The organism is Muriicola sp. (assembly GCF_041567615.1).
GTDB lineage: Bacteria > Bacteroidota > Bacteroidia > Flavobacteriales > Flavobacteriaceae > Muriicola.
Map to the genome: position 1 here is coordinate 1 of NZ_JBFGBM010000001.1, position 51087 is coordinate 51087.

At 49.4% G+C, this 51087-nt stretch carries 38 protein-coding genes and 3 pseudogenes; 16 read left to right on the forward strand and 25 right to left on the reverse strand.

Annotated features, from left to right (window positions below):
* Positions 1–2094: ABC transporter permease (locus ABYP73_RS00005; protein WP_372973081.1), on the forward strand; the 2094-nt coding region annotated here is incomplete at its 5' end.
* Positions 2095–2108: 14 nt separating this feature from the next.
* Here ABYP73_RS00005 and ABYP73_RS00010 read toward each other — a convergent pair.
* The 3 genes from ABYP73_RS00010 to ABYP73_RS00020 all read right to left on the reverse strand — a co-directional run bounded on the left by ABYP73_RS00010 (position 2109) and on the right by ABYP73_RS00020 (position 4136).
* The gene (locus ABYP73_RS00010) at positions 2109–3221 is read right to left on the reverse strand and encodes a histidinol-phosphate transaminase (protein ID WP_372973082.1); all 1113 of its coding nucleotides are present in this window, start codon (positions 3219–3221) and stop codon (positions 2109–2111) included.
* A 150-nt stretch (positions 3222–3371) separates the two neighbouring features.
* The gene (locus ABYP73_RS00015) at positions 3372–3662 is read right to left on the reverse strand and encodes a hypothetical protein (protein ID WP_372973083.1); all 291 of its coding nucleotides are present in this window, start codon (positions 3660–3662) and stop codon (positions 3372–3374) included.
* A gap of 30 nt (positions 3663–3692) precedes the next feature.
* Positions 3693–4136, reverse strand: coding sequence for a hypothetical protein (locus tag ABYP73_RS00020; RefSeq protein ID WP_372973084.1), 444 nt, complete (start codon positions 4134–4136; stop codon positions 3693–3695).
* 218 nt (positions 4137–4354) lie between these two features.
* Between ABYP73_RS00020 and ABYP73_RS00025 the strand changes: the two genes are divergently transcribed.
* The 4 genes from ABYP73_RS00025 to ABYP73_RS00040 are packed head-to-tail and all read left to right on the forward strand — an operon-like array spanning position 4355 to position 7858.
* Positions 4355–5548: an Nramp family divalent metal transporter gene (locus tag ABYP73_RS00025; protein WP_372973085.1), complete on the forward strand. Its 1194-nt coding sequence runs from the start codon at positions 4355–4357 to the stop codon at positions 5546–5548.
* Positions 5545–6288 (forward strand): 5-oxoprolinase subunit PxpA, encoded by a 744-nt coding sequence (gene pxpA, locus ABYP73_RS00030; RefSeq protein ID WP_372973086.1) that lies wholly within the window; start codon positions 5545–5547, stop codon positions 6286–6288. The genes ABYP73_RS00025 and pxpA overlap by 4 nt, the downstream gene beginning before the upstream one ends.
* Positions 6285–7013, forward strand: coding sequence for a 5-oxoprolinase subunit PxpB (gene pxpB / locus ABYP73_RS00035; RefSeq protein ID WP_372973087.1), 729 nt, complete (start codon positions 6285–6287; stop codon positions 7011–7013). The genes pxpA and pxpB overlap by 4 nt, the downstream gene beginning before the upstream one ends.
* 2 nt (positions 7014–7015) lie before the next feature.
* Positions 7016–7858 (forward strand): biotin-dependent carboxyltransferase family protein, encoded by an 843-nt coding sequence (locus ABYP73_RS00040; protein WP_372946226.1) that lies wholly within the window; start codon positions 7016–7018, stop codon positions 7856–7858.
* On the opposite strand, the gene ABYP73_RS00045 is transcribed toward ABYP73_RS00040, so the two are convergent.
* Positions 7855–8583, reverse strand: a complete 729-nt coding sequence (locus ABYP73_RS00045; protein WP_372973088.1) for a nitroreductase family protein — start codon at positions 8581–8583, stop codon at positions 7855–7857. The genes ABYP73_RS00040 and ABYP73_RS00045 overlap by 4 nt on opposite strands.
* A gap of 5 nt (positions 8584–8588) precedes the next feature.
* Positions 8589–9968 (reverse strand): aldehyde dehydrogenase, encoded by a 1380-nt coding sequence (locus tag ABYP73_RS00050; protein ID WP_372973089.1) that lies wholly within the window; start codon positions 9966–9968, stop codon positions 8589–8591.
* Between the two features lie 229 nt (positions 9969–10197).
* Here ABYP73_RS00050 and ilvD point away from each other — a divergent pair, with 229 nt between their 5' ends.
* The 5 genes from ilvD to ABYP73_RS00075 are packed head-to-tail and all read left to right on the forward strand — an operon-like array spanning position 10198 to position 17329.
* Entirely contained in the window at positions 10198–11892 is a 1695-nt protein-coding gene (gene ilvD, locus ABYP73_RS00055; protein WP_372944839.1) for a dihydroxy-acid dehydratase, read from the forward strand.
* Between the two features lie 38 nt (positions 11893–11930).
* A complete protein-coding gene (ilvB, locus tag ABYP73_RS00060; protein ID WP_372944838.1) occupies positions 11931–13664 on the forward strand; it encodes a biosynthetic-type acetolactate synthase large subunit in 1734 nt (577 codons plus the stop codon).
* Positions 13665–13670: 6 nt separating this feature from the next.
* Positions 13671–14201, forward strand: coding sequence for an acetolactate synthase small subunit (ilvN, locus tag ABYP73_RS00065; RefSeq protein ID WP_163693844.1), 531 nt, complete (start codon positions 13671–13673; stop codon positions 14199–14201).
* A 21-nt stretch (positions 14202–14222) separates the two neighbouring features.
* Entirely contained in the window at positions 14223–15698 is a 1476-nt protein-coding gene (ilvC, locus tag ABYP73_RS00070) for a ketol-acid reductoisomerase (RefSeq protein ID WP_372944837.1), read from the forward strand.
* Between the two features lie 38 nt (positions 15699–15736).
* Positions 15737–17329 (forward strand): NADP-dependent glyceraldehyde-3-phosphate dehydrogenase, encoded by a 1593-nt coding sequence (locus ABYP73_RS00075; protein WP_372973090.1) that lies wholly within the window; start codon positions 15737–15739, stop codon positions 17327–17329.
* Between the two features lie 7 nt (positions 17330–17336).
* Here the strand turns inward: ABYP73_RS00075 and leuB are convergent, their stop codons facing one another.
* From leuB to recG, 5 genes are all read right to left on the reverse strand, one after another.
* On the reverse strand, positions 17337–18392 hold the full coding sequence (gene leuB / locus ABYP73_RS00080) for a 3-isopropylmalate dehydrogenase (RefSeq protein WP_372944835.1): 1056 nt from the start codon (positions 18390–18392) through the stop codon (positions 17337–17339).
* A gap of 21 nt (positions 18393–18413) precedes the next feature.
* Complete coding sequence (locus ABYP73_RS00085; protein WP_372973106.1) at positions 18414–19907, reverse strand: alpha-isopropylmalate synthase regulatory domain-containing protein; 1494 nt, start codon at positions 19905–19907, stop codon at positions 18414–18416.
* Between the two features lie 101 nt (positions 19908–20008).
* The gene (leuD, locus tag ABYP73_RS00090; RefSeq protein ID WP_372973091.1) at positions 20009–20605 is read right to left on the reverse strand and encodes a 3-isopropylmalate dehydratase small subunit; all 597 of its coding nucleotides are present in this window, start codon (positions 20603–20605) and stop codon (positions 20009–20011) included.
* A gap of 13 nt (positions 20606–20618) precedes the next feature.
* Positions 20619–22034: a 3-isopropylmalate dehydratase large subunit gene (gene leuC, locus ABYP73_RS00095; protein WP_372973092.1), complete on the reverse strand. Its 1416-nt coding sequence runs from the start codon at positions 22032–22034 to the stop codon at positions 20619–20621.
* A gap of 116 nt (positions 22035–22150) precedes the next feature.
* Complete coding sequence (recG, locus tag ABYP73_RS00100; protein ID WP_372973093.1) at positions 22151–24256, reverse strand: ATP-dependent DNA helicase RecG; 2106 nt, start codon at positions 24254–24256, stop codon at positions 22151–22153.
* Positions 24257–24332: 76 nt separating this feature from the next.
* On the opposite strand from recG, the gene ABYP73_RS00105 reads away from it, so the two are divergent.
* Positions 24333–26426, forward strand: a complete 2094-nt coding sequence (locus ABYP73_RS00105) for a M1 family metallopeptidase (protein ID WP_372973094.1) — start codon at positions 24333–24335, stop codon at positions 26424–26426.
* A complete protein-coding gene (locus ABYP73_RS00110) occupies positions 26423–27334 on the forward strand; it encodes a patatin family protein (RefSeq protein WP_372973095.1) in 912 nt (303 codons plus the stop codon). The genes ABYP73_RS00105 and ABYP73_RS00110 overlap by 4 nt, the downstream gene beginning before the upstream one ends.
* A 3-nt stretch (positions 27335–27337) precedes the next feature.
* Here the strand turns inward: ABYP73_RS00110 and ABYP73_RS00115 are convergent, their stop codons facing one another.
* The 4 genes from ABYP73_RS00115 to ABYP73_RS00130 form a co-directional block, all read right to left on the reverse strand.
* Positions 27338–27856 carry a hypothetical protein gene (locus ABYP73_RS00115; RefSeq protein ID WP_372973096.1) on the reverse strand — a complete coding sequence of 173 codons (519 nt, stop codon included), beginning with the start codon at positions 27854–27856 and terminating at the stop codon, positions 27338–27340.
* Positions 27857–27955: 99 nt separating this feature from the next.
* On the reverse strand, positions 27956–28765 hold the full coding sequence (locus ABYP73_RS00120) for a hypothetical protein (RefSeq protein ID WP_372973097.1): 810 nt from the start codon (positions 28763–28765) through the stop codon (positions 27956–27958).
* 35 nt (positions 28766–28800) lie between these two features.
* Positions 28801–30081, reverse strand: coding sequence for an amidohydrolase (locus ABYP73_RS00125; RefSeq protein WP_372945537.1), 1281 nt, complete (start codon positions 30079–30081; stop codon positions 28801–28803).
* A 9-nt stretch (positions 30082–30090) separates the two neighbouring features.
* Positions 30091–30549, reverse strand: coding sequence for a DsrE family protein (locus ABYP73_RS00130; RefSeq protein ID WP_372973098.1), 459 nt, complete (start codon positions 30547–30549; stop codon positions 30091–30093).
* Positions 30550–30765: 216 nt separating this feature from the next.
* On the opposite strand from ABYP73_RS00130, the pseudogene ABYP73_RS00135 reads away from it, so the two are divergent.
* Together ABYP73_RS00135 and ABYP73_RS00140 are read left to right on the forward strand one after the other, a co-directional pair.
* Positions 30766–33090 (forward strand): annotated as a pseudogene (locus ABYP73_RS00135) (ATP-dependent helicase).
* Positions 33091–33095: 5 nt separating this feature from the next.
* The gene (locus tag ABYP73_RS00140) at positions 33096–33719 is read left to right on the forward strand and encodes an L-threonylcarbamoyladenylate synthase (RefSeq protein WP_372973099.1); all 624 of its coding nucleotides are present in this window, start codon (positions 33096–33098) and stop codon (positions 33717–33719) included.
* Positions 33720–33773: 54 nt separating this feature from the next.
* Here ABYP73_RS00140 and ABYP73_RS00145 read toward each other — a convergent pair whose 3' ends face one another.
* The 3 genes and pseudogenes from ABYP73_RS00145 to ABYP73_RS00155 form a co-directional block, all read right to left on the reverse strand.
* Positions 33774–34634, reverse strand: coding sequence for an OmpA family protein (locus ABYP73_RS00145; RefSeq protein ID WP_372946417.1), 861 nt, complete (start codon positions 34632–34634; stop codon positions 33774–33776).
* 102 nt (positions 34635–34736) lie between these two features.
* A pseudogene (locus tag ABYP73_RS00150) lies at positions 34737–35738 on the reverse strand (glycosyltransferase family 2 protein).
* Positions 35739–35843: 105 nt separating this feature from the next.
* Positions 35844–36299 carry a type I restriction enzyme HsdR N-terminal domain-containing protein gene (locus tag ABYP73_RS00155; RefSeq protein WP_372946419.1) on the reverse strand — a complete coding sequence of 152 codons (456 nt, stop codon included), beginning with the start codon at positions 36297–36299 and terminating at the stop codon, positions 35844–35846.
* A 26-nt stretch (positions 36300–36325) separates the two neighbouring features.
* Here ABYP73_RS00155 and holA point away from each other — a divergent pair, with 26 nt between their 5' ends.
* Positions 36326–37330: a DNA polymerase III subunit delta gene (gene holA / locus ABYP73_RS00160; RefSeq protein ID WP_372973100.1), complete on the forward strand. Its 1005-nt coding sequence runs from the start codon at positions 36326–36328 to the stop codon at positions 37328–37330.
* A gap of 2 nt (positions 37331–37332) precedes the next feature.
* On the opposite strand, the gene ABYP73_RS00165 is transcribed toward holA, so the two are convergent.
* The 7 genes from ABYP73_RS00165 to ABYP73_RS00195 all read right to left on the reverse strand — a co-directional run bounded on the left by ABYP73_RS00165 (position 37333) and on the right by ABYP73_RS00195 (position 49925).
* Positions 37333–37710: a DoxX family protein gene (locus tag ABYP73_RS00165; RefSeq protein WP_372945855.1), complete on the reverse strand. Its 378-nt coding sequence runs from the start codon at positions 37708–37710 to the stop codon at positions 37333–37335.
* Positions 37711–37747: 37 nt separating this feature from the next.
* A complete protein-coding gene (locus ABYP73_RS00170) occupies positions 37748–40009 on the reverse strand; it encodes an aminotransferase class III-fold pyridoxal phosphate-dependent enzyme (RefSeq protein ID WP_372973101.1) in 2262 nt (753 codons plus the stop codon).
* 64 nt (positions 40010–40073) lie between these two features.
* The gene (locus ABYP73_RS00175; RefSeq protein WP_372973102.1) at positions 40074–42485 is read right to left on the reverse strand and encodes a thiamine pyrophosphate-dependent enzyme; all 2412 of its coding nucleotides are present in this window, start codon (positions 42483–42485) and stop codon (positions 40074–40076) included.
* 156 nt (positions 42486–42641) lie between these two features.
* Entirely contained in the window at positions 42642–45476 is a 2835-nt protein-coding gene (locus ABYP73_RS00180) for a metalloprotease (protein ID WP_372973103.1), read from the reverse strand.
* 6 nt (positions 45477–45482) lie between these two features.
* On the reverse strand, positions 45483–46169 hold the full coding sequence (locus ABYP73_RS00185) for a TIGR00730 family Rossman fold protein (RefSeq protein WP_372945521.1): 687 nt from the start codon (positions 46167–46169) through the stop codon (positions 45483–45485).
* Between the two features lie 60 nt (positions 46170–46229).
* Positions 46230–49076, reverse strand: a complete 2847-nt coding sequence (gene uvrA / locus ABYP73_RS00190) for an excinuclease ABC subunit UvrA (protein ID WP_372945523.1) — start codon at positions 49074–49076, stop codon at positions 46230–46232.
* A gap of 153 nt (positions 49077–49229) precedes the next feature.
* Entirely contained in the window at positions 49230–49925 is a 696-nt protein-coding gene (locus tag ABYP73_RS00195; RefSeq protein ID WP_372973104.1) for a DUF4130 domain-containing protein, read from the reverse strand.
* Between the two features lie 159 nt (positions 49926–50084).
* Between ABYP73_RS00195 and ABYP73_RS00200 the strand changes: the two genes are divergently transcribed.
* Positions 50085–50837 (forward strand): XRE family transcriptional regulator, encoded by a 753-nt coding sequence (locus ABYP73_RS00200; protein ID WP_372973105.1) that lies wholly within the window; start codon positions 50085–50087, stop codon positions 50835–50837.
* Between the two features lies 1 nt (position 50838).
* Here the strand turns inward: ABYP73_RS00200 and ABYP73_RS00205 are convergent.
* Positions 50839–51087, reverse strand: a pseudogene (locus ABYP73_RS00205) (hypothetical protein); the annotation flags it as partial.

Sequence of the window (51087 nt, forward strand, 5' to 3'; positions counted from 1 at the left end):
CTTCAGCAAAACCTCCGCGCCGGTGACAGCATCAAGGTTGGGAATATATCCCTGCCCATAGAGGGTGCCCTCAAGAGTGTTCCCGGGAGATCTGCCCTCAGTAGCAGCGTGGCCCCGGCCGTATTTATCCCTTACGATAAGATCACCCAGACAGGATTGCTTCAGCGCGGCAGCCGCGTCGAATACAAATACTACTTTGTAGCCGGAGAGGGGCAAGACCTGGAAGCGCTGTATGACGCGATCGATTACCGGCTCGATGCCGAAGGGGCCGATCTCGATACGCACCTCGACGAAAGCAGGAGGCTGGGCAGGAGGTACAACAACTTCGGCAAGTTCCTCAACATCGTTGCCTTTATAGCCCTGCTGCTGGGATGCGTCGGAATCGCCAGTGCGGTACATGTGTACATTCAGGGGAAGTTAAGGTCCATAGCCGTGCTGAAATGCCTGGGGGCTTCCCGCCGGCAGACGTTTAAGATCTTTCTCATTCAGGTTGCCGGACTGGGAGCTGTAGGCGGACTTGCGGGAACACTTTTGGGGGTTGGTCTTCAAATGGCTGCTCCGGTTTTATTGGAGGAGTACCTGCCCGTGGAGGTCGATGTCTCCCTGTCCTTACCTGCCATAGTCCTGGGGTTGATCCTGGGGGTTTTCATGAGCATAGCGTTTGCTTTAATCCCCCTTTTGCGAACCTGGTATGTATCGCCTCTGTCCGTGCTCAGGGTACAGTCGGAAGATGAACCCAAAACGGGGAAGGCACAGCTGGCTGTCATGGGGCTGATCTTCTTCTTTCTGGTATTGCTGGCCCGGCTTATCCTGGGAAGCTGGCAGTATTCATTCTTTTTTATACTCGGTCTGGGAGTTTCATTTACGCTGCTCTACGGCGTAGCGAGGATACTGATGTGGACTGTAAGGCGCTATTTTCCGGAGAAACTCGGCTTTGCCATCAGGCAAAGCATGCTGAATCTGTTCAGGCCTCAGAACCAAACCTCTGTCTTGCTGTTATCGGTAGGAGTAGGGGCCTTCCTGATCAGCACCCTGTTTTTTAGCCGGGATATCCTGTTGAGCAAGGTTGCCCTCGGCAATGACGCGAACAGTCCGAATATCATCTTACTCGATGTTCAGACCGATCAGGTCACCGCCGTGGAAAATACCATACGAGAAAACAAGGTCCCTGTCCTGAGTAACGTACCCATCGTTACCATGAGGGTGGATGAGATCAACGGACGGTCTGTCAATGCGATCCGGAACGATACCACTTCCAACATAGGCCGGTGGGTCCTGAACCACGAATTCCGGGTCACATACCGGGACAGTCTTATCCCCAGTGAAACGATCATTTCAGGGAAGTGGATCGGGAATTCGGGAGAACAGGAAATCATACCGATCTCCGTAGCTGAAAATTTTGCATCCGATGCCAGGGTAGAAGTAGGGGACAAGGTTACCTTCAACGTACAGGGAGTACGCATACCCACGGAGATCGCCAGTATCAGGGAGGTTGACTGGGGAAGGATACAGTTGAACTTTTCGGTCCTCTTCCCGAAAGGGGTCCTGGAAGATGCCCCTAAGTTCCACGTGGTGTCTACCCGGACAGGAGGGGATCAGAGCTCGGCCATCCTGCAGAGACAACTCGTGAGTCAATATCCCAATGTATCCATAATCGACCTGAGGCAGATCCTCAGCCTGCTTGAAGGGATACTGGAGAAAATAGGCCTTGTGATCAGGTTCATGGCCCTGCTGAGTATACTTACGGGCATCATTGTACTGATCGGCGCAGTAAGGACGAGCAAATACCAGCGAATACGGGAAAGTGTCCTTTTGCGGACCCTGGGAGCGAAGAATTCCCAACTGCTGCGGATCTCTTTTTACGAATACGCCTTCCTGGGGATACTGGGCAGCCTTACGGGTATATTGCTTTCGTTGGTGGGGAGTTTTCTGCTGGCCAGGTTTGTATTTGAGGAGCCTTTCACCCCCTCTGTCGAACCCTTTTTGATTCTATTGCCCTTACTTACCCTGCTGGTCATCGCTATTGGCATGCTCAACAGCCGCTCGGTACTGAACAGTCCACCCCTGCAAATTTTGAGGTCGGAAAGCAGGTAGAATACACGTTTAGATCAGGCCATCACCTTCCTGAGGGCCGTGGCAAATTCCTTTACTTCATCCATGGTCCCTGTGCTGATCCTGGCCCACTCATACATGGGAGGGAAGGGCCTGCCGATGAGTACATTCTCCTTCTGCATCTCTGATATGACATCACGGATCTGTCGCCCGGTCTTAAAGAATACGAAATTGGTATGGGAGGGGATGTACCGCAGGTCTAGATCATCCAGGGTCTTATAGATATATTGCTTGGCCTCGGCGTTCATCTGCAGGCTGAATTTGTAGAAGTCATCGTCCTTCAGGGCCTCCCTGGCAGCTTCGATGGCGAGGACATTGGTATTTGCCATGACGGCATTTTTCAACCTGTCTGCGATGTCGGGTCTGGCGATCAGGTATCCGATTCGCATCCCGGCAAGGCCATAGACTTTGGAAAAGGTCTTGGAGACGATAACATTCCTGCCTTCCTTCACCAGCTCCACCATGGAGGGGTAATCGGGTTCCATGATAAAATCGTAATAGGCCTCATCGCTGAAGATGACGGCCTTATCCTCGTGAGAGAGGCAAAAATCCTTTAGATTGTCCCTGTTTAAAAGGGTGCCAGTGGGATTGTTAGGGTTGCAGAGAAAGACCAGGCGGGTCTTGCTGGTGACCCTTCGGGCCATGGCCTCCAGGTCGTGCTCCATCCTTTCATTGAGGGGAACCCGGTGCACATAGGCCCCAAAGTTCTCGGCATAGGTGAGGAGCGACTGGAAGGTGGGATCAGCGGCTATGACCTCTCCTCCTTCTAATCCGTAAACAAGTCCGGTCGCTTTCAGGCCTTCCGTAGAACCACCGGTAACGACCACACAATCCCTGGAGACCCCTTCTTTTTCTGCGATCTCAGTGACCAGTTGGGTGAGGTATTGGAAAGGATAGCGGCAGGCGATATCAAAGCTGTTGCTGATCACAGACCTCACTCTTTTGGAAGGGCCAAAAGGGTTTTCATTGGAGCTAAGCCTGACCGGCCCGGCCAGGGAGGTTTTAGCTTCGGTTTGCTCCCAGGCGACCGCCGGCAAGCCACCCATAAGGGTCAATCCTGAGGTTAGACCTATCGTCTTTAACCATCGTCTTCTGTCGAGATTGTTCATGTCCTGAAAATTTGTAGCAGAAGATACAAATTTTCGGCATAGAGAACCTCGCCATTAGCCCGGTCAACACAAAAATATCGAAGCAGGATACTGCGGATAATAGTCGATATCCCTGATCCGGGACAGACCGATTAAGAAAAGAGAGAATTTCTAGTAGAGGGTATTGGAAAGAAGAATGGCTACGATCAGCAGGACCATGGCCGAATTTACTACAAAGGCGATGATCTTCTTCTCGTCTATGGGTTCGTTCCTGCCCTGATAAAGAATGATCACCCCGGCAATACCCAGGAATCCGGAGAGGATCACAGGAAGGCCAAATAGGAATCTCGAGATTACGGGATTGGTATTGATTATGACCGCGAGGGCGGCAATGGTAAGCAAAAAAAGAATGATCTTGCTTAAGGTATAGGATCTCAGGGTGTATTTGCTTTCTTGCTGCATACTTCTCATTTTCTGTTCGCCCCGTTTACTTTATATGACCTTGATGTTCACCTTCAGGCCTTCGATGATACCCAGAATACTCTGCACCGTTTCCCGGAGGTAGTGCTTGATCACTACGTGAGGGATCCTGACCGTGGTAAACCCGTTCTTGAAGGAATGCATGGTCTCCTCCAGATTGTTCATGGCCTGTTCATGGGTGAGCATCTGGTATTCTGTATCGATCTCGATATTTAATTTAACCCTGGAAATGGCTATGTCGACTGATTTCTTTCCATCCCACCATTCGAGCATAGGGTAAACGCCGGCCTCTTTCAGGGCGTAGTACAGTTTTATGGCAGCACGAGGGGTATTGTTTGATTTGATAAGGCGGTCGATCCGGGTCTTGTGCTTGGCACAAAGTTCTACGCCATAGACTTCCATTGAATTTTTGTGATCGAGGTAGCCGAGTTCTTTATTGCATTCTAAGCAGGTCATACAAGCAGGTCAAAATTAGATTTGGGTTTATTATAACCGGGAGATTGATGAATTATTTTGCAGTATCGATGAACGACATCCTGTTTTTAGACGAAATGCAAATTTTTAGACGAACGACACTCTTTTTGACATTGGATCTTCAAAATCCTCAGTCTCTTCTGGCAAGAAATTGGTGAAAGTTTCAACTTTGATGTACATTCCCGGGCAAAAGGATTTTCGTGTTTAAGAAAATAGGCCCTGGATTTCTGATCGCTGCAGCCTTTATCGGCCCGGGAACGGTCACTACCTGTACCCTGGCAGGCGTAGGTTTTGGATTTGCCCTTTTGTGGGCATTGCTGCTCTCAGTAATAACCACCGTAGTCTTTCAGGAAATGGCAGCCCGCATCGGCATTCTCACAAAGCAAGGTCTTGCTGCGAGTATCCGGTCTCAGCTTCAAAAACCATGGGCCCGGAATTCCGTAACTGTAATCATCCTCAGTGCTGTTGTTATAGGGAACGCAGCCTATGAGGCGGGAAATATAGGAGGCGCTGTACTGGGACTCGAGGCGTTTACCGGTTCCCAACCTTCACCCTGGTTTTCATGGTTCATCGGTGCGGGAGTTTTTGTGCTCTTATTTGCAGGTTCGTACAAAACCCTGGAGAAGGTGTTTATAACTCTTGTGATATTGATGAGTATTTCATTTATCCTTGCTGCTTTCCTGACCCGTCCGGAAGTTGGAAAAGTATTGGCGGGACTTTTTATCCCCTCTTTGCCCGAGGGAGGTCTTTTTACTGTCGTTGCCCTGATCGGGACCACAGTGGTTCCCTATAACCTCTTTCTGCATGCCTCACTTGTGAGTGAAAAATGGGAATCCGTTAAAGACCTGAAAGCGATTCGCTGGGACACTGTACTCTCCATAGGCCTGGGCGGACTCATCTCCATGGCCATTGTGGTGTCTGCCAGTGCAAGCGGACTCACGGAGGTCAGCAGCGGGCTCGATCTCGCCAGGGGATTGGAACCCCTTTATGGAAAAGCTGCCACGTATTTTTTGGGAATAGGTTTGTTTGCTGCCGGGATCACTTCGGCCATCACAGCTCCGCTCGCCGCTGCTTACGTGGCTGCCAGTTGTTTTAACTGGAAGGAAGGTTTGTCGGGAAGGAGATTTCGCATGGTGTGGGGGCTGATCCTTCTTGTGGGGGTATTATCCCAGTTCCTGAACATACGGCCTATTGAGATCATACAGTTTGCACAGGTGGCCAATGGGCTATTGCTACCTGTGATTTGTGTCTTCCTCCTGTGGATCGTCAATCAGTCCGCCCTCATGGGAAGGTACAGAAATAAAACGTGGCAAAATATAGCAGGAGGCTTGTTGTTGTTGCTCATCGTCTTTCTTGGCCTAAAAAGTATCCTTTCCGTTATTTTCGCATTATGAACCGGTGGGAGATCGATATCAATTGCGACGTGGGTGAAGGCGTGGGAAATGAAGCCCGCCTGTTTCCTTATATATCTTCCTGCAATCTGGCTTGTGGAGGGCATGCAGGCGATGTGGCAACCATGAGGGAGGTGATCTCCCTGGCCAAAAAGCACCGCGTCAGGGTAGGTGCCCATCCTTCTTATCCCGACAGAGAAAACTTTGGCAGGAAAAGCATGCAGATGGAAACCGAAATTTTCAGGGATTCGATTGAGTCCCAGGTAAAGGGGCTAGAGGACATTCTCAGGGAAGAAGGAGTTGAAATGTCACACATAAAAGCCCACGGTGCCCTGTATAATGACCTGGCAAAAAACAGTGAGTTGTCAGAACAGTACCTCGAGGCAATATCTGAGTGTAGAAATGGTATTCCGCTTTACGTACCGTACGGTTCGGCAATTTCGATCGCAGCTCAACACTCGGGATTTGAGTGTGTCTACGAAGCCTTTGGAGACAGGAATTACGAAGATGATCTCACCCTTGTTTCAAGGGAATCCCCCCAGGCCCTGATTACGGAGCCCGAAGCGGTACTCCGGCATCTGCTGACAATGATCGTAAACTCTGAAGTTAAGACCGTCAGAGGCCACTTCAGGCACATTGAGGCGCAAACGTATTGTATTCATGGGGATACTGCTACAGCATATGAAATATTAGCGTATCTTTCGGTCGAATTTCCAAAGCATCATATTCATTTAAGGAAATGAATACGTACCCCATCTATATCAAGCCCTTTGGCAAGTCTGCCGTACTCGTAGAATGGCCTTTTGAAATCGATTCGAATATCCTGGATGACATCCTGATCTTCAAAGACTTTATAAAGCTTCAGGGTTATGGCGAACCTGAATGGGAGATCATCCCGGCCTATAATTCCCTGACCCTGGTCAACAACAGAAAGGAATTGAAGTTCGAAGAAATATCTGCCGCCCTCCAGAAGTTGTACAAAGAGCGAAAAGAGGGGGCAAAAAAAGAGCCGAGACACTGGAAATTGCCTGTTTGCTACGACCTGGAATTCGGGATCGACCTGGAAGAACTCAGTCAGCAACTGGGCAAATCCATCGAGCAAATCATTACCCTTCATACTGCAGCTACCTATACGGTCTATGGGATAGGCTTCTTACCGGGATTTCTCTATCTGGGGGGTGTTCCCAAGGATCTGGAAACCCCTAGAAAAGCTTCTCCCAGGCTGCATGTGCGGAAAGGTTCCGTGGGTCTGGCGAGAAAACAAACGGGTGTATATCCCCAGGATTGTCCCGGTGGCTGGAACATCATAGGAAATTGTCCGATCCCGATCTTCGATGCACAAAAGGAGAATCCGTGTTTTGTAAGGGTGGGGGACACCGTTACTTTTTATTCGATCACCCGTGCACAATTCGACCTTCACACCATCCAGGCTGAGGTTGGTATTGACCTGTTAACTAAAGACAATTAAGCGTGCTTAAAATTGTAAAAAGCGGATTTTTTACCACGATCCAGGATAGTGGCCGATTTGGTTTTCGACATCTCGGGGTGCCTGTGTCCGGCAGTATGGACCGGGCAGCTGCCCATCTGGCCAACGCCATGCTGGAAAATCCGGATGAAGCCGCCGTCCTCGAGGTTACCATGTCGGGGCCTGTCCTCGAATTTACCAGGGATACCTGGATCGCCATTGCCGGCGCCAACCTGTCTCCCAAACTCAATGAGGTGGATATCGATAACCACGGCGTTCACAGGATACGTTCCGGGGACCGTCTCGCCTTCGGAAAACACATAGACGGACTCCGCGGGTATGTAGCCATCAAGGGTGGTTTTGATACGGGGGAAGTGTTGAAGAGCCGATCTTTTTATAAACCGATCACAGAGAAGGACCACCTGGTAGCCGGGATGGAGTTGCATTATGAGGAGGTGTCGGAATTTGAGCCGAAGATCACCCATGTGATCCCTGAGGAGATTGAAAGAGTACTCAAATTAAAAGCAAGCCCTGGTCCGGAATTCGATATCCTGGACAGTGAACAGCAGGAGCTCCTTTTCAGTCAGCCCTTTACCATTGCCAAGGAGAACAATAGAATGGCCTATCAACTCCAGGAAATCCTGGGGTCTCATCAACATCCCATGCTGACCTCCGCTACACTGCCCGGTACGGTGCAATTGACACCCGGAGGAAAGCTGATCATTCTGATGCGGGATGGACAGACCACAGGCGGCTATCCTCGAATCCTGCAGCTCTCGGATGATTCCATCAACAAACTGGCTCAAAAGACTTTTGGGGATACCGTTTATTTCAAAAAAGAAAGTTAGATTTTCCGGTAGACTTTTTCGAATGGGATACGGAACCGCTGTCCGTAAATTCCTTTTTCATCCCGGATTCCGCATCCTATGGTCATGGTGATCTCCGCTCCCCAGGGCAGGCCGAGTATCCTCTTGATCCTAAGCGTATCGCTTCCCTCCATCGGACAGGTATCATATCCGATTGCGGCCATGGAAAGCATAAAATTCTGGGCTGCCAGACCGGCGCTCTTATGGGCCACGATCCTCATATCAGACCTGCGTACCTGACGGTACACGGGCCTGAACAGTCCGATAATGCTGAACAGAAAATACTGCAGCCAACCCACGATCCCCAGGAATTCCACATAGACGGCAGGTACCACCTTGGTGTAGTATCCCAGGGCAAATTTTTCCCTCCTGCTGTATTCTGAAGGTTTTTTATTACCGAGATTTTTTTTCAAAAACTCCCTGTTATCCCTGGCGCGTTGTTTCCAGAGATCCCGGCGGGCAACGATCACCACCATTTGCTCGGCCGTTTTGGCGGCATTCTGACCCAGGCAGGCATGAACCATTTTTTTAAGGGTCTCCGGATCCGTGATATGGTAAAATTCCCATAACTGCAGATTGCTGCTCGTGGGCGCCAGTATGGCATTTTCTATACAGGAGCGGACCTTTTCCGCATCTATCTCCTTTTCAGGGTCGAAGATCCTCACAGACCTCCGATATCGTATGGCTTCGGTTACCGTTTTTTCCATTAGGGCTATAAAAGGTGTTTGAGTTTTTTGATGAAGCTGACGGGGAGTCTGTAGGGCGGATTTCTGAATTTCGGATCCAGCCAGGTCCCGCGGTGTATTACTGCTTTCTGATGGGAAAAGGCATTAAAGCTCCGTTTGCCGTGATAGGAACCGAGTCCGCTATTGCCCACGCCTCCAAAGGGGAGGTTCTTGTTACTGATGTGTATCAGGGTGTCGTTGATCACCCCACCCCCAAAACTGTATTTGCGGAGCATTTTTTTCTGAAAGGCCTTTTTTCTGGAGAAAATATAGGCTGCCAGGGGCTTCCCGTGGCTCGATATCCAGGCATCGATTTCCTCTTCATTCCTGTATGAGATCAAGGGGAGTAGGGGCCCGAAGATTTCTTCCTGCATGATCTCACTGTCCCTGCCGGGCTCGTCTACCAGTGTGGGGGCGATAAAACGGTCCTTCGCATTGTACTGTCCGCCAAAAAGCAATTCCTGCCCTTCCATAAGACCGACCAGCCTCTTGAAATGTCTTTCGGAAATGATCCTGGCCAGGTCTGGAGAATTCTCGGGGTTTTCCCCGAAGAATCGGACGATGCTCTTTTTCAATTCCTCAACAAGCCGATCCTTGATCGAAGCGTGCACCAGGATGTAATCGGGGGCAATGCAGGTCTGACCCGCATTGAGGAATTTGCCCCAAACGATCCTTCCGGCAGCCTGGGCGGGCAGGGCAGATCCATCGACTATACAAGGGCTTTTCCCCCCCAGTTCGAGGGTAACCGGCGTGAGGTTCCCGGCGGCACTTTCATATACGATCTTGCCGACCCTTGTACTCCCCGTAAAAAAGATATAATCCCATTTTTCTGCCAAAAGGGCTTTGGCTACCTCGGCGTCCCCTTGGAAGACCATGGCGTGGTCGGGGTCGAACACAGCCGATACCATTTCAGCGATGAGTTTGGACGTATTCGGGGTCAATTCCGAAGGCTTGAGGACGGCCGTATTCCCCGCAGCGATGGCCGAAATAAGCGGCATGAGTGTGAGTTGGAAGGGGTAGTTCCAGGGAGCGATGATCAGTACTGTGCCATAAGGTTCTTTGTAGATCCGATCCGAGGATGGGAAATTAAGAAGGGAGGAAGGAACCCTTTCAGGGCGGGCCCAAAGCTCCAAATGCCGGATCAGGGTATTGAGTTCGGCAAGTACAAATTGTGTCTCTGCTATCAGGGTCTCAAAACGGGGCTTCTTAAAATCGGCATAGAGGGCGTTGCAGATAGCATCTTCCTTTTTTACGATTTCAGATCTCAACTTTTTGAGTGTCTGCCTTCTGAATTGGAGCTCTTTGGTACGACCCGTACCGAAATACCTGCGCTGGGCTTCCAAACGCTCTTTGATAGTGTGTCGCATAGCCCAAAAATAGGGTTTTTCAGGGACCCTGGACGAAATTCTCATCGAATTCTATCGGGTACGGTAAATGATGAATATGATAAATAATAAGACCTTAATGTATTGAATATCAATATAATATAGCTAAACATAGCTCATTGGCTTTATCCCTGACCTTTCTGATACCCCGGAAGGGTCTTTTAAACCAGTATCTTTGAGTTGATTAGTCTTTAAAAAGTAAACTGCAGCATTGGAAAAGAAGACGACCGCATTAAATAAATTCAGCAAAAACGTAACTCAGGATCCCACACAGCCCGGCGCTCAGGCGATGCTTTATGCCATTGGTTTGACCGAGGAGGATCTGCAAAAACCCCTGATCGGAATAGGAAGCACGGGCTATGAGGGTAACCCCTGTAATATGCACCTCAATGATCTGGCCCAGGTTGTTAAAAAGGGTTTGAAGGAGAAGGACCTTGTGGGCCTTGTTTTCAATTCTATAGGGGTTAGTGACGGAATTTCCATGGGCACCTACGGGATGCGCTATTCATTGCCTTCCAGGGATGTTATTGCGGATTCCATGGAAACGGTGGTGCAGGCCATGAATTACGACGGACTTGTCACGGTGGTCGGCTGTGACAAGAATATGCCGGGGGCACTTATGGCTATGATCCGGCTTAACAGGCCCTCCGTCCTTGTCTACGGGGGCACGATCGCATCGGGATGTCTCAATGACCGTAAGCTCGATATTGTCAGCGCCTTTGAAGCCTGGGGTGAGAAGGTGGCAGGAACCATCAGCGAAGGGGAATTCAAAAGTGTGATACAGAATGCATGTCCGGGAGCAGGAGCCTGCGGGGGTATGTACACAGCCAATACTATGGCCTCTGCCATTGAAGCACTGGGAATGGCCATGCCCTATAATTCATCCAACCCGGCCACGGGCAAGGATAAGGAAAAGGATTGTTTGGAAGCGGGCAGGGCACTGAGGTATCTGCTCGAGAACGATATAAAACCCAGCGACATCATCAGCAGGAAATCCCTTGAAAACGCGGTCAGGCTGATCACCGTTCTCGGAGGTTCAACGAACGCAGTACTTCATTTCCTGGCCATTGCAAAGGCGGCGGAGATCGAATTCACCCTGGATGATTTTCAGAGGATCAGCGACACCACGCCCTTCCTGGCCGATCTGAAACCCAGCGGAAAATATCTTATGGAAGATGTACACAGGGTAGGCGGGATCCCGGCGGTCATGAAATTCATGCTTGAGAACGGTATGCTGCACGGCGACTGCCTGACGGTAACGGGTAAGACCGTAGCCGAGAATCTCGAAAAAATACCGGGCCTGAAGGAAGGTCAAAAAGTGGTACATACCCTGAAAAACCCCATAAAGGAAACCGGACATTTGAGGATCCTTTACGGCAACCTGGCCCCCAAAGGAGCCGTGGCAAAGATCACCGGGAAAGAAGGATATCATTTTACAGGTCCGGCCAAGGTCTTTGAAGATGAATTCAAAGCTAATGAAGGCATAGGAAAGGGCCTGGTAAAAAAGGGGGATGTGGTGGTCATACGTTATGAGGGCCCCAAGGGCGGACCTGGGATGCCGGAGATGCTCAAGCCAACAGCCGCCATTATGGGGGCAGGTCTGGGCAAGGATGTGGCCCTGATCACGGACGGACGATTCTCAGGGGGTACCCATGGTTTTGTCGTGGGACACGTTTCCCCGGAAGCCCAGGAAGGAGGCCCTATCGCCTTGCTTCGCGATGGGGACATGATCACCATAGATGCAGAAAAGAATACGATCAGCGTTGCACTATCTGATGGGGAAATGGCCGATAGAAAAGCGAAATGGAAACAGCCGCCCTTAAAGGTGCGGAAGGGAAGCCTTTACAAATACGCCAATACCGTCTCCTCAGCTTCCGAGGGTTGTGTTACGGATCAATTTAAATAGGTTGGCGAATAAGATTGTCTCAGCTCGAATGACAAATTATGGAAACGATTACATCAAAGAAAACCGCGAAGAATAACCCCGATAAGTTGAGGGTTAGTGGGGCAGAAGCGATCATACATTGCCTTCTGGCCGAAGGAGTGGACCTTATTTACGGGTATCCGGGAGGGGCTATCATGCCGGTTTATGACGAACTTTATAAATTTCAGGACAGGCTTACTCATATCCTTACCAGGCACGAACAGGGTGCCACCCATGCCGCCCAGGGCTATGCCCGGGTCAGTGGCAGGGTAGGCGTAGCCATGGCGACATCAGGTCCGGGTGCGACCAACCTCGTCACAGGGTTGGCCGACGCCCAGATCGATTCCACACCCATCGTCTGTATCACGGGGCAAGTTCCCCGTCACCTCCTTGGTTCTGATGCCTTCCAGGAGACCGATATCATCGGCATTTCGACTCCCGTGACCAAGTGGAACTACCAGATCACCAAGGCCGAAGAGATTCCGTACATCATGGCAAAGGCCTTTTTCATTGCCAGGTCGGGCAGACCCGGGCCGGTACTCATCGACATTACAAAAAATGCACAATTCGACGAACTCGATTTTCATTACGAGGCCTGTAAAGGCGTGCGTAGTTATCCGCCAGTGGCCAAAGCCCATGAAAAAGATCTGGATGCGGCAGCCGAATTGATCAATAAGGCTAAAAAACCGTATATCGTCTTCGGCCAGGGAGTCATACTCGGGAAGGCGGAAGAGGAACTGAAGCAACTGGTGGAAAAAGCCGGGATCCCGGCTGCCTGGACCATCCTGGGACTTTCAGCCATGAGTACAGAACATCCTCTCAATGTGGGAATGGTAGGCATGCACGGCAACTACGGCCCCAATGTCCTTACCAATGAATGCGACGTCCTGATCGCTATCGGTATGCGCTTTGATGACCGGGTGACCGGAAATCTGGAGACCTATGCCAAACAGGCCAAGATCATCCATATGGAGATAGATCCTGCGGAGATCGATAAGAATGTAAAGGTAGACATCGCACTGCTGGGGGATGCCAGAGAGACGCTGAGAGCGTTACTGCCCAGGATTGAGAAGAACAGTCACGAAGCCTGGAGGAATGAATTCCGATTGAAATATCAGGAAGAATTCAGGGAGGTCATCGAGAGAGATCTTCATCCCACAAAGGCCGGACTTACTATGGGCGAAGTGGTGGAGGAGATCAACCAGGCTACCAAAAACAAGGCGGTTATCGTAACGGACGTGGGCCAGCACCAGATGGTAACCTGCCGATACGCCAAATTCGACCAGTCTAAGAGCAATATAACCTCAGGCGGGCTGGGCACCATGGGCTTTGCCCTTCCTGCTGCCATCGGTGCCAAGATGGGAGCTATGGACCGGGAAGTTGTGGCTATTATAGGAGATGGGGGGTACCAGATGACCATACAGGAACTGGCTACTATTTATCAAAACAAATTGGCCGTCAAGATCGTGGTGCTCAACAACGACCATCTGGGGATGGTGAGGCAATGGCAGGAACTCTTTTTTGAGAGAAGGTATGCCTCTACCGTGATGACCAACCCGGACTTCGTCAAGATCGCCGAAGGATATCATATCCGGGCGAAACGGGTTACGGAAAGGAAAGACCTCAAAGCGGCGGTCACAGAAATGATCGCTTCCAAGGAGCCTTACTTCCTGGAAGTGAAGGTGGAGAAGGAAGACAATGTCTTTCCCATGATCCCTTCCGGCGCATCCGTATCAGATATCAGATTAAAGTAAAAAGCCATGGAAAAAAAGTGGTTCACCATATCCGTATACTCCGAGAACAACGTAGGCCTGCTAAACAGGATCTCGGGAATATTCTTAAAGCGACATATTAATATAGAAGGTTTAAATGTCTCTAAATCAGAAATTGAACATGTTTCTAAATTTACAATTGTCGTTTTCACCACGGAGGACTGGACTCGGAAGATCGTAGCCCAGATTGAAAAGCAGATCGAGGTGATCAAAGCTTTCTACCACACAGATGAGGAGATCATTTATCAGGAATCCGCCCTGTTCAAGATCGCCTCTCATCTGCTATTTGACGAAAGGCAGATCCAGAATATTATCAAGGAGAGCAATTCCCAGATCGTTACCGTATCCAGGGAATTCTTTGTCCTGGCTAAGACCGGGCGCAGGCATGAGATAGACGAGATGCACGACCAGCTCGAACCCTATGGTATCCTGCAATTCGTAAGATCCGGAAGAATAGCGGTGACCAAGGCTTCCATGCCGATCACGGCCATGCTCAACGCCTATGAAAATCAAGAATAACGAGAACCTAACAGATTACGCATGACGAATTATTTCAATACTCTTTCCCTGAGGGATCAATTAAAACAATTAGGAAAATGCCGGTTTATGGACACGAGCGAATTTGCCGACGGGGTATCCGCCCTTAAAGGCAAAAAGATCGTGATCATCGGATGCGGTGCCCAGGGCCTGAACCAGGGGTTAAACATGAGGGACTCAGGCCTCGATATAGCCTATACGCTTCGTGAAGCCGCGATCTCAGAAAAGCGGGCCTCTTATATCAATGCCACGGAAAATGGCTTCAAAGTGGGGACCTATGAAGAGTTGGTGCCTTCGGCCGATCTGCTCATCAACCTCACACCGGACAAACAACATACCAATGTCATCAAAAGTGTGATGCCCCTGATGAAAAAAGGAGCAACCCTGTCTTATTCACACGGCTTCAATATCGTGGAGGAGGGAATGCAGATCAGGAAGGACCTGACCGTGATCATGGTGGCTCCGAAAAGCCCGGGTTCCGAGGTCAGGGAAGAATACAAACGCGGTTTTGGGGTGCCTACACTCATAGCTGTACACCCCGAAAATGACCCCGAAGGTAAAGGCCTTGCCCAGGCCAAGGCCTATGCTGCAGCCACCGGGGGCCACAAGGCAGGAGTGCTTGAGTCTTCCTTCGTGGCAGAGGTGAAATCGGATTTGATGGGAGAACAGACCATCCTGTGCGGACTGCTGCAGACGGGCTCCATCCTCTGTTTTGACAAAATGTTGGAAAAAGGGATAGATGCGGGCTACGCTTCCAAACTTATACAATACGGGTGGGAGACCATCACGGAAGGCTTGAAATACGGAGGGATCACCAACATGATGGACAGGCTGTCCAATCCTGCCAAGATCAAGGCCTTCGACCTTTCAGAAGAATTAAAAGACATAATGCGCCCCTTATTTCAAAAACATATGGACGACATCATGAGCGGGCATTTTTCCAAAACCATGATGGAAGACTGGGCGAACGATGACAAAAACCTCCTCACCTGGAGGGCTGCAACCGGCGAGACGGCCTTTGAGAAGACCCCTGCAGGAGACCAGAAGATCTCTGAACAGGAATATTACGACAATGGGGTCCTTATGGTAGCCTTTGTAAGAGCGGGGGTGGAGCTCGCCTATGAAGCCATGACGGAGTCTGGGATCATAGGGGAATCAGCCTATTACGAGTCCCTTCATGAAACTCCCCTGATCGCCAATACCATCGCCAGGAAAAAACTTTTTGAGATGAACCGTGTGATCTCAGATACGGCTGAATACGGATGCTATCTTTTTGACCACGCCTGCAAGCCCCTCCTGAAGGATTTTATGAAAAAGATCGATACAGATGTCATCGGCAAGGCTTTTGGGGAAGGCAGGGATAACGGAGTTCCCAATGCGAAACTCATTCAGGTAAACAAAGCCCTGAGGGAGCACCCGGTAGAAAAGGTAGGAGCCAGACTGCGGGCATCCATGACGGCCATGAAACCCATTGTCTAAAGCCTTTAATTCTCTATTTTTAAGGAAAACTGAATAACATGGCCACAGAGACGGCGATCATCCCTGAAAAATATCAGATCTCGGAACAGATCCACCAGAGAACCTATTTGGTAGACGGCGAATTAAAACCCTGGAAAGGGAATGTGACCGAAGTGTTCTCAACCCTCTCTTCGACGGAAACCTACAGCCATACCGTATTGGGAAGTATTCCAGACCTGGGGGAGGCTGAGGCCATGGAGGCTCTTGAAGGTGCTTTGAAGGCTTATGACCAGGGGAAGGGCATCTGGCCTACCATGAAGGTAAGGGATCGCATAGAGTGCATGGAGAAGTTCGTGTCCCAAATGAAAACAAAAAGGGATGAAGTGGTGAAGCTGCTTATGTGGGAGATCGGCAAATCGCTCCCGGACTCCATCAAGGAATTTGACCGTACCGTAGATTACATTTACGACACGATTGAAGATTACAAGCAACTGGACCGCAACTCGGCTAAATTCCAGAAGCACGAAGGCGTATATGCCCACATCAGGCGTGGCCCTCTGGGAGTTGTCCTTTGTCTGGGGCCATATAATTACCCCTTAAACGAAACCTTCGCGCTTTTAATTCCGGCGTTGATCATGGGGAATACGGCCATATTCAAACCGGCTAAGCACGGAGTGCTGCTGATCACTCCTCTGCTGGAGGCTTTCAGGAACAGCTTCCCGAAAGGGGTAGTCAATATTCTTTTTGGCCGGGGTCGATCTGTGGCTGCGCCCATTATGAAAACCGGGAAGGTAGACGTCCTGGCCCTGATCGGGAACAGCCGGTCTGCCAACGCCCTGCAGGAACAGCACCCCAAGAGTAACCGCTTGCGACTGGTCCTTGGGCTGGAGGCCAAAAACCCGGCTATCATCCTGCCCGATGCCGATATGGACCTTACCGTAGAAGAATGTATTACGGGCACCCTGAGTTTTAACGGACAGAGGTGTACGGCCCTGAAGATCGTCTATGTGCACGAAGAAGTGAGGGAAAACTTTCTGAAACAGTTCGCTTCCAGGGTTGATACTCTCAAATTCGGTAATCCCTGGGAAGAGGGAGTTAAACTGACTCCCCTGCCCGAACCGGGCAAACCGGCCTATATCCAGGAGCTCATTGATGATGCCCTGGCAAAAGGAGCCCGGATCATGAACGAAAAAGGAGGGAAGCATTTCGACAATTACATCTGGCCGGCAGTTCTTTATCCTGTCACCAAGGATATGCGTGTTTATCAGGAAGAGCAATTCGGGCCGGTGATTCCTGTCCTCTCCTTCCAGGATATCGAAGAGCCACTGGATGACATGGCAGAGAGCAACTACGGGCAGCAGGTAAGCCTGTTCGGGAAAGACGTCTATACACTGGCTCCTTTGATCGATACCCTGGCCAACCTGGTCTGCAGGGTAAATCTCAACAGTTCTTGCCAGAGAGGTCCCGATGTGTATCCCTTTACCGGGAGGAAAGACTCTGCCCAGTCTACCCTCAGCGTGCACGATGCCCTGCGTTCATTCTCCATACGTACCTTACTGGCCTTTAAGGATAACGAGATCAACAAGGACACCGTAAACCAGTTGCTGGAGACCAAACTGTCAAACTTTACCAGCACGGAATATATTCTTTAATTAAGAGTCAGATGTGTTTGGCAAGCCAGTCGCCCACTTCGCTGGTCTTGTACGCCTTACCTTTTTCCGCCAGGTCTTCGGTGACAACCCCTTCGCCCAGGGAGCGGTTTACTACATCCCTGATCGCACTGGACTCCTCAAAAAGACCAAAATCGTCGAACATCATTGCTGCAGACAATACCGTAGCCAACGGGTTGGCAATGTCCTTACCTGCGGCCTGGGGGTAGGAACCGTGTATAGGCTCATACAGGCCGATGGACTCCCCGATGGAAGCGGAGGGCATGAGCCCCATAGACCCGCTGATCACGGAAGCTTCATCGGTAAGGATATCCCCGAAGAGGTTTTCGGTGATGAGTACGTCGTACGCATTCGGCCACTGCACCAATCGCATGGCAACGGCATCGACAAATTCGTAGGAGACCTCCACCTCAGGGTAATCTTTTTCCATGGCCTGTACGGTTTCCCTCCAAAGTCTGGATGATTCCAGGACGTTGGCCTTATCCACACAGCAAAGTTTTTTTGAGCGTTTCATGGCCATCTCAAATCCCTTTTTGGCCAGTCGTTGTACTTCCTTTCGGGTGTAAGTGCAGGTGTCATAGGCGGTCTCACCGTTGTCTTCCCGACCTCTTTTGCCAAAATAGATTCCACCCGTAAGCTCCCGGAGGAAGACCAGGTCTGTGCCCTCTATCCTTTCCCTTTTTAAAGGGGACCTCTCGATAAGGGAAGGGAAGGTGAAGGTAGGCCTGACGTTTGCGAACAGTCCCAGTTTCTGCCTCATTTTCAGCAATCCCTGTTCGGGCCTGACTTTAGCTGAAGGGTCATTGTCGAACCTGGGATGACCAATGGCCCCGAAGAGCACGGCGTCAGAGCCTGCACAGATGGCATGGGTCTCTTCGGGATAGGGATCGCCAACTGCATCGATGGCGGCAGCACCCGTGAGGGCGGGTTGCCAGTGGATCCTGTGGTTGAATTTTTCTGCTACGGCATCGCAGACCTTTACGGCCTGGGCAATCACTTCAGGGCCGATACCATCTCCGGCCAGGAGGGCAATGTTCAATTCCATATAATATTCTATTTCCGGAAATTAAAAAATGTTGAGCATCTTTTCGGTGGCCTTGATAGCTGATACAGTCTGATCAGAATCGAGTCCACGGGTTGTAAATTCCTTTTCACCTTCCTGCCAGGTGATGAAAGTTTCGCAAAGGGCATCCGAGTTGCTGCCAGGGGGAATTCGTACGGCATAGTCGATCAGGTTGGGCAGGCTTCGTTTTTTAGCCCGATACACTTTTCTGAGAGCATTCATAAAGGCGTCGAACTGCCCGTCACCCTGCGCATTTTCCTCAAAAGTCTCCCCCTCGATTTCCACACAGATCGTAGTGGAGGGTTTAAGTCCTTTGGCGTGGGTGAGTACATAGGATTTTACTACCACTTTATGCTGGTAGCTATCGCTGTCCAGGACATCCGAAATGATAAAAGGCAGGTCATCCTTGGTGACCCTTTCCTTCTTGTCACCCAGTTCGATGATCCTGGCGGTCACTTTCTTGATCTCCTCCTCATTCAGGGTAAGTCCCAATTCCTGGAGATTCTTCTGGATATTGGCTTTTCCTGAGGTTTTGCCCAGGGCGTATTTGCGTTTCCTGCCGAATCTTTCCGGCAACAAATCATTGAAGTATAGATTCTTTTTATTATCGCCATCAGCGTGTATACCAGCAGTTTGCGTAAATACATTATCTCCCACAATCGGTTTGTTAGCCGGAATTCCGAAACCCGTAAACGCCGAAACGAGTTTGCTCACCTTAAAGAGGGAAGATTCTTCAACATTAATCCTGTAATCGGGCAGGAAATCATTGATCACGGCCACTACACTGGCCAGGGGAGCGTTCCCGGCCCTTTCACCCATCCCATTCACGGTCAGATGAAGGCCATGGCACCCGGCTTTGAGAGCCTCCATGACGTTGGCCACACTGAGGTCGTAATCGTTATGCCCATGGAAATCGAAGTGGATATCCGGATATCGGGTAACGATCTGCTTGATAAAATCTCCTGTTTCCAGAGGTGTAAGGACTCCGAGGGTATCCGGCAGAAGGATTCGCCTCAACGGTTGGGTAGACAGGAAGTTGAGGAATTCGAATACGTATTCAGGGGAGTTGCGCATACCATTACTCCAGTCCTCGAGGTATACATTGGTGGAGATTCCTTCGGCTTGTGCCATACGGATGACCTCCGCGATCTCCTCAAAATGTTTTTTAGGGGTCTTTTTAAGTTGATGGGTCAGGTGGTTCAGAGATCCCTTGGTCAGCAGGTTCTGAACCTTGGCTCCGGCTTCTTGCATCCATCGGATAGAAAGTCCGCCGTCCACAAAGGTCAGGACTTCTACCCGGTCTTCAAATCCTTTGCCGGCGGCCCATTGCAGTATCTGCTTTACCGACTGGAACTCACCTTCCGACACCCTGGCAGATGCGATCTCGATCCTGTCTACCTTGAGTTCTTCCAGTAAAAGTTTGGCCAGGGTAAGTTTTTCGGAGGCCGAAAAGGATACTCCGGAGGTCTGTTCCCCATCCCTGAGGGTGGTGTCCATGATCTCGATGGTCTTACGCTGCGTCGACCTGTTTCCGGAAGGACTTCCCCCAACTTTATTCGCCGGTACGGATACTGTTTCGGCCATAGTACTATCCTTTTTTAAAGGGGCAGACCGCGCTCAAATGTCGTGATCTCCTCTTTCATGCTCAGCAGGTAGTCGATATCGTCATACCCGTTGAGTAAATTCTCTTTTTTATAGGCATTGATCTCAAAATGCTCCTCTTCACCCGTAGCTTCTATTCTTATCTTCTGTTCGGGAAGATCCACGGTCAGCTCAGCTTTGGGATCCTTCTCGATCTCTTCAAAGATGCGTTGCAGAAACGCGGGGCTCACCTGTACGGGCAGCACCCCGATATTCAGGCAATTATTCCTGAATATATCCGCAAAGAAACTGGAGACCACACATCGAAAACCATAGTCGTAGATCGCCCAGGCCGCATGTTCCCTGGAAGAACCGGAACCGAAATTCTTCCCACCCACCAGGATCTTGCCCCCGTAAATGGGATTGTTGAGTACAAAGTGCTCCTTGGGCGTATCATCCGGGTGGTAGCGCCAGTCCCTGAACAGGTTGTCCCCAAAGCCTTTGCGCTCCGTAGCTTTCAAAAAACGGGCAGGGATGATCTGGTCCGTATCCACATTTTCAATGGGCAGTGGAACCGCCGTGCTGGTCAGGGTATTGAATTTATCGTAAGCCATTTTCTCTTTTTCTTTAAGCGGTTTCTAATTCGAGTAACTCCCTCGGATCTGTTACCTTTCCGGTCACTGCAGCGGCGGCGGCAACCAGCGGACTCGCAAGCAGAGTTCGGGCACCCGGTCCCTGTCTGCCTTCGAAATTCCGGTTCGAAGTACTCACGGCGTATTTTCCGGCAGGGATCTTGTCATCATTCATGGCCAGGCATGCCGAACATCCCGGTTCCCTCAGTTCAAATCCGGCATTTTCCAGTATCTCCAGTATTCCTTCTTCCCTGATGGCCTCTTCTACGCGATGCGAGCCCGGTACCAGCCATGCCGTGACGTGATCCGCCTTTTTGCGGCCTTTTACCACCCTGGCAAAGGCCCTGAAATCTTCGATCCGTCCGTTTGTACAGCTACCCAGAAAAACAAAATCGATCTTTTTTCCCAACATAGCATCCCCTTCCTTGAAATCCATGTATTCCAGGGATTTCCTGTAGGTGGCTACTCCACCATCCAGGGATTCGGCAATCGGGATCCCGGAAGTGATGCCCATTCCCATTCCGGGGTTGGTACCGTAGGTGATCATGGGTTCTATGGCTGAACCGTCGAAAACGACTTCCTTGTCGAATTGGGCATTGTCATCGGAATACAGTGTTTTCCAATATTCCATCGCCTTGTCCCAATCTGTTCCCTCGGGAGTGTATTCCCTTCCTTTTATGTAGTCAAAGGTCTTTTGATCCGGGGCTATCATCCCGCCACGGGCCCCCATTTCAATACTGAGGTTGCAGACCGTCATCCTGCCTTCCATGGGCATATTCCTAAATACCTCCCCGGCGTATTCTACAAAATATCCCGTAGCCCCTGAAGTGGTCAGTTGGGAAATGATATACAGGGCGACGTCCTTCGGGGTTACCGCCGCGCTCAATTCTCCGTCAATGGTGATCCGCATCCTTTTGGGTTTGGGCTGCATGATACACTGGGTAGACAGCACCATTTCCACCTCCGAGGTCCCGATTCCAAAGGCAATGGCGCCAAAGGCTCCGTGTGTGGAGGTGTGGGAATCCCCGCATACCACGGTCACGCCGGGCAGGGTAATGCCATTCTCGGGTCCGATCACGTGGACGATCCCATTCTTCTCGTGTCCCAGTCCCCAATAGGGGATCCCGTGTTCCCTGGCGTTTTCCTCCAGGGCCCTTAACTGGTTGGCGGACAGGGGGTCTTTTACCGGGAGGTGCTGGTTTCGGGTGGGTGTATTGTGGTCTGCCGTGGCAAATGTCCTGCCGGGATAGAGCACCTTGCTCTTGCGTTTTTTCAGCCCGAGGAAAGCCACCGGACTCGTAACTTCATGCACGAGGTGGCGGTCTATGAAAAGGACATCGGGGCCCTGATCAATTTTCCGCACAACATGTGCGTCCCAAACTTTGTCAAACAGTGTTCTACCTGTACTCATATTCAGATGATTCTAAGCATCCAAAACTATAAAATAGGGAATTGAAATGAAATTTCCCCTTCTTAAAATTACGATGTTCAACCCGCCATAAGTCGGCAGTTCGGGCCAGTTTTGTGCTAGCTGATGTAATTCCAGATGTTCTTATGCCTGAGGAGCTCAGCGTACGTCTGCCTGATGGGAGCGTTCTTTTCCAGAACAAGGTCGGGGTCTTCCTGAAGGATTCGAAGCGCATAAAACCTGGCGGTTTTCAGGATCTCATTATCCCGTACAATATCGGCTATCTTGAGGTTTAACAGGCCACTCTGCTGGGTCCCCATCAGGTCTCCTGGCCCCCTCAATTTAAGGTCCACCTCTGCGATCTCGAACCCGTCCTGGGTACTGGTCATGGTCTCTATTCTCGTCCTGGCATCGGCAGATAGCTTTTGGCCTGTCAAGAGGATACAATAGCTTTGTTCTCCTCCGCGGCCCACCCGGCCCCTGAGTTGGTGGAGCTGTGACAGACCAAATCGCTCGGCACTTTCGATGATCATCACTGTGGCATTGGGAACATTCACCCCAACTTCTATCACCGTGGTCGCTACCATGATCTGGGTTTCCCCCTTTACGAACCGGCTCATTTCGTAATCCTTGTCTTCCGATTTCATCTGCCCATGGACGATGGAAATCCTGTAATCGGGGAGGGGAAATTCCCTGGAGATACTTTCATATCCATCCATCAGGTCCTTGTAGTCCAGGGCTTGAGATTCCTGTATCAGGGGATAGACTACATAGACCTGCCTGCCTTTTTTTATTTCATCCTTGAGAAATCGGAATACTTTCAACCTGTTGGAATCATATCGGTGAACGGTCTTTACGGGCTTCCTGCCCGGGGGTAATTCATCGATCACCGAGATATCCAGGTCGCCGTAAAGGCTCATCGCCAGGGTCCTGGGGATGGGAGTGGCCGTCATGACCAGAATATGCGGAGGGATGTCGTTCTTTTTCCAGAGTTTGGAGCGCTGGGCCACCCCAAAGCGGTGCTGTTCATCAATGATGGCCAGCCCCAGGTTTTTGAACCTGACCTTGTGTTCGAGTACAGCGTGTGTTCCCACCAGGATATGGAGGGATCCATCCTCCAGAGCTTCGTGAATGCCCTTCCTGTCCGATTTCCGAACAGAGCCTGTCAGTAAGGCCATATTTACTTTCATATCCCCGAGGACCTCCTTCAGGCTGTTGTAGTGCTGGTTGGCAAGGATCTCGGTAGGGGCCATTAGGCAAGACTGGTACCCGTTATCCATTGCCAGCAACATGCTCATGAGGGCGACGATGGTCTTTCCAGATCCCACATCACCTTGCAAAAGCCTGTTCATTTGGGCGTTGCTGCCCAGATCAGCCCTGATCTCCTTGATCACTTTTTGTTGGGCCCCTGTTAGTTCGAAAGGGAGAAAGTCCCGGTAAAAGGTATTAAAATGTTCTCCCACATGCTCAAAAGGCAGACCTTTGATCTTCTTTTTTCGAAGCAGTTTCTTAGCGATCAGCTGGAGCTGTATGAAGAAGAGTTCTTCCAGTTTTAACCGAAACTGAGCTTTGGCGAGTTTTTTCTGGTCTTTTGGGAAATGGATGTTGAAGAGGGCCTCCGAGCGCGAGACCAGTTTCAGGTCGTCCAGCAGGTCCTTGGACAGCGTTTCCCTGTAGACCCCGCCGGTCTCTGTAAAAAGTTGTTGCACCATATTGCTCATCACGCGGTTCGTGATCCCCTTATTGCTCAATTTCTCTGTAGACGGATAGATGGGTTGCATGTGGATGCGCATTCCCTGTTCATGGGCTGTCAGGAGTTCCATCTCCGGGTGCGGCATGGAAAACAGTCCGTTGAACCAATTCGTCCTCCCGAAAATGACATAGGGCACATTGAGCTGCAGCTGTTCCCGAATCCATTTGTGGCCGCGGAACCAGACCAGTTCCATCTCACCGGTATCGTCCACAAACCTCGCGACGAGCCTGCTTCCCCTTTTCTGCTCCACGGTCTTAATATGGACAATCTTCCCAATGAGCTGCACCTCTGATGAATTGCGTTCCAGTTCTGAGATCTTGTAATACCGGGTTTTGTCGATATAGCGATTCGGAAAGAAGTGCAGGAGATCGTTATAGGTGGTGATACCCAACTCTGACTGCAATGCCTGAGCCCTGTTGGGGCCCACCCCTTTGAGATACGTGATCGGGGTTTGCAGCAGATCCGTTTTCATTTGACTAAATTAACGGTTACATCCTTGAACTCCAACAGATCAAAATACTAATTTTGGGAGGGAAATGTCCTGCTCTATGAAGCGTGTTCTCACCATTGCAAGCATCTTTTTAATAATAGGTTCGTCTGCTGCCCAGGAAGACCCTGCCTGGGATTTTATCACAGGTGACATCCGTCTGGAACTGCACCCTCTTGAGGAAAAGGTATCCGGCCAGGTCCAATACCAGTTTATCACCGGTTCCAAAACAGATTCAGTGTTTCTCGATGCGAGGAAGATGCAGATTGGGGCCGTGAGATTGAACGGGAAAAAAGCAAAACATTCTTATGACGGCAGGAGGCTCGTGATCAGGAAGAAACTGCGTGCGGGCCGAAATTACAGTCTGGCAATAGAATATGAGTGCCAACCCTCCCAGGCGCTGTATTTCCTTGGATGGAAGGATAGCATTCAGGGGAACGAACAGATATGGACACAGGGGCAGGGTAAATACAATAGCCATTGGGTCCCCAGTTTCGACCTGATGACCGAAAAGGTCACCTTTAGGACTAAGATCGCGGTCGACAGGGATTATGAGGTCATTTCCAATGGGCAGCTTTACGAAATAAAAGATGATGGGGACATGAGAACCTGGGGATGGGAGATGAACCAGCCCATGAGCAGCTACCTCCTCGCTTTTGCCGTGGGCCGGTATGATTCCATGCACAAGGAATCCGAATCAGGAATCCCCATCGAGATGTATTACTATCCCGATGACAGCCTCCGGGTAGAACCTACCTACCGGTTCAGTCGGGAGATCTTCGACTTCTTCGAAAAGGAGATTGGGGTCCCGTATCCTTGGCAGAACTACAAAATGGTACCCGTGAGGGATTTTTTGTATGCCGGGATGGAAAATGCCGGAGCCACCCTTTTTTCGGATGCCTACCTGATTGATTCCACGGCTTTTGCAGACCGGAATTTTGTCAATGTAAACGCCCATGAGCTGGCGCATCAATGGTTTGGCAACCTGGTGACCGAAGTGGACGCCTCCAGTCACTGGCTGCATGAAGGGTTTGCCAGCTGTTATGCCTGGCTGGCCGAAAAAGAATTCCTGGGGGAGGATCATTTTTACTGGATGTTGTACGACAAGGCTGAAAACCTGGAAGCTCAGGCCCGGGAAGGCCGGGGGGAATTCCTTCTCGATCCCAAGGCAGGCAGCCTTACTTTTTACGATAAGGGCGGACTCGCCCTCCTTATGCTTAGGGAGCTGTTGGGGGAGGAGTCATTCAGGAAGGCCATATCGGAATTCCTTCTTACATTTTCTTTTAAGAATGCCACGGTTTCAGATTTTATGAGGCTCGCCGAATCTTCCTCGGGCCGGGACCTCAATGATTACCGCCGTACCTGGCTGGAAAGCACGAGCTTCCCATACCGCGAAGTGATGGATCATCTAAGACGATCATACCGCCCCATCGATCTTTTTATGGGACTGAGGCAGGAACTGACAGCGAGCTCTGCGGAAGACGAATCGATCATCCTCAGGTACTGGGACGCTACAGATTCCGACCCGTTCAAAAAGCGAGTGATCTTATCATATCACAGGTCCCTCTCCCCGGAATTCATCAAAACGGCCTATGAAACCGGAAGTCTTCAGGTGCGACAGGCCCTTTCTCTGGTACCCGGTGCCTTTGAAGGAGACCTGCTGCCGTATTTCGAGTCACTCCTGCATGATGATAGTTATACAACCCTGGAAAATGCCCTTTACAGGGTATGGCTTCATCAACCGGATAAGAGAATCTTTTACCTGGAGAAAGTAAAAGGTATCATCGGCTTTCCTAACAAAAACATACGCCAGCTATGGCTTCTTTTAGCTATCTTGACCAGGGATTACGGCACCGCTGTAGAGAAGCATATGTACAGGGAGGAATTGTTTGGGTATACGGCTCCACAATTTCCGATGGAAGTCAGGCAACTGGCTTTCAGCCTAATCGGAGAGGTTTTCCCGTACTCCCGAAAGAACCTGGAGGACTTGATCAACGCCGCTGTACATCCCTCCTGGCAATTCAGACAATTCGCCAGGAACATCCTGAAAGAAGAACTCAATGAACCTGACAGGAGACGGCGGTTTGAGCAAATTCTGGAAGCACTCCGGGGTGAAGAATACGAGTATCTGAAAAAACAACTGGACAATCAATGAGAGCATTGGTCATTTCGGGCGGTGGGAGCAAAGGGGCGTTTGCTGGAGGGGTCGCCCAATACCTGATGGAGGTAAAAAAACACCAGTATGACCTCTTTCTGGGCACTTCAACAGGAAGCCTGCTGATCTCTCACCTGGCCCTGCAAAAGATCCAGAAGATCAAAGATGTTTACACATCGGTGGATCAGAACAGTATTTTCAGCAATTGTCCTTTCACTATTCAGAAAAAGCACGGCGTCTCCAACATTGGGATCGCCCACTGGAACGTACTGAAAAATTTCTATCGCGGCAGCAAGACTTTCGGTGAAAGCCACAACCTTTTAAAACTGATCAGGGAGACCATTACCCCGGAAGAATTCGAGATCCTCAAACACGGACCCAAGGACATCATAGTGACGGTCTCCAATCTCTCGCTCAATCAGGTGGAATACAAGTCGATCAACGATTTTGAATACGACGATTTCTGTGAGTGGATCTGGATATCCTGCAACTATACTCCCTTTATGAGCCTGGTGAGAAAAGAAGGCTGTGAGTACGCCGATGGCGGGCTCGGGAGCATGGTCCCAATTGAAGAAGCCATAAAAAGAGGGGCCAAGGTGGTGGATGCCATCATCCTGCATACGGAGACGACACATTTCAATCGCATGCCCTCCCGCAACGCCTTCTCCCTGCTGACCAATATGTTTGCTTTTATGCTGGACCGAATTGAAAGGCAGAATATCAGGATCGGGAAATTCGTGGCCAATAACAACGACGCGATCATCAACTTCTATTATACGCCTATCGTCCTGACGACGAATTCCCTCATCTTTGAGAAGGACAAAATGACCTCATGGTGGGAGAGCGGGTTTCAATATGCCGACACAAAGAGCCAGCAACAAAGTCAGCTCCAGATTGAATTGGAGTAGTTTTTACCAAAGGGCGCTGATCTCCTTTTTGACATAAGCCAGGGCAGTGGCAGATGGAGATTGCATGTCCATGGTCTCGTTGAGGATATCCTCCCTGAGTTTATCAGCGGAATCCGATTCGCTCAATCCTGCCCTGCGAATCGCCTGTATAGTGGCGCTCTTCGCCGCTTTGATCACGTTCCAGCATTCATCGCTCATGTAGATCTGCTGGGAAAGGTTATGCTCGAATTCATTTTCGATATTCTTGATGAGCAGGTTCTCATAAGCTGCCTTATCCGCAGATTTAGGCGCTACCCTCACTACCAGGTTCGGGATGGAAATACGCTCCAGGAACAGGGCGAGTCTTTCGTAGGCCTGCAATCGGATGGGTAAAGCGCTTTTCTGGCTTTCTTTGTGCAGCAGGTAACGCCTCCTGCCTTCTTCGTTCCGGGTGTGGAGCCTGAAAAAATAAAAAGCCACGACTCCTGTGACTACGGCGGGTAACAAAAAGCCGAACATTTGGAAAATATCGTCTCCAGACATGTTTTTTGGGTGTTTAGTTTGGTTTACGAATCTACAACGCCGGGAACCGATAAAAAGTATAAGGAGCGTACTATACCTGTATATCTCCGGTTCTAAATGTTATTTCATCATCTCCCGGATGGTACCGTAGAACTTTTCGTACGGTGGTTGAATCCTGATGCGTGTAGTGGTCTCTATCCCATTGAATCCATATTCACTTTTCCCCACAGCTTGTAGACGGTTAGCGTCGATCCCATAGGTGTCGGCAAGTACTCTTACCACCGAAGAGGCCTGGAGGGAGCTCAGGTCCCAGTTATCCTTTAGTTTTACATCTTTGAATTCAAGAGCATTGCTGTTGGTCTCCACCATGATCTTGAGACCGGGATATTTCTTCAGCACCGATGCCACCTTTTCCAGTACCGGCAAGGCTTCCGGTACTACCTGGTAGTTCCGGTCGACCTCCTTGAACAGGAAGGGGTTTTCGAGGATTACGGTAACCGCACCACCGCTAAGGCCTGTTTTGACCTCTGATCCCAAAGCGTTCTTAAAAGAAGTCAGCAACGCCAGAGTAGTGGAATCTGTACTCGTGAGGGCATCGCTGATCTTTTTTAATTGTTTCTCCTTGTTCCTCAGGGATTCCAGAGATTTGCTGATATTCTCCGTCTTTTTGTTGGAGAGTTCCGTAAAATTCGTGAGATTCTGGAGAAGGGAGGCATTGGTTGCCCTAAGCTCTTCCATCTCAAAATTCACAGCTTCCATCTCAGCTTTATATCTGGCTGCTTCCTGTTTGCTGCTGGTAAGATCCCCTTTCAATTTCAGGATCTCTGCATCCCTCTCCTCGAGCCTGAGCAGGAGTTCCTTTTTGCTTTGTGAAAAGCCTGTAGCCGTTATGCTGAGTAAACACCCCAGAAGTATAAGTTTCTTTCTCATAAGTTCGATAGTCAATTTCATTCGTCAAAACGTATTCAGGATCTGTTCAGGTAGTCGAGACTCAATTCCGTGAGTGCTTTCACGCCCAGGATGAGCCCGCTGTCATCGATGAAAAAATCAGGAGTGTGATGGGGAAAAGGCTTCGTATTCCCGGGAGTCATTCCGCCCAGGAAGAAGAAGAATCCCGGGACCTCTCGCTGGAAATATGAAAAATCCTCAGCCCCTGTTATGGCTTTTTGCTCCTGTACATTGTCTTCCCCGGCGACCCGCTCCAGGGTGGGGAGCATAGCGGATACCAGTTTCGGGTCATTGTAGGTGATATCCGTGGCGTCCCTGATCTCAATTGTTGCTTCACCCCCGTATGCTTTCGCAATAGTGGGCACCATGTCCATCATCCTTTTGTTCAATTTGTCCTTCATGCCATAGTCCAGGGTGCGGATAGTCCCTAGCATTTCAGCACTCTCGGGGATAATATTGAAGCGGACACCACTTTTGATCTTGCCAACTGTGATCACCGCAGCCTCATTGGTCAGTTCAGTTTCCCTGCTGATGATGGTCTGAAGCCCGTCAATGATCTTGGCGCTGATGAGAATGGGATCTACCCCGGCCCAGGGTTGGGAGCCGTGGCTCTGTTTCCCCTTCACGTGAATGGTAAAACTCTGTGCTGCCGCCATGGCACCCCCTGACTTGTATCGGATCACGCCCACAGGTGTCTGCGAGTTGATGTGGAGACCAAAAATGGCATCTACGTCCGGGTTTTTTAAAACACCCTCCTTGACCATCAACAAGGCCCCTCCTTCCTCTCCCGGGGGCGGTCCCTCTTCTGCCGGCTGGAAAATGAATTTTACAGTCCCTTTGATCTTGTCCTTGTTCTTCGCCATAACCTCTGCAACGCCCATGAGGATGGCCGTATGGGTGTCATGACCGCAGGCGTGCATCACCCCTACGGTTTCCCCCAGAAATTCGGATGTTACCGTCGACTTGAACGGCAGGTCATTTCTCTCGTACACAGGAAGAGCGTCTATATCTGCCCTCAGCGCTACAGTTTTGCCCGGGGAACTACCCTTGAGCACACCGACAACCCCCGTATGGGCTACCCCTGTCTGTACTTCGATCCCGAGCGACCGAAGATGTGCAGCGATCTTCTCAGCGGTCTTGAATTCCCGATTGGACAATTCTGGATTTTGGTGGATGTCCCTCCGCCATTCGATCACCTTGGGTTCTATCCTTGCATAGGCCTCATCCAGGCCGCTTCCCTGGGAAAATGCGCTAAGCGATAAAAGGGCCACACATACCGTACGTAAAATGTTTTTCATATCAAAAGATTAAAATTTAATAAGTCTGTAACCGTCATTTTGCAATTGAATGAGGGCGGTCATCGCAGAAAGCCCCAGTTGTACCCCTTCTATGGTCTCCGTTCTGGGAAAGCCTCTGGACAGGGAAGACTGACCGCAAAAGATCACCTGAACCCCTGCACGGAGCAGATCGTTCACCATTTTTTCATTGGGGTTCTCTACGCCGAAGCGTTCTCTGTAAGCTTCTCCCTTGACGATATCCTTGGAGGCCTTGTTGTGAACCACCAGAGCTACTTGGAGATTTTCGACGGGCACCCCGGCCTGCGCATGCATATTGAGAAAACGTGCAGCGGTCTCTATCCTGGTATTGATCTGATCCGGGGAGTCCGGACTGTCCATGATGTCGAAGACCACTTTGAGCGGCTCGTCCAGCCTGGTCTGGTAATCCGGATTTTCTATGGGCCACACAGCTCCGTGATCAGGGATCACAGGCCCTGCCTGCTTGGTCTGTGCCTTACAAATTAAGGGAAATGAAACCAATAGTATGAAGAGAGTAACAATGGGTCCTGACCTCATATTTTTAAATGACTGCTAAAGATATTTAAATTGTATAAAAAGCGATCCACGGAACACAATAAAAATACATTGGAGGTTTCAGCAAACGGTCAAATATGGCTAACTTCACGGTCTGAAAATGTCATTTTTTTGAATTCCTATCTCGACCATCTCAATGAGGCCCAAAAAGCACCTGTCCTGCACAAGGACGGGCCGCTCATGGTCATTGCCGGGGCAGGTTCCGGTAAGACACGTGTGCTGACCTATCGGATCGCCCACCTGATGCAGCAGGATGTGGATGCGTTCAATATCCTCGCCCTGACCTTTACCAATAAGGCAGCCCGTGAGATGAAAAAGCGTATTGCCGATCTTGTCGGGACCTCAGAGACCAAGAATCTCTGGATGGGGACTTTCCACTCCGTTTTCGCCCGCCTTTTGAGGTACGACGGGGATAAACTGGGTTACCCGAGCAACTTTACCATTTACGACACACAGGATTCCCAGCGACTTATCGCCTCTATCATAAAGGAGATGGGGCTAGACAAGGACATTTACAAATACAAACAGATACAGAATCGCATTTCCTCATATAAGAACAGTCTGATCACGGTAAAGGCCTACTTTCAGAACCCGGAACTGATGGAAGCAGATGCGATGGCCAAAAGGCCCAGGCTGGGAGATATCTATCAGGAGTATGTTGACCGCTGTTTTAAGTCGGGTGCCATGGATTTCGACGACCTTCTACTGAGAACAAATGAGCTGCTGACCCGTTTTCCGGACGTGTTGCTCAAATACCAGGACCGGTTCCGATATATCCTGGTGGATGAGTACCAGGACACCAACCATTCCCAGTACCTGATCGTCAAAGCCCTCTCAGACCGGTATCAGAATATCTGTGTGGTGGGGGATGACGCCCAAAGTATCTATTCTTTCCGAGGGGCGAATATTTCGAATATCCTCAATTTTCAAAGGGATTACGACGATGTGGCAGTTTACAGGCTCGAGCAGAATTACCGCTCGACCAAGAATATCGTGAATGCGGCCAATGCGATCATCGCCAAGAATAAGAATCAGCTGGAGAAAGTGGTCTGGACCGCCAATGACGAGGGAAATAAGATCAAACTTCACAGGTCCCCCACGGATGCAGAAGAAGGCAGGTTTGTAGCCGGGTCCATCTTCGAGAATAAAATGCAGCACCAGCTTCCAAACAACCATTTTGCGGTACTCTATCGAACCAATTCCCAGTCGAGGTCCATTGAGGATGCCCTGAGGAAAAGGGATATTCCGTACAGGATCTACGGCGGACTCTCATTCTATCAGCGTAAGGAGATCAAGGACGTCCTTTCCTACCTGAGGCTGGTCATCAACCCAAAGGATGAGGAGGCGTTGAAACGGGTTATCAATTTCCCGGCAAGGGGTATAGGTCAGACGACCATAGACCGCCTTACCGTGGCGGCGAACCACTACGGGAAATCCATCTTCGAGATCATAGAAAACCTCGATAAGTTAGACCTGAAGATCAATTCGGGAACCCAGCGGAAACTGGAGGACTTCGTGAACATGATCAAGAGTTTCCAGATCATGAATGAAAATGCAGACGCCTTTACCCTGGCCGAACACGTGGCCAGGAAATCGGGGATCCTGCTGGAATTCAAAAAAGACGGGACCCCGGAAGGGATCGCGAGGATGGAAAACATCGAAGAATTGCTCAACGGGATCAAAGACTTCGTAGAGGGGCAGAAAGAACTGGCTGACGCTAAAGGCGACCTTACCGAATTCCTGGAAGATGTAGCTCTGGCCACTGATATGGATAAGGATACCTCCGATGACGATCGGGTAGCCCTTATGACCATCCACCTGGCAAAGGGACTGGAATTTCCCTACGTTTATATCGTAGGTATGGAGGAGGACCTCTTCCCCTCAGCCATGAGTATGAATACGCGGAGTGAACTGGAGGAGGAGAGAAGGTTGTTTTACGTAGCCCTGACGAGGGCCGAAAAACAGGCCTACCTCACCTAGACCCAAAATAGGTATCGCTGGGGTAAGTTGATCGATGCAGAACCCAGCCGATTCCTGGAAGAGATCGATGAGAAGTACATTGACAATCTAACTCCCGTTGATAATTACAGGTTCAAACCCCTGATCAGCTCGGATATTTTTGGGGAAGTCGATAAAAGCAGGCTCAGGCAGCAAAAGCCCACCAATGGAACCCCTCCGTCCCCCGGAAGACCCAGCGCGGACCAGTTGAGGAAGCTCAGAAAGATAAGGCCCAATTTGGGTGAGCCTTCAGTCCGGACCCAGGAAGATATTCCGGAACTCTCTGTCGGGACAAAGGTAAATCATACGCGCTTCGGCAAGGGCGAAGTGATCAAGCTCGAGGGGGCGGGTAATGACAAAAAAGCAGAGATCCGATTTGAGAGGGGGGATGTAAAAAAACTGCTGCTCCGATTTGCCAAACTTGAAGTTTTAAACTGACGGGTATGCAGGCAGAATTCATCCGGATATATAATGAGAACCCCAATCCCAGGGAGATCCAAAGGGTAGTGGAGGTGTTGCGCAAAGGCGGTCTCGTCATTTACCCCACGGATACGGTCTACGGCCTGGGGTGTGATATCACCAAAACCAAAGCCCTGGAGAGGATCGCCCGTATCAAGGGAGTAAAACTCGATAAAGCGAACTGGTCCTTCATCTGCGCAGACCTGAGCAACCTCTCGGATTACGTCAGGCAGATAGATACGCCAACTTTCAAGATCCTGAAGCGGGCGTTGCCAGGACCTTATACCTTTATCCTCCCCGGAAACAACAACCTGCCCAGGGCGTTCAAAAACAAGAAGACCGTTGGGATCAGGGTGCCGGATAACGCTATTACCAAGGCGCTGGTGGAAGGGCTCGGGCATCCTATCATCTCTACTTCCATTAGGGACGAGGACGATGTGATCGAGTATACCACGGATCCGGAGTTGATCCTGGAAAAATGGCAAAACCTGGTCGACATCGTCATCGATGGAGGCTATGGGGGGAATGTGCCTTCCACCGTGATCGACCTGTCCGGATTTGAGCCAGAGGTAGTTCGGGAAGGGAAAGGGTCCCTTGATATTCTGTAAAAAAAAACCGCGATACTCAGTATCGCGGTTTGAATTATTGCTTTTCTAGAAATCTTACTTGATCGCTGGGTCTTTCATCCCTTCCTCGATCATGCTGTAGAACTGATCCAGTTTTGGCAGCACTACGATGCGAGTCCTTCGGTTCTTGGCACGGTTGGCAGCTGTATCGTTGCTCATAAGAGGTACGTAGTAGCTGCGTCCGGCTGCGGTCATACGGGCAGGATCCACTTTGAAATCATTCTGAAGAATCCTGACGATTGAGGTAGCCCTTTTCACGCTGAGATCCCAGTTATCCAGGAGTACTCCGCTCTGATAAGGTACGTTGTCTGTATGTCCTTCGACCATGAATTCAAAGTCGGGTTTGTTGTTGACGACCTTGGCCACTTTTCCGAGAACCTCTTTGGCAGCCGCGGTTACATTATAGCTTCCTGAGCTAAAGAGTAATTTATCGGAAATGGAAACGAATACCACTCCTTTCTCCACGCTGATCTGGATATCTTCGTCATCCAGGTTACCCAAAACACCTTTCAGGCTTTGAACCAGGGCGAGGTTTACTGAGTCTCTCCTTGTGATGGCATCCTGCAATTTGCGGATGGTCAGATCCTTTTCCTGCAGGCTCTCGAGGGATTTTTCCAGGTTTTCAGCTCCTTTGGTGGTCAGGGTCGTCAGGTTCCCCATGTTGTTGATCAGCTCCTGGTTGTTGGCTTTCAGGAAGGCATTCTGATCTTCCAGGGTTTTCAGTCGGGCAGTAGCTGAGGCTTTGTCCTCCAGACAACTGTTCAGTTTTACCGTGGCCGAATTCAGCAGATCCTGGGTCTCTTTTTGTTTGGCTTCCAATTCGGCATACTTCTTCTGGGAAACACAGGATGAGAGTAAGATCATCATTCCCAGGCTTCCTAATAATATTCTTTTCATTGTAGTACTTGATTTAATTTTTGGATTATTGATTCTGTTAGGTTTTATTGTTATTTGGGATCAAAATTATAGAAAAGCATATTCCATAATATAAGGTTTTAGTTAATCTTTTACTAATTCGTTAAATGACCCTATTTTATATACGTAGTGGGAAAGGACAATGGATTTTGTCTTGTAGTATTTTATCACGAAATCTGATTTTTCCCTTTTTCGATACATCTTCCTGAACTGCCTGTAGTAGCTCAGGTGGGCTCTGAGAATGGCAATGCAATGACGGCCTTTCCCCTGGAAGATGAAGCGGACCGCCGCGATCCCGTCGAGCAACAGTCTTGACAGGATGATCACCAACGCCTTTTTTCGGGGCAAATTCTTGGTGATAGAGAAAAGGGAATTCCTGAAATTGAGGTAGGTTTTCTTGGGGTTCATATTGCTCAGGGTAGAGCCACCCAGGTGAAGGACCTGGGATCTACCTACATAAAAGATCTTATACCCTTTGTTTTGGGCCCGCCAGCAGAGATCTACTTCTTCCTGGTGGGCGAAATAGTCCTCATCAAACCCCCCTAGCTCATCAAAGACCTTTTTCCGGATGAACATGCAGGCACCTGTGGCCCAGAAGATCTCTTTTACATCATCGTACTGTCCGTGATCCTGTTCGAGCGACTGAAAGATCCTGCCTCTACAAAAGGGATATCCCAGCTGGTCCAGAAATCCACCTGCGGCCCCGGCGTATTCGAAGTGATCGGGTTTAAGTAGGTCGAGTATTTTGGGTTGTACGATAGCTACGTCGGGGTTTGCCTCAAAGATTTCCATAACCGGGGACAACCAGTTTGGTGTCACTTCCACATCGGAGTTAAGGAGACAGTATACGTCTGCATCCACTTCCTTCAGGGCATCGTTGTAACCTTTCGCAAACCCTCCATTGGTGGAGTTCTGAATGATCTTAATCTTCGGATAATTCCTTCACAGAAAGGCCACTGAGCCGTCGGTTGAAGCGTTGTCTGCCACATAGATATCTGCTTCTCCGGAGTTTTCGATCACGGAGGGCAGGTATCTCTCAAGCAGGGCTTCTCCGTTCCAGTTGAGTATGACGACCGCAAGGTTCAACATGTTGAGATTCCGGGTTTATAAATTGCCGATAAAGCTGAAGCTGGCAAGGCCACAAAGTAAAGAAATAAATCGCACATGGCCGGGTCAGGTAAAAGAACGGTTTTATCCCATTCTCCCGTTATAAGAAGGAAGATCCTCGATGAAAATATAAGAGGAATTCTCATAGTCGATCCGGCAAAAATAGTGATCCAGCCCATTGGTAACGAGCAGAAACCGTGCCTTTAGGTCGAGATTGTACCTGGCAGCCTGGTCAAATGAATCCTCAGTGATCTTTATTTTGGGTGCCTTGCATTCCACCAGGATCTCTATGTCTCCTTTTGGAGAGAACACGACGACGTCGAAGCGCTTTGAGAGGGTGTGAACCTTGATCTGCTTCTCTACGTTGATCAGACTCAGAGGGTAGTTCTTATCTTCATGAAGGTATCGGACAACATGCTGCCTTACCCATTCCTCAGGTTGCAGGACCACAAATTTTTTGCGAACCACATCAAAGATCAGGGGGTTATTTTCGCTATTTTTGAAACGAAAACGGTATCCCGGAAAATTGAGATTTTCCATCTCACAAAATTGTCGATTTTTTTTCGATGGAAGAAGTAAAACGGCTTATTGATGACATCCGCAACGGGAAAATACTGCCCGTGTATTTCCTGATGGGGGATGAAGGGTACTACATAGACCGTATAGCTGAATTTATAGGCACAAACGTTCTTACCGAGGAGGAAAAGGGATTTAATCAGATGGTTCTTTACGGGAAGGATGTCAGTGTAGACGATATCGTTTCCAATGCCAAGCGTTTTCCTATGATGGCAGAACGTCAGGTGATCATCGTCAAGGAAGCTCAGCACCTGTCAAGGACCATAGAACAACTGGCACCTTATGTGGAAAACCCTCAGCCATCAACGGTCCTGGTGATCTGCTACAAATACAAGAAACTGGATAAACGCAAAAAACTCCACAAAGTATTAAAAGCGCCCAACGGCTTGGTTTTCGAAAGTAAAAAACTGTATGAGAACCAGGTCTCGGAATGGATACGAAAGGTGCTGAAATCTAAGGGATATCCTATCTCCCATAAGGCTTCTATTTTATTGGTGGAATTCCTGGGTACCGATCTCAGCCGCATTCATAATGAGCTGGAAAAGCTGTCCGTAGTCCTGCCGAAAGGAACGGAAATCACCCCGGAAGTCATAGAAAAGCATATCGGCATCAGCAAGGATTACAATAATTTTGAACTCAAAAAGGCCATAGGGGAGAAAGACATCGTGAAGGCCACACGCATAGCCACTTATTTCTCCCAGAATCCCAGGGACAATCCCTTTGTGGTGACCGTTTCCCTCCTGCACACCTTTTTCACCCAATTGCTACAATATCACGGGCTCAATGACCATTCGCCCCGGAACGTGGCCAGTGCACTGAGGATCAATCCGTATTTCGTCGATGAATTCCAGGTTGCAGCCAGGAATTATTCCATGAAAAAATCAAGCAAGGTAGTCGCTTACCTGCGGGAACTGGATATGAAAGGAAAAGGGGTGGGCGCCTATAACATGAGCCAGGGAGACCTGCTAAAGGAGCTCCTGGTCAAGATCATGTAGCGCTATTTTTTGTCCACACTGTATTTTCCGGGTCCCAATAGCATGATCACCAGGAACACGGAAAGGAAAAGCAATGCTTTTTCCTTAGTTCCGAACGGATCATCGGCATGAACGATAAATGCGGCCACTGCCATCGTTACAGCTGTAGGGATGGCAGCCCAGCGGGTCTTAAAGCCGATTAGTATCAGGATGGGACAAATGAATTCGGCAATTATCGCCAGGAAGAGGGTGGGTGTGGGACCGAATCCTATGGGATCACCGAACTCAAAATCTCCTGAGATGAGTTTCTGGAATTTGGGATAACCATGGGTGAGCATCATCGCAGAAGCAGAGATCCTGAGCAGGGCCAACCCTATGTTCACTTGCAGACTGTTTTTCATGATATTTGGGGATATGTTAAATAAATGTAAAGTTTTTTTAGAAATAAACAATATTTTGACCGAAAATCCTGTCTAATTTAAAAACCAGCTCGTCAGAATTCTTTTGATTGAAAGAGAGAGGAGGTTTGATCTTCAGAACATTGTCAAAAGGTCCGTCCGTGCTAACCAGGACAAATTGATTCCGCAATTCGTTTTTTAGGACAGAAGCGAGTGTAGTCAGTGGCTGTCCTTCAGGGGATACCAGTTCGACCCCAAGAAACAGGCCATAACCCCGCACATCTCCGATTACAGGGTATTTTATCTTTAAGTTGTTCAAAGCAGACTGGAGGTATTCTCCGGTATTCCTCGCGTGTTCCTGCCGGTTTTCTTCAGCAACTACTTCCAGGACTGCTAGCCCGATCTGGCAGGAAACGGGATTCCCTCCAAAGGAACTGAAGAATTCCGGACCCTGCCCGAAGGATTCGGCTATTTCATCTGTGGTGACCACAGCGCCCATGGGGTGACCGTTGCCCATGGGTTTTCCAAGGATGACAATATCAGGGACAACATCATAGAGCTCATAACCCCAGAAAACCTCACCGAGCCTGCCGAAGCCTACCTGCACCTCATCGCTGATGACCACACCTCCCTGTGCCCTGATCTCCGGATATACAGCATTCAAATATCCTTTGGCCAGCGGTACCTGCCCACCACATCCCACAATGGGCTCGGCGATGAATGCCGCCAGTTCTCCATCGGTCTCATGGATCCTCTCGATGGCTTCCCTTGAATAATTCTGGCCGGCCGTTCCGTCATCTTTCCAGGGGCTTCCGAATACCTTGGGCAAGGACAACTCAACAGTATCCCAGGGCTTGCCGTCCGGTCCTAGTTTCTGATACTTGTAGGCGCTGATCTGCATCCCCGCCTGAGTATGCCCGTGGTATCCACTGTCCAGTACCGCCACTTTTTTCTTGCGCGTATGGTATTTGGCCATCCGGATGGCGAGGTCACTGGCCTCACTGCCAGAATTCAAGAAATAAATCTTATTGAGTTTCGGGGGGAATTTGGCTAGAAGGGCGGTGCTGTATTCCTCCAACGCCTGGTACAGGTAGCGGGTGTTGGTGTTGAGTTTTGCCATGGCCTTGCGGCCTGCCTCTACCACACGGGGATGGCAGTGCCCCACAAGCATGATGTTGTTATAGGCATCCAGGAAAGTGTTACCCTGTGTATCATACATATATTGAAAGGCAGCACGTTCCATAGGAATGGGATCCGCATAGCTGAGGGAAAGGTTCTTTCCAAAGTGCTCCTTCCTGTTCTTGAGGAGTTCGGCGGTAGATGCCGTGTGCAGCCTGCTAAAACCACAAGCCTTCCTGAAAGTATTGGCCGCTTCCATGGGATTGATCCTCAGCAGTTGGTGCAACAAAGCCCAGGCTCCTTCTTCACTTATAGTGATATAGGAAGATCCCTCTTTCCCGCCGGAGGCTGCAGCAGAATTGCATACGCTGATACAAAGCCGGGCCGCGATGAGCCAGTACAGGCTGTCACATTCGAGTTCCGTTAGTGGCATTTCCCTGTGGTAGGCCTCGAGAACGTATTGCCCGTATTCCAAAGGACGATCCTTGTGCATCATGGCGTAGGTCATCCCAATGGCCACCTCATTGACCGTCCAGGTATGGCACATATCACCAAAATCGATGATCCCGCTTACCAGTTTGCCATCTGTCAGGACATTCCAATCGTTGGCATCACCGTAGATCAGAGATCTTTTAAAGCGATGGGATATAGGCGATATCTGGTCGTCGAATTGGAGCAGGAAATAGGCCACCAGATTCCTGTCTGGGGCATTTGGTATCTGACGGAGCAGGGGAAGGCAACGTTTGGTATGCCTGAGATCCCAGTCAATTTCTTTGGCTTCCAGGACAACTTCAGAAACAGAACACAAGAGGGTATCCATCCTGCCCAGGGTTCTTCCCAGGTCGCTTAGTAACTCGGGACTATGAGGGACGGATGCCAGGAATTGCCCTTCCAGGAAGGTCAGCAACCTGTAGAGCGTGCCTTCATCCTCTGTAAAGGGAGCTCCTGTTTTGGTACAGATCCGGCGTGAAAAGGCACAGGTATCCATATTTCCTAGTAGTTCTAACACCCTGTCCTCGGCCCGGAGCTCATCCCTTGTCCGCTGGGTGTCCTGGTACTTTTTACAAACATAGATACCATCTTCTGTTTCCACCTTAATGTTGGTGCTTACATAGCCCTCCATGGGAATCAGTTGAAGGACCTTCAGGCCGTACTCTTGTTCCAGGATCCTCTTTACCGACATAGGTTCACAGGGTTAGTATCCCTAAACATAGGACAATTCTAAGAGAACGAAAAAGAATTTTTGTCTAACGAAGTTCCGGAAAATCCGAAGGGTTGGCCTCGTGCATGATCTGGTAGATCTTTTCGAAGATATCTTCCGCATTGGGCTTGGAGAAGTAATCTCCGTCTGAGGCATAGGCAGGCCGGTGGGACCTGGCGCTCAGGGTATGCGGAGCACTGTCGAGATATCTGTAGGCTCCCTGTTTTTCGATGATCTCCTGCATGAGATAAGCAGAACAGCCGCCCGGCACATCTTCGTCCACGATGAGCAATCGGTTGGTCTTCTTTACACTTTTCAGGACATCACTTCGGAGGTCGAAGGGTAGCAGGGACTGTGCATCGATCACTTCTGCATCTATCCCCACCTCTTTCAATTCCTCGGCCACATCCATGACGATCCTCAACGTGGAACCGTAAGATACGACGGTAATATCCGTACCTTTTTTTACTACTTCCACGAGTCCGATGGGTGTACAAAGTTCTCCCAGATTGGAGGGCCTTGGCTCTTTGAGGCGATAACCGTTGAGGCTTTCAACGATTAGAGCGGGCTCATCACTTTTCAGCAGGGTGTTGTAAAAACCGGCGGCTTTGGTCATGTTCCTGGGTACAAGCACATACATTCCCCTCAGCAAATGTATGATCCCACCCATTTGGGATCCCGAATGCCAGATCCCTTCCAGCCGATGCCCCCTGGTCCTGACAATGAGGGGTGCTTTTTGTTTCCCTACGGTGCGATAGAGCAGGGTTGCGAGGTCGTCGCTCAGTGTTTGCAGGCCGTACATGAGGTAATCGAGATACTGAATCTCGGCGATGGGCCGGAGTCCCCTCAGTGCCAGGCCTATTCCTTGTCCCACGATAGTGGCTTCTCTGATACCGGTATCTGAAATGCGGATTTCACCGTATTTTTTCTGGAGTCCCTCCAGTCCCTGATTGACATCCCCTATGGCACCGCTGTCTTCCCCGAAAATCATCAACTCAGGGTACTTCGAAAAAAGAGCATCAAAATTATCCCGCAAGATGATCCTGCCATCCACAGGTTCTGGATTGTCGTCGTATGTCGGTAAGATCTCCTCTATATTAGTCGCCTTGTTAGGCAACTCGCTGTACAGGTGGGAACTGAAATGTGGCTGGTTCTTCTTCATGAAGCCGGAGATCCATTCCTCCAGGGCTTTCTTCTGTGGAGTGTGTTCCCCCAGGACATAGCGCAGTGCCTTCCTTGGTAGGGATGCGAGGTCTTTCTTTAAGGGTTCTTCCACCGCGATGAGATCGTTCTTGATCTTGGAGATAAAAGCCTTGTTCGGGCTGCTTTGGGCCAGTCCTTCCAGTAGGTGAACCAGTGCTTTCTTATCCTCTTTGTGAGGGTTGAGGAATTCATTCCAGGCGTCTTTCCTGGCCATCCGAACCTCTGTCTTGATCTTTTTTTCCAGCGATTTCAGATCCTCCTCTGAGGCGATGCGGTTGGAAAGAATCCATTCCCTGAAACGCTTATTGCAGTCATTCTCTTTTTCCCATGCCAGGCGCGCCTCACTTTTGTAACGCTCATGAGACCCTGAGGTGCTGTGCCCTTGCGGCTGGGTGAGTTCCGTTACGTGAATGATGACAGGGACGTGTTCCTCCCGGGCGATATCGGAGGCATTTTCATACGTGTGGATCAGGGCGGTGTAATCCCATCCTTTCACCTTCAGGATCTCATATCCGGGTTCGTCTTCCGTTCGCTGGAAACCCGATAGGATAGCCGAAATGTCTTCCTTCGTGGTCTGGTATTTCGCTGGTACGGAGATCCCGTACTCATCATCCCATATGCTTACAATCATGGGAACCTGCAGGACCCCGGCGGCATTGATGGTCTCGAAAAAGTGTCCTTCACTGGTACTCGCATTGCCTATAGTACCCCATGCTACCTCATTACCATTATCTGTGAATTTTTCTGCCTGAAGGCCTTTTTCATTTCGGTATACCTTGGAGGCCAGAGCAAGACCGAGAAGTCGGGGCATTTGTCCGGCAGTGGGGGAGATGTCCGGACTGCTGTTTTTTTGCTGGGTGAGGTCTTTCCAGGTGCCGTCTTCACTTAGACTATACGTACCAAAATGCCCTCCCATCTGTCGACCGGCACTCATGGGCTCTTTTTCGAGATCAGTGGTCGCATACAGGCCGTGGAAGAATTCTTTGGGAGTCAACAGCCCCAGGGCCATCATAAAGGTCTGATCTCTGTAATACCCGCTGCGAAAATCGCCATTATTAAAAGCCCGTGCCATTGCGAGTTGAGGCAATTCCTTCCCATCCCCGAAGATGCCGAATTTAGCTTTTCCCGTGAGAACCTCCCGCCTTCCGAGGAGGCTGCATTCCCGACTCATAACGGCGACCTGGTAATCGTTCAGTATCTGCTTCCGAAATTCGTCAAAGGAAATATCCTCACTGGTTTGAAGCTTCGGGTCCATGGAACAGAAATTTTGACGAAAATATCAAAAAGAAGGGGTTTTTGCAAGGGGAAAATAGGGAATAGCATTAACAATTTGTCAATAAAATTCGCAGATATGCTTAAATATTGTAAACTAAATAATACAAGACCTCAATAATTAAGAATATGTTAATTTTTAAAACCACTTTCGGGTAAACAGCCCTATCAGGGTTTTTGGGCTTAAGGTCACGAGAAATCGAATCTTCTCATCATAGGCCGGTTGGGCGATCTCCCATCCGTTGTTGGAGTAAATAGGGAAATACAATTCGAAATAATCTGTCACCAGGTTCAGGCGTATCCCCGAATCATAGACAAACCTCGGATCGATACCCCTGTTCTTTACAAAGCCTATGTCACCGTAGAATTCTATCCATCGCCACAAATTCACACTGGCATTCGTAGTAACCAGCCAGTCATTGGCAAAGGGATTCTCTAACTGCGATTTGAAACCACCCTCCGCAATGATGATCTGCTGACTGGTAATACCTGTTTCTTCAGATCGACCCAAATAATCGTAATCAAAGAGATAATCGGTTGGCCGGTCGAGGGCAAAACTGAAAAAATCCGAATTGGTCTCGTTTCGCAGAAATTTACCGGCGAAAAACCTGAGATTGAGTTGGGTATTATTGTCAAAAAGCTTCCGATATTCAAAATTGAAAGACAGTTTGGAGAAGTCGGCCGAATGCTGTCCGTCAACGAACCATGAGAAAAAATCTATAATACCATTGTTATAGTGATTGTAACGAACATTAAATACACTGTAATCAGGGTCGGTCTCAATAGAGAGGGAAGGATCGATATCCCTGAATACGTTCACATACCTAAAGACCAGGGAACGCCGTTCGTTCGAAATGAGATCGTCCGGTCTCCAGCCGAGGCCAAAGGCGGGGGTCACGGTGCTGTATCTCGAATTGGTCTGAAAATGAAAACTCGACATGTTGAGACTGTAATTCGCGACGTATAGTCCACTTTTTCTTAGGTATTTACGGTAGTTGAACCCGGCTACCCCGACAAGGGACCGTTCTTTGAGTGCGAATGAAGGTGCCAAGCTGAAAATAAAGGGCCTTTCCAGCAAGGTTTTATTGGAGAACCTGATCCCCGGAGAGATACCGTCATACACGTTGAAACCTGCCACAGGCATGTAGAACAACTGGTTGTAATAAGGATTTTCGGCGTCCTTTAGGAATTGAAGTTTTAGTTTTTTATTGCTGGAGAAAAAACCGCTCAGGGATTTCCAGTTGTCCCTTTGGTTGAACTCCGGGATGTTTTGATCGTAATTCAGAACGAGGCGGTCTTCTTCGCGGTTAGGTATAAGGACGGTGTCAATCCCGATGATATTCGAGAACCAGTAATTAGAGATCACACTGTCATTTTTCAGGCCGAAGAGGGAAATAGGCACATTGGTCCCGCTCTTATTCTTAAGGACCACTGCGAGGGTATCTTCCAGATTGTCCACCCTCTTGATCTTAAAATCGATCCTTTTATCCGTTTCTACATAGGTATCGAAAAACCAGGCCACGTCCCTGGATACGTTAGATTCCACGGCTCTCCTGAAATCCAAAGAGGTTACCCGTTGAAGCTTGTAGGTGTTGTAGAATTCCTTAATGCTATTATCTACCTCCTCCCTTTCCGTATAGGCAGCGAGATAGGCCAGGCCCAGCCCCGCCTTGTAAGTGTTGGCGATTTTCTGGTTGAACTTAATGAGGGAATCGTTGGAGGTGGTCAGCCGTTGGTCCAGGTTCTTCCTCGCCGTAAGCATATATAAAAACGGATACTGATCATTGAAGGACATCTGTGCCAGGGTAAAGGTACTTATAGGCCAGATGGAAGAGAGTTTTCCCAAAAGTTTTTGGTCCGGGTAATACGTTTCCACAAAACGGATCATGAGGTAGTTGACAATAGCGTCCGTGACCCATTGCTCTTTTCTGGGGTTGAGAAACAGGGTTTCGCGAAGCTGACTCAAAAGGGCCGTTTTCAGGAATTTCATCTCAAACTGGAACTGCTCTTCATAGGGCCTGATGAATGAAGGCAGCTGATTGAGCCCGTACAGAGGGTTCTTGTTAAAGTCGGTTTCGCTCACCAGCAGTTGTTCATAGGGGTACTCTCCCAGGTTCTCGTGTATGAACTGGGTGATACGGTTTATAGAGATCCCCTGGGAAATTTCGTCATATTTGGGAGATCGGATATCGGTGACAACGATGAGATAAGGCGTAACGTGCTTGATGAACTTACGGGAAGAATTCAGGATCACGTCCCCGCTTTTCCGGCCTACCCCTTTAAGAGTTGCTATCTGTTTGGAAGGATAGGACGTGATATTGACCTCGTTGTAATTGGTACCCAGGAACAGGTTTTCTGGGTAGGTAAGGGTGATGGTGGTGTTCGTGATACCGGTGTACAGGTCTTCCAGGTTCTTATTGGTATACAATTGCCAGTCATCCGTGTATACTGCAGGCGTCAGGTACCAGTCCTTTAAATAATATCCGCCTCTGGAATCATAACCATAGGGGGTATACCTGTTCGGAGGGAGTGTGACCGCGTAGGTGAGGTACATTTTTACCGAGGCTCCGGGAGGCAGTGGCCGGTTGAGCTGTATTTCTATCAAATCCCTTTTCCTGGTTCGTTTCCAATTCAGGTTGCGGAATTCAAAATCCGACATGCCGAAGATGCGCGTCGAGCCCCTTTCGTCGTCTTTGGCCAGGTGCAGGGTTTTCCTGAAGTCCTCTGCAAATCGCTTCGCCAGGTCTGTCTTCTTACTGGAATACGAATGGGCCCAGTCATTGAAATAGAGTACGGCAAGGGTGTCCTTAGAATCGTTCTGGTAGGTGAATTCTTGCTGTATCTCGATCTCCCTGGTCTCGGGATACAGTTCGGCTTTCAGAATATTGATGTGCTGGGCGAAGACACAGCCTGGCCCCAATAAAGAGATCAGACAAAGACAAACAAGGAATACAGTTCTGTCTTTTAGCCTCATAAGGGATTAGAAATTTGGACTGAGGGTATGTCCCTTATAGAATGCATCGATGATATCCACAACTTCTTCTGCTGAATCGGCCATCTTTACCAGGTCGAGATCTTCCGGACTGATGTTTTTTGCTTCCAGCATGGTGTTTCTGATCCATTCCATGAGACCTGACCAGAATTCAGAACCGACCAGGATGATGGGGAATCGACCGATCTTATGGGTCTGTATCAGGGTAATCGCTTCGAAGAGCTCATCGAGGGTGCCAAATCCACCGGGCATGACCACGAATCCCTGGGAATACTTTACAAACATCACCTTCCGAACGAAGAAATAGTCAAAATCCAGACTTTTATCGTTGTCGATATAGGGATTGTCATGCTGTTCAAAAGGGAGTTCGATATTCAGGCCCACAGACGTGCCCCCAGCCAGGTGCGCACCTTTATTCCCAGCTTCCATGATCCCGGGTCCGCCGCCCGTGATGATCCCATAACCCGCTTCAGCTACTTTTTTGGCGATCTGTACAGCCATTTCATAATACACATCCCCGGATTTGGTTCGGGCAGACCCAAATATGGTCACACAAGGCCCAATGGCGCTCATTTTCTCAAATCCATTGACAAATTCTCCCATGATCTTAAAGATCGCCCAGGAGTCGTTCGTCTTGATCTCATTCCAGCCCTTGTGATGTTTCTCCTTTCTCATACCTCTATGCCTTAAAACGCGGATTCCGGCTATACATTATAAATGTCGTAAAACTATTTTTCAATGGCTAAGGGCCGGGTCCAATTCTCTTTTCAAAAATTGTGCGGTGTAACTCTTGGCATCGGCCGCCACTTCTTCCGGTGTGCCTTCAGCCACGATCATTCCGCCTCCTCTTCCCCCTTCATACCCGATATCGATGATATGGTCTGTCATTTTGATCACGTCCATATTGTGTTCGATGATCAGGATGGTATTCCCCTTGTCGACCAGCCGGTTAAGCACATCCATCAGGACCCGGATATCTTCAAAATGCAGGCCTGTAGTGGGTTCATCCAGTATATAAAATGTATTCCCTGTATCCCTTTTGGACAATTCTGTGGCCAGTTTCACCCGCTGGGCTTCACCTCCCGACAGGGTGGTGGACTGCTGCCCCAGGGAGATATATCCTAATCCTACATCCTGTATCGTCTTGAGTTTTCTGTAGATCTTGGGAATGTTCTCAAAGAAATCCACGGCCTCGTCAATGGTCATGTCAAGCACATCGGCAATGGATTTTCCCTTGTAACGGATCTCCAGGGTTTCCCTGTTAAAACGTTTCCCGTTGCAGGTCTCACATTCCACATAGACATCGGGCAGGAAGTTCATCTCGATCACCCGGAGGCCTCCTCCCTGGCAGGTTTCGCATCGACCTCCCTTGACATTAAAACTAAACCTCCCAGGTTTATACCCGCGAATAGCCGCTTCCGGAGTTTTTGTAAACAGAGATCTGATCTCACTGAACACTCCTGTGTAAGTGGCCGGATTGGACCTCGGGGTCCTGCCGATAGGCGACTGGTTGATGTCGATGACCTTGTCGATATGTTCCAGCCCTTTTATCCTTTTATACGGCATAGGTTTCTTCACCCCGTTGAAATAGTGGGCATTCATGATGGGGTAGAGGGTCTCATTCACCAGGGTCGATTTTCCGCTCCCAGATACGCCGGTCACGCCTATCATTTTTCCCAGGGGAAAGGAAACTGAAATATTTTTCAGGTTATTGCCTGTACAACCTTCCAGTACGATCTGTTTTCCATTGCCCTCCCTTCTTCGCTTGGGGATGGGAATCTCCCTCTTCCCCGTCAGGTAGTCGGCTGTGAGCGTGTCGTGCTGTTTCAGTTCTGCGGGTATGCCTTCCGATATGATCTCCCCTCCGTGCTTTCCGGCCCTGGGACCTATGTCGATCACATGGTCTGCATTTTCTATCATGTCCTTATCGTGTTCCACGACGATAATGGAATTCCCTATATCCCTGAGAGACAGCAAGGACCTGATCAGTCTTCCATTATCCCTCTGGTGCAGGCCGATACTCGGTTCGTCAAGGATGTAGAGCACGCCGACCAGTTGTGAACCGATTTGGGTGGCCAGTCGTATCCGCTGGGCTTCCCCTCCGGAAAGGGATTTTGAAGGCCTGTTCAGGGAGAGGTAATCCAGTCCTACATCCAGGAGGAACTGAACCCGACTCCTGATCTCTTTGATGATCTCTTCGGCGATGATCTTCTGGTTTCCACTCAGGGTCTTTTCAAGGTTTTCAAAGAATGCAGCCAACTCGGCTATGTCCATTGCCGCGAGCTCGGCTATGTTCTTTTCTCCAATCCTGAAATTCAGGGATGCTTTTTGGAGGCGTGTCCCATGACATTCCGGGCACCGGATCTTGTCCATGTAATCCTTGGCCCATCTCTTGATGGAAGTGGAATCCGAACTGTTGAACTGATTCCTGATAAAATGAGCGATCCCCTCGTAATCGATGGTGTAATCCCTCCTGACCCCCAGTGATTTGGAATCCACCACAAAGCGTTCCTGACCCCCGTAAAGAATAACTTCCATGGCTTCTGCCGGTATTTTGGAAATGGGGTCTTTCAGGTCGAATTCATAGCGCTTTGCTATGGTCTCCAGTTGTTTAAAAGCCCAGGATTTCTTGTATTCTCCCAGGGGGGCGATACCGCCGGCAGCGATGGACAGCTTCCTGTCCGGGAAGATCTTTTGTTCATTGATCTGATAAGTGTGACCCAGCCCGTTGCATTCCTCACACATGCCTTTGGGGGAATTGAAAGAAAACGTATTGGGTTCAGGGGTAGGGTAGGAGATGCCTGTGGTAGGACACATGAGGTCTCTGCTGAAATACCTGGGCTCGCTATCCCCTTCGGCAAGGACCATCAGGGTGTCGTTGCCGCTGTACATGGCTGTATTGATGGATTCCGAAAGCCTTTTTTCCAACTCTGGATTATCGGTAACAGCCAGCCGGTCTACCACGATCTCAATGTCGTGTGTCTTGTACCGATCGACCTTCATACCCTTGCGCAGATCCTGCAGTTCACCGTCTACGCGAACCTTGACAAACCCCTGTTTGGCGATCTGCTCAAAGAGTTCCCGGTAATGTCCTTTTCTCGATTTAACAACGGGGGCCAGGATATTGATCCGTTTTCCCGAAAAGGAGGTAAGGATGAGTTCGCGGATTTGCTCATCGGAATAACTGACCATCTTTTCACCTGTCTTGTAACTGTAGGCGTCTGCAGCCCTGGCATAAAGCAGCCTTAAAAAATCGTAGACCTCGGTGATCGTACCCACGGTGGACCGCGGGGATTTGGAAGTGGTCTTCTGTTCGATGGCGATCACTGGCGACAGACCATCGATCTTATCCACATCGGGCCTTTCCAGACCTCCCAGGAACTGCCTCGCATAGGCCGAAAAGGTCTCGATGTAGCGCCTCTGGCCTTCCGCGTAGATGGTATCGAAAGCAAGGGAGGACTTTCCACTGCCGGAAAGACCGGTTATGACCACCAGTTTTTCCCTGGGGATGCTTACATCAATGTCCTTGAGATTGTGAACACGGGCACCTTTTACTTCTATGTGTTCTTCGAATTTCGTCATGCAAAGAGGCAAAGTGGCAAAGGTACTCTTTTGATTCCTAAAAATGAAGTGAGTACAGCCCCCTCCATGTTAATTCCATTTTAATTTAAGAGGGTTTGACATGACTAAATCTTTAATCATTTCATTGATCAAATCACTCATGCTTTCATGACATCAAGCAACAGCCGCAGAGGCTTTAGACTCTTCGTTATGAAACAGGAAAGGAAATTTTGAAGTTCCTGATGGTACTGAATTAATATTCTCCTCTTTCAGGAATTCAGGCCGGAAGGGTACGAAGGCAATGCTGCCATTACAGTGGTGAAGCCCGTATTTCCTCCTCATATCAAAAATGTACCATTCACTATTTCGGAACCGGGTCCTCATGCGTTTAGAGATCAGAGGAAGAATGTTGTGCCTGGGTTTAATAAAACGAATGGCGGGTGTTTCAGGCTCCTGATGACCTGTCAACTTACGCTCTGTTTGGATTTTTTCCTTTTCGACATCCGCAGCCAGGTTAAAAATTTCATGAAAACGGGTATCGTACATGATATTCCTTTTAGTGTCTCTGTTTTTTCTCCAGGAATAATAAAAATCCAAGAGGGTTTTTTCCAGATTCCTTTCCTTACTCATAAAGGCAAAATACAGGGTCTTCAGGGCGCTGTAATTGTCAACCCTCAATTGCTCCCACAAGATCCTCGCGTGTTTCAGGCGGGTTTCGATAAAGCTGGGATCGGGAAACAGGGCATCTTCCGTTTTTTCTTTCTTCTTTAGTATTTCTACAGCCAAACCGCGTTGCTCGATGTCATAAAGTACAGTAAGAAAACCGTTAAAACTACCGTCGTAAAAGTGAACTGCTGCTTCGGAATCCATATCCTTTATATTTGTTTTCAGGTGGCCCTGAGTTGTACATATTCCAAATATATGGATATATTCCATAATATGGAAATATTCCTAATATATTTTGGATATTATCCAAATTTCTTATCTTTGATCAGAGGAGTTATTGATTAATGTCCAAATTCAGGCACAATGGAAAATGAATTGACTATCAAAAGGTTTACTGATCTCAGGAGGGAACTGGGGTATACTCAGGCCGAATTCGCTGCCCTGATCGGGGTATCCAGTACCACGGCAGATATTGAAAGAGGGAGGACAAAACTTTCCGGCAAGGTTGTAGCGGCCCTGTTGAAACAGTTTAAGGTGAATCCACTGTGGTTGTACGGGGAAAGCGAGCAACAATATATTGAAGCCTCCGGTACCAGTGTGATCCCCAAGGTGGTCACGGTAGATTCCTCTGACAGGGAGAACATGGTCCTTGTCAATGCAAAAGCCGCAGCCGGATATCCTCAGAACATACATGATACCAGCTGGTACCGACAGCTACCTGCCTTTGATCTTCCCATCCCGGAATTCCGCAATGCCACCTACAGGGGTTTCCAGGTAGAAGGAGACAGTATGCTCCCCAACCTGAAACCGGGTGAATGGGTGCTTGCACGGGCTGTGGAAGACCTCAGTGATATCAATTCCAATAAGATATACGTAGTGGTCCTGCAGGATTCAGTGATGGTGAAAAAGATCGAAAGGCCTCCGAATTCCAATAAGATCCTGTTGATCTCCCTGAACGAATCCTATCCACCTTATGAAATAGAACCCTATCAAATACAGGAGGTTTGGCAGGTGAGCAGCAAGATTACGTTCGGGGTTGATGCGACCACTGAGAACGGCCTCCTGCGTCAGCTACAACAATCCATGGAAGAATTGAAAAAACAATTAAAGGCCTAGGCTATCTGGCAGCGGAAACATCTCCCAAATCCAAAGTCAAAGGGCCTACCTTGTGAAATTGGGGTAACCATACCCCGTTCTCTGTCTTCTGCCAACCTTCCCAGGTGGCTGACAAGCCTTTCAGGGGAAGTATCTGAACCCACATTCTGAATTTTACCGGAAACAACTCATCATTCAATTCCCACAAGTAGGAGTCTCCCGGTGTATCTCCTCCCTGGGTATAGGTGACCAGCAACCCGGTCTTGCCATC

Bases quoted from the DNA above. Each gene is read 5' to 3' on its own strand.
- ABYP73_RS00155 (WP_372946419.1), bottom strand. From the start codon at position 36,299: ATGGAAAATCTCAATTTTCCGGGATACCGTTTTCGTTTCAAAAATAGC.
- leuC (WP_372973092.1), bottom strand. From the start codon at position 22,034: ATGAGTACAGGTAGAACACTGTTTGACAAAGTTTGGGACGCACATGTT.
- ABYP73_RS00015 (WP_372973083.1), bottom strand. From the start codon at position 3,662: ATGCAGCAAGAAAGCAAATACACCCTGAGATCCTATACCTTAAGCAAG.
- ABYP73_RS00195 (WP_372973104.1), bottom strand. From the start codon at position 49,925: ATGGATTCCGAAGCAGCAGTTCACTTTTACGACGGTAGTTTTAACGGT.
- pxpA (WP_372973086.1), top strand. From the start codon at position 5,545: ATGAACCGGTGGGAGATCGATATCAATTGCGACGTGGGTGAAGGCGTG.
- ABYP73_RS00045 (WP_372973088.1), bottom strand. From the start codon at position 8,583: ATGGAAAAAACGGTAACCGAAGCCATACGATATCGGAGGTCTGTGAGG.
- ABYP73_RS00020 (WP_372973084.1), bottom strand. From the start codon at position 4,136: ATGACCTGCTTAGAATGCAATAAAGAACTCGGCTACCTCGATCACAAA.
- ilvB (WP_372944838.1), top strand. From the start codon at position 11,931: ATGGAAACGATTACATCAAAGAAAACCGCGAAGAATAACCCCGATAAG.
- leuD (WP_372973091.1), bottom strand. From the start codon at position 20,605: ATGGCTTACGATAAATTCAATACCCTGACCAGCACGGCGGTTCCACTG.
- ABYP73_RS00115 (WP_372973096.1), bottom strand. From the start codon at position 27,856: ATGTCTGGAGACGATATTTTCCAAATGTTCGGCTTTTTGTTACCCGCC.
- ABYP73_RS00165 (WP_372945855.1), bottom strand. From the start codon at position 37,710: ATGAAAAACAGTCTGCAAGTGAACATAGGGTTGGCCCTGCTCAGGATC.
- ABYP73_RS00180 (WP_372973103.1), bottom strand. From the start codon at position 45,476: ATGAGGCTAAAAGACAGAACTGTATTCCTTGTTTGTCTTTGTCTGATC.
- ABYP73_RS00120 (WP_372973097.1), bottom strand. From the start codon at position 28,765: ATGAGAAAGAAACTTATACTTCTGGGGTGTTTACTCAGCATAACGGCT.
- ABYP73_RS00170 (WP_372973101.1), bottom strand. From the start codon at position 40,009: ATGTCGGTAAAGAGGATCCTGGAACAAGAGTACGGCCTGAAGGTCCTT.
- ABYP73_RS00085 (WP_372973106.1), bottom strand. From the start codon at position 19,907: ATGGACACCACCCTCAGGGATGGGGAACAGACCTCCGGAGTATCCTTT.
- ABYP73_RS00050 (WP_372973089.1), bottom strand. From the start codon at position 9,968: ATGCGACACACTATCAAAGAGCGTTTGGAAGCCCAGCGCAGGTATTTC.
- ABYP73_RS00175 (WP_372973102.1), bottom strand. From the start codon at position 42,485: ATGGACCCGAAGCTTCAAACCAGTGAGGATATTTCCTTTGACGAATTT.
- ABYP73_RS00110 (WP_372973095.1), top strand. From the start codon at position 26,423: ATGAGAGCATTGGTCATTTCGGGCGGTGGGAGCAAAGGGGCGTTTGCT.
- ABYP73_RS00185 (WP_372945521.1), bottom strand. From the start codon at position 46,169: ATGAGAAAGGAGAAACATCACAAGGGCTGGAATGAGATCAAGACGAAC.
- ABYP73_RS00200 (WP_372973105.1), top strand. From the start codon at position 50,085: ATGGAAAATGAATTGACTATCAAAAGGTTTACTGATCTCAGGAGGGAA.
- ABYP73_RS00125 (WP_372945537.1), bottom strand. From the start codon at position 30,081: ATGAAAAACATTTTACGTACGGTATGTGTGGCCCTTTTATCGCTTAGC.
- pxpB (WP_372973087.1), top strand. From the start codon at position 6,285: ATGAATACGTACCCCATCTATATCAAGCCCTTTGGCAAGTCTGCCGTA.
- leuB (WP_372944835.1), bottom strand. From the start codon at position 18,392: ATGGAATTGAACATTGCCCTCCTGGCCGGAGATGGTATCGGCCCTGAA.
- holA (WP_372973100.1), top strand. From the start codon at position 36,326: ATGGAAGAAGTAAAACGGCTTATTGATGACATCCGCAACGGGAAAATA.
- ABYP73_RS00145 (WP_372946417.1), bottom strand. From the start codon at position 34,634: ATGAAAAGAATATTATTAGGAAGCCTGGGAATGATGATCTTACTCTCA.
- ilvC (WP_372944837.1), top strand. From the start codon at position 14,223: ATGACGAATTATTTCAATACTCTTTCCCTGAGGGATCAATTAAAACAA.
- ABYP73_RS00075 (WP_372973090.1), top strand. From the start codon at position 15,737: ATGGCCACAGAGACGGCGATCATCCCTGAAAAATATCAGATCTCGGAA.
- ABYP73_RS00105 (WP_372973094.1), top strand. From the start codon at position 24,333: ATGAAGCGTGTTCTCACCATTGCAAGCATCTTTTTAATAATAGGTTCG.
- ABYP73_RS00140 (WP_372973099.1), top strand. From the start codon at position 33,096: ATGCAGGCAGAATTCATCCGGATATATAATGAGAACCCCAATCCCAGG.
- recG (WP_372973093.1), bottom strand. From the start codon at position 24,256: ATGAAAACGGATCTGCTGCAAACCCCGATCACGTATCTCAAAGGGGTG.
- ABYP73_RS00010 (WP_372973082.1), bottom strand. From the start codon at position 3,221: ATGAACAATCTCGACAGAAGACGATGGTTAAAGACGATAGGTCTAACC.
- ilvN (WP_163693844.1), top strand. From the start codon at position 13,671: ATGGAAAAAAAGTGGTTCACCATATCCGTATACTCCGAGAACAACGTA.
- uvrA (WP_372945523.1), bottom strand. From the start codon at position 49,076: ATGACGAAATTCGAAGAACACATAGAAGTAAAAGGTGCCCGTGTTCAC.